Raw genomic sequence first — 57,671 nt, 5'->3', positions numbered from 1 at the left:
TGGAGAGAAATCGAATCTTCGTGATGCTGTCATTGATATTAAGAAAAAACCTTTCTCTGTATTATTTGTCGGAATTGAGGATTATGCCACAAAGGGTGATCATGGCCGTTCAGATTCACTCATTGTCGCAACGATTAACCCTCAAGACAAAACGATGAAAATGGTTAGTATTCCTCGTGACACACGCGTACAGCTTGCAAGTGATACAACAGGAAGTAAAGAAAAGATTAATGCAGCATTTGCTAAAGGTGGTAAAGACGAAACGATCGAAACTGTCGAACAATTCTTGCATATTCCGATTGATAAGTATGCAACCGTTGATTTCGACGGATTCAAGGATGTCATTGATGAAGTCGGCGGAATTGATATCGATGTTCCATTTGACTTCAATGAAAAAAGTGATGTTAAAAAATCGAAAAAGATTTACTTCAAAAAAGGCAATATGCATTTAAACGGGGAAGAAGCACTTGCTTACGCACGGATGAGAAAACAAGATCCACGCGGTGATTTCGGACGTAACGATCGTCAGAAACAAATTTTACGTGCAATGATTGATCAAATGGCGAAGCCAAATAACATTGCGAACGTCGATAACATCGCTAAAGAGGTCAGTGATCACATTACGACCAATTTCCGTATCACAGAAGGTCTTGCGCTTCAGCAAATCTACAGCGGATTTAAAGGAGACGACACAGAAACACTTTCTATTAAGGGATCAGACCTTTATTTAGGGCCAAATCGCACGTATTACTTTGAGCCAGATCCGACCAATTTAGCTAACGTCCAAAATGAATTACGGACGCATTTAAAGCTTCCTGCTGAATCTTCAACTGAAACAGATTCACAAACCAATCCATCCTCTGGTGAAACAGGGTCAAGTGATACAACTAACTCATCGACCAGCACACCTGGACAATAATAAAAACAGCCCAGTTCCTAGGAACGGGCTGTTTTTTACTGCCTTTTGACCATTCGTTTATAAAATTTCGTAAATGGTTTAAATTCTTCATTCACTAAGCCTGTGACTTCTGCAATCACTTGCATGAACATGACCAGTAAAAAGATAATGATCAGTGATAACCAAATGGTGGCGCTTGTCAGCAAAATTGCACTTAGACTAAAGACTAAGCCAATCATATAAATCACGATGACAGCCATGCGATGGGACAAGCCAAAGGCCATCAGTCTATGGTGAATATGAGATTTGTCGGGTGCTGAGATCGGCTGTTTGTTTAATATTCGCCTAATAATGGCAAAGGTGGTATCGAAAATAGGGACACCTAAGATGATCACTGGAACAACAACACTAAACAAAGTGACACTTTTGTATAGCCCTAATAGTGACAGTACCGAAATCATATAGCCTAAAAAAAGCGAACCGGTGTCACCCATAAAAATTTTCGCCGGATGAAAGTTGTAAAAAAGAAAGCCGATGGTACTACCAATGACAACAAGGGATAAAGAAAGAATCAAAATTTTATCAGCTGAAAATGCCATCACGGCAATGGTTGATAAACCGATGACAGAAATACCGGCAGCCAGTCCATCAAGGCCGTCAATTAAATTAATGGCATTTGTGATTCCGACAATCCATAACACGGTTAGGGGATATGCCATCCAGCCTAACTCAATTCGATCTGTTAAGAAAGGAACAGAGAAAAAGTCCATTTTTAAGCCTGTGCTTACAATCAGACAAGCAACAAGAACTTGTACGAGAAATTTGAATTTTGCACTTAAATTATATTTATCATCAAATATACCTAGAATGACGATAAGTACGGCACCAACTGAAATTGCTGTAATTTTATTATGTAGAAACAGCCCGCCTGCTAATGCTCCAGCCGCTACCCCAATAAAAATTGCCAAACCGCCCATTCGAGGCATTACTTTATCATGAACTTTTCGTTTATTCGGCTGGTCCACTGCACCAATCTTAATTGCAAACTTTTTGACGATTGGTGTCACAATTAAAACTGTAGCCAGAGAGACAAAAAACGCTAATAAGGCGCGTTCGTAATCCATAGGTCAGTCTCCTTCTAAATTGAAATCTGTATTTTGTATATTGGCCGCTCTTTCCATTATACAATTGAATAGAGGATGATCACAAGCTTCCCCTGTAAAGAAGAAACAAATAAAAACGCACAATCCCTGATGAATTATGCGTTTTCTTTAATATTCGTTAGTTCCACCATGTTTGTGAACAGCGCGTGCCAATCTTTTTTCTTCGCACGGCTTTGTCTTAGATGTCTATAGTCCATGTCGTCTTTTTTGCTGATCACTTTTTGGCAGGCTTCCACGAAGAGTCTAGGATCTTCGCCCTCTAAATATTCATACACATCATTCTCTTTTAGCCTTTCCGTTGACGGAAGATTTAAACCGACAACCGGTATTCCTGCGGCTAAAAATTCATATAGCTTGAGCGGGAACACGGCTTGATTGTAAGGAGATTGTTTGTATGGCATCATGCCTACATCAATCAGCTTCATATACGCAGGCACTTCTTCTGGTGCAACAGCACCTGTCCAAATCACATTTGGCAGTTTAAGTGCATACTGAAAAGATGGATCGCCATTTGTTCCATCCGGACCGACAAATAAAAATGTCCAATCAGGCTGCATGCGAGCAGCTTCGGCTATCATGTCAAAATCCAGCTTCGGCTTGATGCCTCCAATAAAGCCAAGAACAGTTCCTTCTCTTCCTCCCAGCACATCCTCCTTACATGGAAGATTGCTTTTGGCAAACACATCGTACTCAACGCCATTTTCCACTGTAAAGACATCTTTCGGTTCACCCATGAGACGTTTTTTAATTTGATCGTGTAAGTATTGAGAAGAGCATGTAATACTGTGTGCGTATTTGATGATTCGATTTTCTGCTTTCACAATGACACGCTGCCTCATATAAGAAAGCAAATTATTTTTGCCGCTTATCGGCTCTCCCCACAGGTCACTGCAGTCATAGACAATATGTTTCCATTCAAATAAAGAAGATAAGAGCGGAAAGCCCGGAAACGTATACCATAAGCAAACAGCGATTCCCTTCTTTTCTTCCTGCCGCAAATGCTCAAGAAGTGGGGACAATTTATGAATATAGAACATGTCTTGATATCGGCCAAAGCGAAATAATTTGTTCTTAAGCACATCAGGAATGGTCAATTGCTTCATTCGATCGGTTATGGGCTGAAAGGGAGCTTTATGACGGGATGCAGATGGGCATACCCAGATGACCTCTTTCGTTTCTGGATCAGATGCTAGAAATTCCGCCAGTCGATGCCGTCTGTACCTCAAGCCGTCCTGTCCCCATTCTCCCGTCGCTACGATAACATGTATGATCGAGTCTGCTTTCACCTTTATCACCTTTTTTCCCTTCTGTTTATAAGCGCTTCTTCACAGCATTTGTCGCATAGTGCATAAAACACCAAGATGCTTTGACAAAATGAAGCTGCTCAATTTCTCTGTAGACGAACCACGTTTTTTTCGCTGCTTTCCACTTGTTACTAGAGATCGAGTTTCCAACGATGCGGTATTCACTGAGCGGTTCACTCATACCATAGGCTGTAAATCCTCTTTTTAATATGGACAGCCACGTAGCTAAATCCTGTCTTGTGCGGATGTTCGGCATTTCTATATGTCCGATCTTCTGTACATCAAGCATCACCGTTAAACAGCCGATAATGGTATTTTTCAAAGCTTCATCATAAGTTAATCTTGCTGGTGCAGTGACGGTTTTTTCTAATGGTTCTCCATTTTCTGCGATAATATCATATGCTGTGAATGTAAAGGCATAATCGTTTGTCAGCATGAAGTCTACCTGCTTTTCGAGCTTCGTCTCTTTCCACTTATCATCGCTGTCTAAAAAAGCAATAAAGCGGCCTTTTGCCTGTTTGATGGCTGTATTTCTAGCGATGGCGGCTCCCCCATTTTGCTCTAAATAAATGACGTTGATTCTGTCGTCTGCTTCACTTAAGTCCCCAAGCAGCTTCCTTGTTCCATCTGTTGAACAATCATCTGCGATGATCAGTTCCCAATTGGAATAGGTTTGGGCAAGGACGGAATGAACTGTATCCGTTAAATAACGTTCCGCATTATAGGCCGGTGTAATAATTGATACTAACGGTTGATTGTTCACCTAAGACTCATCTCCAGTTCATCATTAAGATTCTTTGAACACTTCGGGCAAGACCACAAACATGAGCGAGATACTAAAGCCAATGACAAGTCCAAGCAGTGCACGCTTTTTCGCTGACATGCCTTTATTGCCTTCATCAAGAACTTGAGCAGGGTCAACAATCTTCGCCTGCTTCATTCCAAGCTTTGTAGACTCCAATTCATATAAGAATCGTTCTTTATCTACTTTTGAATCGTTGCTGACAGATTCGTCTTCCAGAGCAGATAATCTACTTTCAATCACCTGCTGCCTTTTTGTAAATAATGCTTTATCTTGCTTCAGAAATGTATCCGACACCTGCTTCACGACAGCTAAAGCATGATACTTCTCAGCATCTGTGAAGGACAGCTGTAATTGTGTATCTGATTGATTGGTGAGGATGAGGCGGCTTTTCACATCCTGCCTTTCTTCTTCTTTGATGTCACTGAGTGCTTCATTCAGAAAGGCATCACTTTTTAATAGAGATGTCACTTCAGCCATATTGTTATACACTCCGTCATCATATTTACCAAGCGTGAGAGTAACAGCAGCTGTGTAACTAGACTGCTGCGTTGTTCCTTTGGCAAAAAAGAATCCAAAAGCGCCTAATACGACAGGCAGCAGTACGAGCCATACGATATACTTTTTGATTCGCTTCCCTATTCTAGATATGAAACCAGACATGTTCATTCTCCCAACATTGACGTATTTGCTTTTTCACTAGTGTAGCCATACCAGCGCAGCATCACACACGGTTTACCAAGTCTTAAACCGCTGTTTGTTTTTCAACATATTCACCGCTGCGATCACGAGGCCTAAAAAGACCCAGTGGAAATATAAATTCGAGACAGAACTAGGACTGATACTTGAAACGAGAAAGCTCAGCATGGCAGCGAACAAACCTTCAATGATCATTTTTGCTGATCTTGTGTCAGCCCATTGGTATTGTTTATACAGTGTGAACATGAGATAAGCGTAGACGGAGATATAGCCCAGCATGACCGCAAATCCAAAGTTCGTCATCACTTCCAGCAGCCAATTGTGCACTTCAACCACTTGATCTGTATCAAAGATTGAAAAGTGGGCTAAGTAGTAAGACACATTCCCCGCTCCGACACCAAATCCGTATGAATCCGTAAAGAAATGCCATGCATTTTTGATCAAATTCGCTCTCGCAATGTTAGATGGGAGTGGTTCACTAAAAGAATGCGCGACCTGAGAAGCGAGAAACAAGTCATAAAAGACTGAATAAATCTTGGCTGAAAAAACCGCGATACAGATGACACCAAGTCCGCCTGCTGCGATGAGTGACCACTTTTTGAGAAAGCGCGGCAGGAGCAGCCACACATAGATGGCGGCTCCTGCAAATATGCCAAGCAGGCTTGCGCGGGATTCTGTTAACAAAATGAGATACAGTGCTGCAATGGCGCCAAATAATCCAAATGCTTTGATATAACCATTTTTCATTTGCCGCATACACGCTAAATATAAGAAAAAGCTAATCGATAAAAACGTCGCAAAGTCATTTTGATTAAAAAAGACAGCTGTAGGATAGTGCTGTTTATACGCCGGCCCAAGATACAATGAAGTATTCGGTAAATGGTTCAAAGTAAAGTGATTATAAAACCCTATCCCCATGACAAATACAGTCATGACGAGCCAAATGCTATAAAAGGTGACCACTTGATCCATTCGCTGGATGTACATGACCACAAGAAAGACAAACCCCATCCCCATCGCAAGCAGGGACATATATTTGAGACCGTCTGTCACCGAATGAGCCCACAGCAGTGAGATGAGCCCATAAAGAAACCATGCAGCGAAAAAACCAAGAATCCCTTTTACACGAATCTGCTGCCACTGCGATATGTACGTCCCCTTATCTCTCATCCGCCATATGAATAAAGCAAAAGCAGCAATGAGCATAATACGGTAGAGAAAAAGACTAAAGAACCCAGCACTAATTGAAAAGAAAGCGTTGTTGAGAAAGGTCAATGCAATTAAAAGATAAATGGCTGACATGAACACTTGCTCACCGTTCATGTATAGCTTCATTAACACGAGAAAAGCCGTCAGGATCAAAAGCAGGACCGGAATAGCGACGATCTTTTTTAACCCGATGGGCTGCGCAGACGCCATTTGTACAAGTCCTAGCCCTGCTGCAAATAATATACATCCGATCATGATTTGCCATGCTGTTTGTTTCACGCTCATACCCATTTTCCTCCTAAGCAACCCATCCGATTTGAGGGATTAAGCCTTGACTTCCTGTTTATAGTAGGAAATGGTACGAGCCAAACCTTCCTGTAAACTCACAACAGGCTCCCAAGCTAAGACTTGTTTCGTTTCCTCATTTGCTAATGTACTATGCACGATATCTCCTGCACGCTGCGGCTTGTAAATCGGTTCAAGCTGTGATCTCGTTACCCGTTTCATCGTTTGAAACAGTTCATTCACAGTGATGGAATGACCACACGAAATATTTAAACAAACGTTTGATTGGGCTGTTAATGCCGCAACATTCGCTGCCGCTAGATCACCCACATAGATAAAGTCTCTTGTTTGTTCCCCATCTCCAAAGATAAAAGGGGCCTCATCCTTTGCAAACTTATCAGAGAAAATAGAGACAACACCGCCTTCGCCAAGTGCGTCTTGGCGCGGACCATATACATTGCTGTACCTAAGAATACAATAGTCCACATCATAAAGTGATTTTGCCATTTCTAAATACCGCTCTACTGTCAGTTTTGCTAAGCCATAAGGTGAACCAGGCTTCAGACGGTGAGCGGTGTCTACTGGCAGATATACCGGGTCTCCATAGACAGCTGCTGATGAGGCAAAGATGACTTTTTCCACTCCTGCTTCAGCCGCAGCTTTCATGACGTGCAGAGATCCTTTGATATTGACCTCTTCGTCAAAAACGAAATCCTGAACGGAAATGGCTACACTTACTTGTGCTGCAAGATGAATGATATAATCCGGCGCGATTTGTTTGATCAAATCAATCGTCGCTGGCTTTGTGACATCTGCCTCTATGCATTGCACGGAAAGATGGGCAATATTTTCTCGAGATCCAGTTGAAAAGTTATCAAGAACGATGGGCTCATAGCCTTTTTCTAGTAAAGCCTCTACCGTATGTGATCCAATAAATCCGCTTCCCCCAGTAACCAATACTTTCTTCATCCAAGCTCCCCCTGTTATTGTGCCTTCGATACCAATTCTGCTTCCCATACACTTGGGCGGCCGATAGACTGGTAAATAAATCCTCTCTCTTTCATTTCTGCTGGATCAAACAAATTCCTTCCATCAATTACAATTGGCGAACGAAGCAGCTGCTTGATCTGGTCTTTATCCATCTTCTGTACGTCATCCCATTCTGTTAGGATGAGACAGGCATCGGTATCTTTTACTGTTTCATACAGGTCGTTGCTGAAAACCGCCTGCGGACCAAGCTCCCGCTCAGCTTCCATATAAGCAATCGGATCATAGGCTTTTACAAAAGCACCTAGCTCTCTCAGCATTGGGATAATATCTAATGCAGGTGCGGAACGCATATCATTCGTATTCGGTTTGAATGCAAGACCTAAGACAGAAATGGTTTTTCCTTTAATATCACCGAACACACTCATCAGTTTGCTGACAAGGTGGGCTCTTTGGTTGTTGTTCGTTTCAATGACAGATTCGATCAGCTTGAACCGATACCCGGATGTTTCGGCAATTTTGAGAAGAGCCATTGTGTCTTTCGGGAAACAAGAACCCCCAAATCCAATGCCTGCTTTTAAAAATTTATGCCCGATGCGGCTGTCTAATCCAACTCCTTCACTGACTTTTTCAACGTCAGCGCCTACCCGCTCGCAAATATTTGCAATGTCATTAATGAAAGAGATTTTTGTGGCAAGCATGGCATTTGCAGCATACTTAATCATTTCAGCACTTTCTAAGTTGGTCTCCACAACTTCTGTTTGAAAAGGATCATGCAGCCTTTTGATGATGGTGGAAGCATGAGTGCTTGTTGAACCAATGACCGCCCGCTCCATATTCATCGTGTCTTGAATTGCAGAGCCTTCTCGGAGAAACTCTGGATTGGATACGACGTCAAAGGGATATTTGCTGCGCGATGCTTTTTCCACAATGGCTTGAACGAGACGGCCTGTTCCAACGGGCACTGTGCTTTTATTGACGATGATTTTATAGCCATTCAGGTGTTCACCGATCGTTTGAGCGACGGCTTTCACATACGTTAAATCCGCTTCCCCTTGTGGTGTCATCGGTGTCCCTACGGCAATATAGATAATCTCTGATTCCCTAATAGCGGCAGGAATATTCGTTGTAAAAAACAGTCTTCCTTCTTCTGTATTCTTTTCAATCAATTCCTTTAAACCTGGTTCATAAATGGGAACGACACCACTTTTTAAGCTGTTGATTTTTGATTCATCGATGTCACAGCAGATGACACGATTTCCGATATCAGCAAAACAAGTACCCGATACTAACCCGACATACCCTGTTCCAATCACAGCAATTTTCTTCAACATTTTTCATCCTCTCAGTAAAAGCATATTGTCCGTTCCAAGCTGTTTATCTATCTATCATTCTTTGCACATTTCATCTTGTTTAAACGATGGATGTTGATTGATTGAGCACCTTCTCATATTGCTGAATGAGATGCTTCGCATTATGTTCTGATGAATATTCTGTATGAACCATTTCATGAAGATCGCTTTTCACTTGCTCATTCCATCTGTTTTCATAAAGGCAGGCGTGAATCGCCTCTTTCAACTGACTCGCCGAACGTGGTTCAACGAGCAGGTGTTGATAGGTAGAAAATAAGGATGGGAGACCGCCAACCCGTGTTGCAATGACAGGTACTTTTAAAGCGAGCGCTTCTAGAACGACGGTTGGCATTCCTTCACTGTAGGAAGGGAGTGCAAACAGATCAGCTGCCATTAAGTAGTCTCTTACCTGCTCATTCGGCACCTGCCCTGGGAGTATAATAGATGCTCCCGCCCGTTCCGTGAGCTCCTTTGCAAGGGGGCCTTTTCCGACAAAGACTGCTTTCACACCATCCATGCTGCTGACAGCATCAGCTAATTCAAGCAAGCCCTTCTCTTTTACTAAACGCCCGACGAAAACAACGAGCTTATCTTGAAGCGGTAACCCTAAGTGCTTTCTGATGCCTTTTTGACCTTCTTCCGTTCTTGAAAATGATTGGAGCGGAATACCAAGCGGAAGACATTTTGCTTCTACCTTCGTCATATCATTTGTCTTTTTAGACAGCTCCTCACTCACTGTCAGAACAACAGACGCCTGCTTCACTGCCGTTTCAAAGGCTGCCTGTGCCCCTTTGCTATAGCTCGGATATACGTTCACATCACTGCCGTGTAAGGTCAGAAGATAAGGGATTTGCGTTTCTTTCTGAATGACAGCCGCCGCTCCGCCAGACGGCATGGCAAAATGCGCATGGATGAAATCTGGTGACAGCTGATGATGCTGCATTGCCCGGAGAACGGAAGCCGCTATTCGTTTACTCGGCTGTGCCCATTTCAGCTGTCCAGGGAGCGCTCGATAAGACGGTCGGTAAACTGTCACTCCGTTCCGCACTTCCTGTTCAGGCAGCTCTTTTTTCTGCCTATAGGATGCCTTGAGCATCCGTAAAACCGGCGGATTCTCTGGATTAGGACAAATGACAGTCACTTCTATTCCTTGTTTGAGCAGCTCCTGGACTTGCGTTTCATGAAATACGCCCTCACTTGGATGTTTTTCACTAGGATATACACTTGTCAGCCATAGTACCTTCATGACGAACGACCTCTTCTCAATAATTTGCCTGCAGCCTGGGGATACATTTTGATGAGCAACAAGCCATACAATGCAGCACTGACACAAACAGTCAGAAGTAATTGAAGTGAAATATCTGCTGATGTCAGCTTCATTCCTTGATGTAAAGCTATCGCACAGATCGCCATAAGCAGTGTCATGATAGCAGGCTTTCCAAGTGATCTTAAATACACCTTCATATCAAGCTGAATGACATATGCCATGAGCCATCTGCCGACAATAAAGTTGAGCAGGCTGACACCTGAGTAAATCCAAGCTACTGTGAGCAGACTGCCTGTCATGACACCTGCATATAATGCACAGCCATACACGATGAGCATCCCCGTATCCCAATAAAAGGCTAAGTCCGCTCTCCCTTTTGCAAGAAGTATGGAACCGTTTGGATTCATCAGCACACGCAGCAGGCCGACAATGCACAATATATTTAAAACCGGAACCGCTACTAGCCATTTCTCTCCAAACACGACTTCTATAAAACTGTCTGATACGGCAGCAAGGCCGATTAATAATGGAAAACTAACCAATGCGAGCATATTCGTCATACTTAGGAAACCCTCACGCAGCATGGAGTGATCACGCTGACTTTTTGCGAAAACTGGGAAAGCCACTCTCGTCACAATCGGATTTATCTTCAGTACGGGTATCGTCACAATTTGATACGCCAAGCTGTAAATACCTAACGCCTCCGCTCCAAGAAATCGGCCGATTAAAATCATGTCGATGTTCGATCCTGCTCGGTTAACCAATCTGGATGCGAGCTGGAATGCACCGAATGAGAAAAATTCTTTCACCTCTCCTAATGCAAAAACAGGTGCTGGACGCCACTTCTTCCAATAAGCCGCTGCATACATGAGACCTTTTCCTGATTGCAGCAACACTTGAGAAATGACATAGGCGATAATCGGATTCATGAAGAAGGCGAAAACGAGTAAAACGAGCAGCGATATGATGGTCGCAATGGTTTCAATAGTGCTTAATGTTTTAAAGGCTAAGTCTTTTTGCATCATATACTGGTACTGCTGGCCAATCGGTGCGATTAGAAACATGATCGATAATAGCTTGAGCAGACCCTCTAGCTCTGGCCGATTATAAAAAGCGGCTATCATTGGGCTTAGCAGGATGAGCAGAAAAAATAAGATAATCCCTGTGAGCAAGTTGATCCAATATAATGTAGATAATTGACGTTCTGTCGTTTGTTCCTTTTGAATGATCGCTGCCCCAATTCCTAGATCAAGCAAAATCTGCGTAAATATTGTGACAGTTGTGATCATGCCAACGAGTCCAAACTCCTTGAGTGACATCACGTTCCCTAAAAAGGCGAACTGTGCGATTTGGATAATGGTGATGATCAATGCGGACAAGCTTGTCCATTTTGCTCCGCCTAGCATGCGTTTTTTCATACTTGCCATTTCTCTTCCCTACTTTACTTATCTGGCTCCGTCACCAGTCATGATGACTTTTAACGTTTTTACCATAATCTTCGTGTCGAGAGAAAATGTCAAGTTTTGAATATACTGTAAGTCGTGTGTTAATTTTTCACTTGGACTCATTTCATATCCGCCATTTACTTGAGCAAGACCTGTCAGCCCCGGCTTTACTGCCAATCTTTTTGTGAAGCCTGGAATCGTCCGATTAAATTCTGCGGTAAACATCGGTCTTTCCGGACGAGGACCTACGATACTCATTTCTCCTTTTAACACGTTGATAAATTGCGGAAGTTCATCAATTCTTGTTTTACGGATGAATGCCCCCACTTTGGTGATACGCGGGTCATTTTTTTGAGCCCATTTCGCTCCTCCGCTTTCTGCGTCAGTTCTCATCGATCTGAGCTTCCATAATTTAAAGTAAACACCGTCTTTCCCGACCCTTTCCTGCATATAAAAGGCTGGCCCTGGTGTTTCTAGCTTAATCAAAAGAGCAAACAGCAAAATGATTGGCGTACTCAACATCAATCCGATGAACGAGAACATTAAATCTATGAAACGTTTTGCAAATAAATAACGAACCATATGTTCTGTTAAGGCAAAAGAGTGATTTCGTCTCACTTCATATTCTCTGTAAAGATTCATCGCTTTCTCTGCACTCACTGACCTGCACCTCACCATTCAAAGTAGTTGTTGTGTAAAGAGATGTTCTATGAAAGTCAGTTTAGCAGAGCAACATTAAGCAAATGTAAATGCGCTGTTAAGTCTTGTAAAACTGTGTTAAGAATGTGCACTTATATCAAGTTATGCCCTTTTCAACGTAAAAAAGACCCGCAATTCTGCGGGTCTCCGGGTCTTTTCTTTATTTTGCTTTTACAGATTCGATCGTTTTCAATCGAAGTGTTCCATTTGCATCTTTTGTATAGGTTACTTTTACTTTTGATTCTTCTTTTAAGCTGTTCACTTGTTTAGAAAAGGTATTTCCGAATTGAATCGCTACTTCTTTTCCATCAATGTTGACAGCAATTGTATGTCCATCAGCCAAACCGACATATGTGCCTTCTTTGGTGACTTCATTTTTCTTACTAGTTGTTGATTCTTTCTTTGTTTTAGAGTCAGATTTTGAGTCAGTTTTTGATTGGTCTTTAGCAGGTTCTTCTTTTGTAATTTCTTTGCTTGAGCTGTCTTTTGCTTCTTCATCAGATTGACCTGCTGGTTCTTCTGTTTGAGCAGCTGTTTCTTTGCTTTGATCATCTGATTTTTCATTTTTTGATGATTGATCATCTTCTGATTTTTCGTCTGCAGCCTTATCTTTGTTTTGATCGGTTGCTTCAGTTGTTTCTTTTTGACTGTCATCCTTTTTGTTATCGCTTGATTGATTTGTTGTGCCGCACGCTGTGAGCAATACTCCTAGAAGCAATACGAGAAACGGCATTGTGATTAATTTTTTCAAGATCGTCACCTCTTCATGATTTGTCGGTTTGCTGAAGATTTATGCGTAAACCATTCACCTTCTATGTTTCAATTATAACAAACATAGCCAAAAATGAAATGTATTTTTAACTTGACAATGTTTCTTCGTGGACTTTTAAAAAAAGGCTGCCGAGTTCTTACTCGAGCAGCCTAAGAGGAGTATCTGAGGCACCCCTCAGGTTTGTGTTTTCTTATCTAAAATAACCTGACACACCGCTTGAAATACCTGACGCTAAACGATCTTTATACGTAGCAGATTTCAAGATGTTTGAATCAACTGGACTAGAAACAAAACCAGTTTCTAAAAGAACACTCGGCATCTTAGAATATTTAATGACGTAGAAGCCAGCTGTTTTCACACCACGGTCTCTTGTCCCTAGTGCACTAACCATTTTTGGCTGGATGTTTTGCGCCAGCTTCAGGCTGTTTGCAGCCGCATATGTTTTGTCATAGTATGTTTCTGTTCCATTTGCACTGCTGTTATCATTTGAGTTCGCATGGACACTAATGAAGATATCCGCTTTCGCATTGGCACCTTTGCTCACTCGTGTTTGAAGACTATCAAATGTGTCTGATGTTCTTGACATGGTCACAAGTGCACCAGCGTTGTTTAATTTCGTATTTAAACGCTTTGCTACGTCTAAATTCAAATTCTTTTCATATAATCCGTAACCTACAGCTCCTGAATCATGCGCGCCATGACCTGGATCAATGAATACTTTTTTCCCAACAGCCGGGTTTTTCAGCTGGTTTACAACAGTTGGTGTGACAGTATTTGTACTGCCTACGACAGTAAATTTAGTGATTTTCTTGCTGCTCACTGTTGCTCTTGTTACTTTTGGCAGCGTCTTTTCATTCGTTAGAAGCAATGCTTTGTTTTGCTTCGCCGCAATGCCTGCAGCAGAAGATGAAGTGGCATAGCCAAATCCTCTTCCTACATAGGTATTATTGACGCTCATATTGTATTTTTTCACAATATTTGCCGCGACATCATAACGAGTCGAGCCTTTGATTCGTGTTGGAGATTTCAATTGGTTATAAGCTGCTTTTGTGACGTAATTCTCTCCGCCTACTACAATAGTTTGTTTCACATTGCTTGCTTTTGCAACAGAAGCGATTTCAGAACGAAGTCCCTTTTTATCTGTGTATAGAATCGGGAATCCTTTTTGAGCGGCTACAGGTGCAATTGCAATCCCATGTGCATAGAAAGAACCCTCAACGACAACGACGCCTGCTGGCTTTTTCATTTTTTTCGCGATATTGGCAGATAGCTCATATCGGTTTTTTCCTGAAATACGCTGTGTGGAGATGCCCATTTTCTTCACTTGATTGACCACGTTGTTTGACACACTTGATGTGCTGCCTAAAACGATCACCGTTTTTGTTTTTAATGAAGTTAAGGCTTTCTTTGTATCACCCGAAAGGCTTTTACTGTTTGTGTAAAGAACTGGTCCATTTTTTTGATGTGCAAGTGGAATTCCTGCTGTTGCATCTGCATACGCAGTTTTCCCTACTAAAACGACTGTACTTGCAGTTCCCCATCCTTTTTTCGCTACGTTTGCCGCTACAGCATATCTGCTACCGCCATCAATTCGTGAGACTGAATTGTCTGCCAAAGCTGTTGGAACGATAACGAAAATAGCGATGAGGCTGAGGATGGCTGTTTTCATCAATGAGCGCATCTTCTATGTCCTCCTTTTACCCTTTAATAGTTTGTTAGTTTTGTACCTGGATAGTAGAACGAGAGTATGGAAGAATATGAGTTTCCAGATTCAGCTCTCGCTTTGGCTCCGTATTGGCTCATACCAATGCCGTGGCCATATCCTTTTCCTGAAATCGTGAAGTCATTTGTGTTGTTTTTGACTGACGCAAACGTGCTTTTCACTTTTGTTGCGCCCATGACTGATCGAAACTCGGTCATCTTCATACTTGCCGTTGTGCTTTTGTTCACCGAATATGTGCCTGTTTTGTTTTTCAGATGGTATGTCAGTTTGATCGATACCGTCTTCGCACGCTGGCCTTTTGTTTTCCCTGAGAACGTCAGGCTTGAGATGGATGCGATTTTCATATCAGATGCAGCAGTTTCTTTGTTTTTAAGCAGCCATGATTTCAGGCCAGCAAGGTCAGCTGCATTTGTCTCTTTTGCCTTAGACCATTGAGATGCTGCTGTGCTAGCAGTCAATGTCGTGCTCAGTTGTTTTTTAGAGAGTTTCAGTGTCCATGGATTGACTGGATCTTTTGGATCCTTTTTGGCCACTAAGTATGGCAGTGCATTTCCCCATACTTCTTCACTTGCCTCTGTATAACCGCCATTGCTAGAGTAATAGGTTGCTGAAATGAGTTGATTGTTGTATTTCAGAACCTTTCCTTTTGTGGCATCGACAGCTTTTGTCGAATTTGTGTACCAGTTATATCCTCCATAGACTTGGAAGGCTGTTGTATCAGGGACGACTTTTCCAATACTTTTCACAGAATACGTTCTAGCGGCAACTGCCTGTGCTTTTAACGCTTCAACATTCCAGCTTGCAGGCATTTCATTTGGCACTACGCCTTTTAGATAGTCTTCAAATGGAATATTTTCGAGAGTCGGCCTGATATACCCTGATTCAATTGCAAAGTTTACGCTGCCTAAATACGGCTTTCCTGCAATTTGAAGGACATTTTTTGTTGAATATTTCTCAGGAACAACTCTTACTGTGTTATACGTTTTTATGCCTTTTAATGAAATTTTTCCGTTAGAAATATTCAATTGGTAGTTTTGATTTTTTTTCAGATAAACTTGTTTGGCTAAGGAATTTTTCAAGCTATCTTTAATCGCACTTGTGCTGCCCGCAAGATGATAAGCATATGTACCTTTTTCCTTCAACAGTGCTTTTAAAGACGCTGTGACAGAATCGGGTTTCACATACACAACGGTACTGTTAGATTTTGCAGCCAATTGCGACAGCGGCATAGCATAAATATAGCTAGAGGCTTTCGCCAAATAAACTTTATCTGCATTAATATTTAATTTCTTTATAATATTCACAGATAATTCATATCGATTGGCGCCGCTGATTCTTGTCACCTGTGAGGTTTTTTTGATTTGATTTTCAACTTTTTGTCCAGTACTTTTCGTACTGCCGATGATGATCACTTTACTTGGCATTCTATAAGACGGAATGGAATCTTTTTTTGTTAACAGGATAGGGTATCCCTTTCTCGATGCATAGGATGCAATGGCAATCCCATTCATAAATGAGTTCCCGCCGACAACGACAGCTTGCTTATAGTTACCCATTTCTTTAGCGATTTTTTGGGAGATTTCAAACTTGTCTTTTCCACTAATACGTCTGACTTTGCCATACTTTTTAATAGATTTCTCAGCAGCTGTTGAAATGCTTTTCGTATTTCCGACAATCAGAATGTTATCCGGCTTCATTTTCTTCAGCTGGTTCTCTGTTGTTTTTGTCAGTTTTTCAATATTCGTATACAAAATAGGTGCGCCCAGTTTGTATGCTAACGGTGATACAGAAATTGCATGATCAAATGCATCACGACTGACAATGACAACAGTTGATGGATTTTTCCAGCCGGCAGACGCGATGCTATTGGCTACTTCATAGCGATTTTTGCCATCGTATCTTTTTGTGACAGCCACATTCGAACCTGAAAGCTTGTATTCTCCAGTTGTGGATACATCCATCGTTTTTTTGTTTCCGATATAATTAGACAATTTCACTGAAATTGTCGAGCTAGCCATGGCAGACTGAAAGGGTGCAACTAGTAGAGTCAGTATCATGAGAACAATTAGTGTAACGCCTGTTTTCTTCAATTTTGTTCATCCCGCCCATCTTTTTTACTTCTGTTTTTCAATCTTCTGGATTTCCTTTTGACCACTGTCATTAATAAAGTAAGAGATTTCTACTGTGTCTCCTGGTTTAAATTCATTTAACACATCTTTAAAATTATCCGTAAATTCATAGCTTAAGGTCGTATTCACTTTTTTCACTTCGACTGTATGTGCATCAGCCATTCCAATAAATTCAGCTTTCTCTTCCAGTACCTGAGGAGTTGAACTGCTTGTCTTGTTTTCTCCTGTGGACTGCTCAGCCGTTCCACATGCTGCGAGCACGATTCCTAGTAGCAGTATTAAGAACGGTAAAACGACGATTTTCTTCATTTTTTTCACCTCATGTCTTTGTATCGTCTTATAACTTATTATTTTAAGGTAAATTTAAGGTTTTTTGAAACCTTTTTTTTGTTACAACGTCTATATCTAGGTTCAGAGTAAAAAAATAACTTGTTTATCAAGATTCGTAAACCTATAATCATGGAAGAATCATAGAAAAGGTGAGGGACATTATGAGAGCTGAAAGAAAAAGAAAGAAGAAAAAGGTTCTTTGGATTGTTTTATCGATTATTGGCTTATTCGTATTAGCAACTGGCGGATACGCATATCATCTTTGGAACACAGCAGCATCGACCGTCGCAGGCATTCAGGAGAATTTAAAGAAGTCAGATAAGCGTGACAAAGATGTCGATTTAAATAAGAAAGACCCGATTTCTATTTTAGTCATGGGTGTCGATGAACGAAAAAATGACCGAGGCCGTGCAGACACATTAATATACATGACAGTAAATCCGAAAACGAAAACGACCGAAATGGTGAGCATCCCGCGTGATACGTATACGAAAATTGTCGGAAAAGGCACAATGGATAAAATCAACCATTCCTATGCATTCGGCGGTACACAAATGGCAGCAGATACTGTAGAGGAACTGCTTGATGTACCTGTTGATTACTTCGTTAAAGTCAATATGGAAAGCTTTAAGGATATTGTCGATACACTTGGCGGCATTACGGTGAACAGCACGTTTGCATTTAGCTATGATGGCCACTCATTTGGTACAGGAGAGATTAACCTGAACGGGGATCAAGCCCTTGCCTATACGAGAATGAGAAAGCAAGATCCAAAGGGTGACTTCGGACGTCAGCAAAGACAGCGCCAAGTCATTGAGGGCATCATTGCAAAAGGTGCCAACATTTCATCTATTACGAAATTCGGCGATATGTTCAAAGTCGTGGAAAATAATATGAAGACAAACATGTCATTTGACGATATGTGGACGATGATGAATGATTATCGTGATGCAAGACAGCATGTGGAGCAGCACGAGTTGAAAGGATCAGGCGCACGTATCAATAACATTTATTACTACCAGCTTGATGACAGCAGTCTGGCTAAAGTGAAGAAGGAATTGAAGGAAAGTTTGGAGTAGTAAAAAAAGAAGACTACAGAAATGTAGTCTTCTTTTTTTATGATTGAAATGGAACTGGTTTTTCTTCGCTTAATCCAAAACGATGGAGAAGCTCTTCGACAATTCGTTTTGACGCTTGTCCATCACCATATGGATTAGACGCCTTCGACATGTTGTCGTACTCTTTCTGATCGACTAGCAGCTGTTTTGCCATATTGTAAATGGTCTCTTCATCTGTACCCGCGAGCTTAAGCGTACCAGCTTTCACACCTTCAGGGCGTTCTGTTGTATCGCGCAGCACTAGTACTGGCTTCCCTAGAGAAGGCGCCTCCTCTTGTACACCGCCAGAATCCGTTAATATAAAGTGTGAGGCAGCAGCGAAGTTATGGAAATCAACAACTTCAAGCGGCTCAATTAAGTGCACACGATCAAGATCACTGAATTCTGTCTGAGCCGCATCACGAACAGCAGGGTTTAAATGTACAGGGTAGACAACCTGAACATTTTCAAACTCTTCTACAATACGTCTAATCGCTCTAAACATGTTTTTCATCGGCTGGCCGAGATTTTCTCTGCGATGAGCCGTTAACAAAATCATTTTATCTGTGCCTATTTTCTCTAAAATAGGGTGTTGATACTGCTCTGTAACCGTTGTTTGCAATGCATCAATCGCTGTATTCCCCGTCACACAAATCGTCTCTTCTTTTTTATTTTCAATTAAAAGATTCTGCTTTGCCTCTTTTGTAGGAGCAAAATGAATATCGGCAATCGTCCCTGTCATTTGTCGGTTCAATTCCTCAGGGAACGGCGAGTATTTATTGTGTGTTCTTAAACCCGCTTCAACGTGACCGACAGAAATTTGGTGGTAGAATGCGGCCAAGCTTCCTGCAAAGGTTGTAGTTGTGTCTCCATGAACAAGGACAATATCAGGTTTTTCCTCTTGGAATAATTGATCTAGTTTCAATAGTGCATTTGATGTGATTTCAGATAATGTCTGGCGTTCTTTCATAATATTTAAATCATGATCTGGTTGAATGTTAAAGGCTTTCAACACTTGATCAAGCATTTGCCGATGCTGTGCAGTCACAGTGACTGAGGATTTGATTTGCGGATGTTTTTTTAGCTCAAGGACAAGGGGTGCCATTTTAATCGCTTCAGGCCTCGTCCCGAATACAGTCATTACATGTAATGTTTTCAATAGTCGATGCCTCTTTCCTTCTCATTTATCATAAGTGTATTATACAAAAGAATAGAAACGAATCCTAATCATTCTATTTTCAATTTTTACATCCCCTTTACTCTTTTCAACATAAAAATTTACAAAAACTCTTTACAATAGATATTGAATCAGAATCATGCATTTATCGTAAATCATTTGTCATTTCTATCATTTGTAAGTTACACTTTATGAAAGATGAAAAATGAAGTCAAATCATTTTTTCTATATGTAAGGAAGGTGCAAAGTTCATTGAAAAAAGTACGTAAAGCCATTATACCAGCTGCAGGTCTCGGAACACGTTTCCTCCCTGCAACAAAAGCAATGCCTAAAGAAATGCTTCCAATCGTTGATAAACCAACCATTCAATATATTATTGAAGAAGCTGTTGAATCAGGAATCGAAGACATTATTATCGTCACTGGAAAAGGGAAAAGAGCTATTGAGGATCATTTTGATTTTGCACCAGAGTTAGAGCGCAATCTTGAGGAAAAGGGAAAGAGCGAGCTTTTAGAGAAAGTGAGAAAATCCTCTAACATTGCTGACATCCATTACATACGTCAAAAAGAGCCAAAAGGACTCGGACATGCTGTTTGGTGTGCACGTAACTTTATCGGTGATGAACCTTTTGCTGTTTTATTAGGTGATGACATTGTTCAAGCCGAAACACCTGGACTGCGTCAGCTAATGGATGAATATGAAAAAACTCTTTCATCAGTCATCGGGGTTCAGCAAGTAGCAGACAGCGATACGCATCGCTACGGGATCATCGACCCACTTACACAAGAAGGACGCCGCTATCAAGTCAAAAACTTTGTTGAAAAACCGCCGCAAGGAACAGCACCATCGAACCTAGCCATCTTAGGGCGCTACATTTTTACGCCAGAGATCTTTATGTACCTCGATCAGCAAGAAATTGGTGCAGGCGGAGAAATTCAGCTGACAGATGCCATTCAAAAGCTGAATGACATTCAGCGCGTATTTGCCTATGATTTCGAAGGGAAACGATACGATGTCGGCGAGAAGCAAGGCTTCATCGAAACGACGCTTGAGTTTGCTCTTCAGGATGAAGAATTGAAAAAGAAACTCATTCCATTTATGAAACAGCTTCTCGAAAAAGAAGAAGTGAACTAAAAAAGCTGCCGGTATCGGCAGCTTTCAAATTATTGACAAAGGGCTAAAATGATCTTTATTTTAGCCCTTTGTCTTCTTTTCAGCGTGATAGAAAACCTTTGCAGTCTAGGAAGGACGAGCACAGGAGCAGAGCGAATTTGACATTCGTGAGCACCGGAGCGCAGACCTGACACCGAATGCGAGGGTTTGCCTACACGCTGAAAGTTGCCGGCATCGGCAGCTTTTTTAATTCATGACTGAAATAGTCAGTGTATGCTGTTCATTATCAATGACAAACAGATTGTTTTCGCCCTTCACTGCGAATTTCGTTTGTTTCTCATTCATCCAGACATTCTGTTCTGTCAGCCCAAGTGTGGAAGGAGAAATGGACATCACCTCTCGAAACACAATCGTGTTTGCCTGACCATTTTGAATGACATAGTCAGTTTTCTCTGTGGTCAATCGTTCAATCGTATCTCCTTGATCACTTTTGATCGAGCTCAGCGTCTGCATTCTTTGCTTTAGCACAGATTCTTCTTTTCCAAGGAAAGAAAGTAGATACTCATATGAACCTGCTGATGCAGGCGATACATATGAATTAAACTGTCCTGGTCCAATGGATAATGACTTTAAATCCTCTGCATTTTGAAGCGCATCATATTTAACAAAATACGTTTCTGACGCTGTTTTAATTTGAACGGTTTTTTTATTTTCAGCCACAGCCTGTACTGCTTGTCCAAATGGCAAAGTGACATCCACCTTTTTTTTCATGGCTTGGTCTTTGTAAACCTTGAGTGGGTCAGCCGTGACAATCATCTGTTGATCCACCTTTTTCATATCGGGCGCCCCCTTCGTCTGCGGGTTCTTTGACTGAGGCGCTTCTGCCTTATCTGATGAAATTGCACCAAATGTCGCCAGTGTACGAAGCGGGCGATCCGAAAACATTGATAAGGCAAGCAAAATCGTTAAGGCCGCTAAAACTGTCACTTGAAATGCGGGTCCGAACAATGAGCGCCGTTTTCCGTTCTCTTGATAACGAGACACCTTTTCTGTCTTTTGTACGCCTTTTCTGCCTTCCTTATGTTCCATTTGGTATTTTTGTTTCTCTTTCTTGGAAAGCTTGTTAAACCAATCAACAAACTCCTTATACTCTTTCACGACCTTTTTCGTATCATCAAACATACGAAGTTCACCATAATGCATCCAAGCCACCCGATCACAAATTTTTTGGATTTGGCTAATAGAATGACTGACAAAAAAGATCGTCTTTCCTTGTTCTTTGAATTCTGTAATGCGGTCCACACATTTTTGATAGAAGGTTTGGTCTCCAACAGACAGTGCTTCATCAATAATAAGGATATCTGGATCGATATGTGCTGAAATGGCAAAACCAAGACGGGATTTCATTCCGCTTGAATAGCTCTTTACAGGCTGGTCAATAAAGTCACCAATATCCGCAAACTCTACGATTTTTTCATAAAGTTCGTCTATCTCTTTATTCGTCAGTCCCATCATTAAGCACTTTAAACGAATGTTATCTTTTCCGCTTAATTGGTTGTTCAGCCCTGCTGCAATGGCAATTAGCGATGGCTGGCCGTCCATATCAATTTCACCACTTGTCGGTGGAATGATTTTCGCTAGAAGGTTCGACATTGTCGATTTCCCAGATCCGTTAATCCCCACAAAACCAATGGTCTCGCCTTCATATACATCAAAGGACACATCACGAACAGCAAAGAAACCTTTTTCATTTTTATTAGGTAAAAACAGTCCTTTAATCTTATCCGACTGTTTTTTATATAGGACGTATTGCTTGGATACGTTTCGAAACGAAACCTTTAGTTTCATCGTATAATCTCCTTACTTTTTAAAGAAAATCGACAAATTTATCCCTAAATTTCATATGAAGCAATGAACCGACTGTTAAAAGAAGAAGCGTGATCAGCCAAAAATAAAGTGTGTATTTGACATCATGGAAGAACCATTCTCCCTTTAACAAACTATTTCTAAAACCATCAATAATGTAGAAAAGAGGATTCAATCTTAATATGTCCCCAATCCACGCTTTGTCTCCAGTGAGCTTTTCTGAGATATTCCAAAAAATCGGCAGCAAAAAGAAAAGTAATCGTGTCACAGATTGTAAAAGAAATTGATAGTCTCTCACGAGTACGCTGATCGTGGAATTAAACAAACTAAACGAAAACATAAACGCGATCATACAAATAAAATAGTATATATATTGCAGCCAATGCGCGTCAGGGTAGATGCCATAGGAAATCAGCACGATTAAATAGACGCCCATCATGACAAAGTAGCTGAACAAGTTGGACATAATCACCACAGACGGCAGCGCACTAATCGGAAAATTCATTTTCGATACCATATTAATGCGTTTAAACACACTGTTTGATCCATCAAGAATGGTCGGACTAATGAAGAACCAAGGGATTAAACCGGCAAGCATCCAGATGATAAATGGAACCTCCACGCCGCCAATGACAATTGGCTGTCCTCCGCGAATACCCATACCAAAAACAAACCAGTAAGCCAGCATTTGAATCAATGGATTTAAAAACTGCCATAAAACACCTAAATAATTCATCTGATATTTTGATTTTGTTTCATAAACAGCAAGTCGCATAATCAGCGGAAATGAGCTGATTTGCTCCTTTAGTATCGTCAACATTGCGTTCATTGTTATCTTCCTTAACAAAAGTTTTGAGTACCAAAATTAAAAGCACCGCTCATAATTGTAACAGATGTTGTTTATTTTTTCACTTTAAAGACAAAACAAAGATGCTATCCTTCATAAGTATAGGAATTATTTGCTTGATCATAGGTTATAAGCAAATTTGGGATGATATTTACATTTCAGAATAATGTATGTTAAACTATCTTGACTATATAATCAGACTATATTAATTGAATATCCATATTATAGTTATTCAGTATTATTTTTACTCATTATAAATAGATTATTAACTAGATTTTAAGGAGAGAGACTATGGTTTCTTTAGAAAGTATTTTAACTAGTAACTCTATCTTATCTTTGTTCATACATTCATATGATAAAAAAGACCTAAAAACAATAAATTTCATTCGTGATAATCAAACATTTGATTTTCCTCTACAGCAGAATAAAGATGGTTTTTACGTAGCAGAAATACGTGCTAAAGACATTCTCCCTCTAAAAGGTTCCTCTTTCAGTATCTTCGTAGCAGATCAAGTTGGAATACTCACTCCGCTACAATATGCCGTTCATCACAAATGGCAAAGAAAGATTCTGCATAGAGAATTGGCTGTACTAATTAAAAGAACAAGCAATGAAAACTTACAAACAAAAATAACATTCGAAATTTTAAATGCTAAAAAAAGAACAAACTTATACAAAACCAATTTGATTGATTTCATGCTTGAAAATTATACTCTCACAATAAATGGTGTTTCAAACATTTTAGACATTGATGCTCCATTAGATCAAAGGAAATTCTTTATTTCATTTCATAGAGTACCTTCAAAGGATAAAATATTATTTCCTGTTGATTCAATTTCAGAAGATGGAATTTGGTCTGCACACGTAGATTTAAGTTCACTTGGCCTTCATAATTTATATGAGGGTATCTGGCAAATTCATTTTTATGAAGAAGTAGAGGGTAAGTTACTAGGATCGTTTATAAAAGACAGAAAAAAATTGGTTTCTACAAATTCATTTAAGACTGCTGATCATCTCTTTCAATGTCAATTTAAAAAGAAGAATAGTGGATTGATATTAGATGTCAAACAAGAGAGTCTACTTGTTTCTTTTAAAGAGAGCTATATTCAAAATCAAACGATGATTGCAAAAATATCTATAGCAAGTGAACAATTAGCATTAATAGATCATCATGTTTCTGAAATTCACATGATGAATAACAAAGACACAGAGAGTACTGTGTTAACTAGAATGAAACGTATAAATGATGAAGATTTTATTTTAAAGATACCTTTTAAACGCATCATTGAAGCCTTACAAGAAGGTAGTCAGAAACAATCTGACTGGCTCTTTTTATTAACAAATAAAAAAAGCCAGAAGACTATTTTCGCCAAAGTCACAAATCACTCTTTGACTTTTGATGAAAATAACGTTCTTAATATATTTGAGAAAGTGCCTTTTGAAGTAGGACTACATCGAACCGCCAGTCAAAACTTGAGTTTTACAGTTAGAAAAGCAAGAACCGTAAGAAATCTCTATCAAGTTAAAAAAATACGCGGTCACTACTTAAAAGTTGAAGGCGCTGCTATCTTAAGAGGCTTAGAAATGCCTCATTCAGATTCTGTTAAGCGCTCATTAGTCCTAAAAGAACGCGCATCTTTAAAAGAAATAACCATTCCCGTACAAAATAAAAGAGACTTAACTTTTGCTTATCATTATAAACGGGACAAGAAAGACTATACGTACTGTGGGTTCAAAGTGTTATTTGATACATCCACACTTCCTGAAGAAAAAGGCGTTTGGGATTTCTTTATAAGATTCGATACAGAAAAATTTTCATTTAATAGACGTCTAGGATTTGTTAAGTATACTTATAAGAAAGACAAGTATCTTTCTATTATCAAATATAAAGGCAACGATAATAATAAGATTTTTAACTTTTCATCAACGACACCAAAGGGAAATTTGAAACTAGAAGTACTTCCCTTTAAATCTTCTATTTCTGAGGATCAAATTAGTGAAAGCAGAGAAGAAGTTTGGATTATAGGAGAAAGACCAGATACTGCTCAAGATACAGGTTATCACTTTTTCAAATATTGCAGAGAAAAGCATCCTGATAAGGAAGTTTATTATGCTATTGAAGAAGGAAGTAAAGATATTCGAAATATCGAACATCTTGGAAACGTACTGACCATTGGCTCACCTGAACATATTGAAAAAACACTACAAGCTACACACTTTATCGGTTCTCATGATCTAGAATATTTCCTTCCATTTAAAATACCACAATATCAACATACGAAGAAAGCAAAAAGAATCTTTCTTCAACACGGTGTAATGGGAAGAAAATCAGCTGAATATCATCGATTTTTCTATCAATATCCTTTTCATATAGTTTGTGTCAGCTCGGTTTATGAAAAGAAAATGATGATGGATCATTTTGGTTACAAAGAATCAGAGGTTAAGGTGACTGGCTTATCAAGATTTGATCATTTAGCTAATTCTAAAACAACCGATCATAATGGTGATAGAGAGATTTTAATCATGCCAACATGGAGAGAATGGCTAAATACAGAAGAAACTTTCTTAAAATCGGATTATTACGAGAAATATATTTCGATTCTAAAGGATGAAAAACTGCTTCAAGAATTAAAAAAACATAGAGTGAAACTCTTATTTTATCCACATTATCGAATGCAGCCATATATCTCTTATTTCAACAAATATAAGAGTGATGTAGTGTCTATTTTGGAATTGGGTGAAGTAAACGTTCAAGAATTATTAATGAGAGCCTCTCTCCTTATTACCGATTATTCTAGTGTTTCATTTGATGTAAGTTTTATGAAAAAACCAGTTATATATTATCATTTTGATTTTGAAGAATTTTTCAATAAGGGTATTTTAAGAAGTAAGGAAGAAACTTTCCTAGGTGAAATTGTAGAAGATCAAACAAGCTTAGTGAATGAGATGATTCATACGATTCATAATGGTTTCCGGGAGAAATTATTTGTCGAAGAAAGAAGAGATTTAATTCTAACGTATACTGATAACAAAAACTGCGAAAGAATTTTCAATGAAATATCTTCTTTAAAAGATGATGATTTTTCACTCATTGCTTCCTTAGCAAGAATTTCTAAAGAAACTCTTCAAAATATAAAAATAGCGACCATTCAAACACTAGTCCGAAACTATATTTTCACAATCAGTGTTAAAAAAGTAAAAGTGTTAAAAAGTAAATCTCGAAAAACGCTCAAAGCTCTTAAGTCAATGAAAAGACATCTAAAAAGAAACATACACAAAAGAAACTTTTCTAATTAAATATTTATTTTTTGAAGATGCCAGTACGAGACAATCGACTGGCTTTTTTGTTTACTAATCGGGATAAAAAAACACCTTTAAGTGAAATCAACTTAAAGGTGTTTGTCTCTTGATCAAAATCTTGTTCATACAATAATGCAAGATTTTTAAGCATTATGTTTTTTATCAAACACTACTTCAACGACCCGCTTCGAAGATTCTCCAGTCTCTAAGTAGCAGAATTTCTCATAAAACGGCGAGAATGCCTCTGGTAATGTAAAGGATGGCTGTTCTGTTTCTCTTACCCAGTCAATAACACTTGCTGTCTCTTTCACAAGCGGTCCAGGTGCTTCTTGTTCAAAGTCGAAGTAGAAGCCTCTGAGCTTGTCACGATAGGTTTCAATGTCTGGCACATAGAACAGCATCGGACGTTTGAGGTTTGCATAATCAAAGAACACAGATGAGTAATCTGTGATAAGCAGATCTGAAATCATATAAAGGTCTCTAATGTCTTCGTAATGAGAGAAGTCATAGGCAAAGCCTTCATATGGTCCTAAATCAAAGTTTTCAGCAACTAGATAGTGCATACGCAGAATGATAATATATTCATCTCCGATAGCAGCTCTCAGCTCATGCAGATCAAGGTCTAAATCAAATTTGTACTGCCCTTTTTTATAAAATTGATCGTCTCTCCATGTCGGTGCATATAAGATCAATTTTTTATCGAGCGGCAGGTTCATTTTTTGTTTCAGTGCTCTCATCGTTTCTTCATTGTTTTGATTGTGAAGGAAGTCATTTCTCGGATATCCTGACTCAATCATGGTCTTTTGAAATTGGAACGCACGTGTAAAGATTTCAGTCGAGTAGGCATTAGGAGAGATGAGATAATCCCAATTCGATGCTTCCTTCGTGAAATTCTTTTTGTATTTCTTCGTGTTTGTTCCAGGCATATGCACCTCGTCCATGTCCATTGCCAGTCGTTTTAACGGCGTACCATGCCAAGTCTGCAAGTATGTTGTGTGATCTGGCTTTGGAACCCACAGCGGAAGACGGCTGTTTACGACCCAATACTCGGCTCTTGCCATCGCAAAAATCCATTTCAATGACAGACGATTGATATAATAGATGCCTTTTTCCTTAAACGGTGCTTCATGACCCTTTTTAACGCTCCAGATCAGCGTATATTCAGGGTGATTTTCTTTCATATATTCGTAAATACCACGCGGATTACAGCTGAATTGTTTTCCGTTAAAGCTTTCAAAAACAACGGTTTTCTTTTTCACAGACAGCTTACTCGCCAGTTTAAAGGTCGTTTTAAACGTTCTTGTCACAAGGCGGTTACGGACTTTTTTGATTTTACCGATCTTCTTTTTGAATTTCTTCCACTTGCTTTTGACGTAATACTTGGCACGTGTTTTCATGGTGTAGTCATTAATACGGATGCCAAGCGTTTGTCTTTTTTTCTTTCGGTACACTTCATATCGAATCGGTACATCGTTTCTCTTATGAATTTGAACAAGTCCTTTGAGTTTGTTCGAGCGGTCTCCAAGCACTAAAGAAGTGGTTGTTAATGTTTCCTCTACTCCGTTCACATCGCAGATAAATTCAAGATAGAAGCGATATACAAGGCGTCTGTTCAAGGAATAGGTCAATTCCTCTAAAGGAACTTCTGCTAAAAATTGATAAAGCTGTGGTACCTGTTGATCATCACGGTATTCGATCACTTCATCTTTTATATGGGTGATATTGACCGGAAAACGATGTTCAATTGGTTCTTCACCATTTTTCTTCAATAGAAGTTTTGCTTCTTTGATCTCATATGGATGTTCTGCACTTAGAACACCTGCATACCCGGATAAAGATAACATACATCCTTTGTTGAGCTCGATTTGATTGAATTTTACAACCTTTAGCTCACGCTTGATTTTCAAAGAAGCATTCCCTTTGTCTGTGCGGTATGGAATGATATACAGCATGGCGTCTTTATTTTCTAAAAAAGTCAGCTCAGGCTTTTGTACTTCCATTTTTAAACGGCGTTTATAGTTTGACGTTTTCTCTTCAGATTCATTATCTGTATTGATATCTGCTTCTTTTACTTCTTCTTCCTCTTCTTCGGAATCAGAATCATAAGCTGAGTCCTCAAGCTCGTCCTCATCCTCTTCTTGGTTTGTGCTTAAATAGTCCGTGACATACAAGTTATATGTCTGGCCTTGCTCTAACGCAAGCGGCAGCGATGATTCACTCAATACCAATTTGAATAGATTCTCTTCTTGATGAACAAGCGGAAGGAAAAGCTCTTGTTTTGATACTCTTTCCCTCATAAACAAATAAAATTCCCTATCTGTTAATGGCATGTCATCATCGATGCGAATCAGCATTTCTAGTTTCTCATGGTGATTTTTTAACCCTTCAACAACACTCTTCTTCTTATGAATTCCCTCTTCAATCATTAATCGTTAATCTCCTCTGTTCAGAAATCTTACCGTTATATGGCTATTTCACTTTCCAAGAATAGTTTCCTTGTTTCGTTTGATATGACCATCCATCGATAGACGATGGTTTATTCGTAAGCAACTCACCTTCTATTTCTAGACGCTGCAAAACCTCTTGAAGTTCTACTGTTTTAAAACGAATGTAAAAATCCACAAATTTCGTTTGATTGATTTCAATGTTTTTCTTTGTTTGAAAATGGCCGATTGGGAAGCTGACTTGATGGTTCTCATCGATTGTTTGAGAGATGATTTCAGCTCCATTCACTCGATCATATCCTGCAAAATCAATTTGCACATGATCCGCATGACTCATTTCATCTTTTACATCGAGTTGAAGGTGAAGAACATGATGCTCAGAGCTTAGATCACGCAGGACCCATTTCATGCTGTCAACGATCCCTCTCAGTTCATCTTTATGCTTACGATTTTCGAGCATATGATGAATGGCCGTATTCCAAACAGTCTCTTCGTCAGAAGGAACAAGATAAAAATAAGCTTGTTCTCCCAAGACTTTCTCGACATCTTCTTTATGCTCAGTATCCCCAAAAAAGACAGCATCCACTTGCTGTTTTCTTATTTGTTTAAATAATTCTCCATATTGAGAATTAACTTGATGCAGATCTTCTTCATAATGTGCGTGATGCACAAATGCAGCGTAATAGGTGGTTTCAGGCTGATCGATTTTAAACAGGTGGCGGTCTTGATCACGGTCCTCTGTGATCATCAGTTTCAAACGGTCATTTTGTGATTGAATGCTGGATAGCCATAATTGTTTAATATCCGTCTTCTTTGTAAATGTTTGAATTCCTGTTTTTTTATACCAATTGATATGCCGAACTGGATTCTTTTTTGCATCACCAGAATAAATGATCTCCATATAAATGCTTCCGTCGGCACTGATTAATTCCTCTAAGTATAGAGCACCTGTATGTGGAACAAAGCTTTGTACTCTGCACAAAACGCCCTGCCAATTGTATTCTTCCCTCTTCACTAGTTGCTGCTTTTCATTATATTGATCAATATAACAAATGGGGGAAGCAGGCAATTCATATCTCGTCACTTGAATCGTGGATTCATCTTCGGGAAAAATAGCTTCATTGATCTGATGTGGTGATTCACTGGCAATAAATTCTAAATAACGTCTTTTACTTCCGCTTAGCGGTAAGATATAGTGTTCAAATACATTCAAGATGTCCACTTGGTTAGGAATTGTCTCCTCCAAGCTGTGAATACGTTCTTTCACATTTGCATCGTAATTTAAAGTTAAAATTGCAGTACGCTTATGCTGATCAGCCAAGGGCTTAATTCTTGTCTTTAAAGATTTCGTTAAGCTCTCATCCTGTTTTGGCACATCACCCATAATAAAGTAGTAATCCATATCAGGCATGTCCACTGATGCCATTGTTTCATGTTGTTCAGATTGATCCAATGTATCTTCAACTTTTTTCTTCATCCAATTTTGAAACAAAGGAAGCTCTCCTTAAAAATAATGATGACTTGCTCATTGTATTTTACATGAAAAAGTACTTCTCACCAAAAGATAAGAAGTACTTTTTTTCGATCTATTAAAGTCCCGCAATTTCTTCCTTAATTTGTGTTGTCGAGATGCCTTCTGTTCTCTTCAAGTATACGACTTCGCAATGTTCTTTTAAGAAATCGAACTTGCCTTCCCAGTCATCTCCCATGACAAACACATCGATATCGTGCTCTTGCACGTCACGGACTTTTTGATCCCAGCTGTTTTCTGGAATGACTTCGTCGACATAACGAATGGTTTCAAGAATCAGCTTTCTATGCTCGTAGCTATGATAAGCTTTTTTTGATTTTTGTAAATTAAACTCGTCTGTAGAGATGGCCACCACTAAGTAATCTCCGAGCTGCTTTGCACGCTCTAGCAGCTTAATGTGCCCCCAGTGTAATAAATCAAATGTACCGTAAGTAATAACTTTCTTCATTGCAAACATAAACTCCTTTCTTCAATCCTTATTCGACTGCATCGTGCAGTAATTTATCCGTAATTCTGTGATATTCGATTCGCTCTTCGGAACCTCATTATATCACAGCGCCCACCAAACGTTAAGCGGATGTAAAGACAAACTATTTCCAATTTATTGGGCGCAGGAGGAAAAGTCCGAGGAATCAATGTTTCACAGAGGATCGTCCATTTGAATTGATGAAAATGTCATGAAATTTAAAGGTTTGTAAAGTTATTGTTAATATTTCATGGAGCATCTGTGATAAAATGATGAGTAGGCGAAGAATGAATTTACAATGAACGTTCATAGATAACAAGTTAAAAAGGAGGTCTAAACAATGCAAACAGAAGTGGTCTCTAACCTTTCTTATGTAAACGGCGACTTAGATGAATTTATCAGCTATATGAACCAGCATCATATTTCTCAGAAAAGAGGCGCCATGATTGCAACTGTCAATCCAGAGATAGGCTATGCCGTCATGAAGGATCATGCGTACCATCAAGTCGTCTCATCTGCGGATTATGTACTGCCGGATGGCGTAGGCGTCGTGTTGATGTCTCGCATGACCCAAAGTCCGCTTAAGTCAAGAATTGCCGGCTTTGATGTCTTCATGTCTATGCTTGATCTAGCAAACAAGCAGTCTAAAAGAATCTTTTTATATGGTGCGAAAAAAGAAGTGCTTGAGGCTGTGAAACAGCGAATTGATACGGAATATCCAAATGTGGTCCTTGCCGGAAGCTGTGACGGCTATCAAGCAGATAAACGTTTCGTAGCGAAGCAAATCGCGCGCTCGAAACCTGATATGGTGTTCGTTGCATTAGGTTATCCAAACCAAGAGAACTTTATTTACGAATACCGCCATTTATTCCCGCAGGCTGTTTGCATCGGTTTAGGCGGAAGCTTTGATGTATTTAGCGGAACGGTGAAGCGTGCACCACGCTGGATGATTAAGACAAATACAGAATGGCTGTACAGATTGATTGTGAATCCATGGAGATGGAAACGAATGCTGAATATTCCTAAGTACGCTTTTGCCGTATTGAAGGAAAGCAAAGGAAAAAAACGTTACTATCCTGAGCAGGTAAAGGATCAGACGAAGCAGCTGTGAGAGACTGACAAATGATGAATATACGCTCAATGATGATTTCATGTTACGCAGCTTTTATTTCTTTCATTGGATGGCTGATGAGCGGCGTGAAACCGCGTGAAAACCAGGTGACGCTGCTTGTTTCGTTCCAAGAGAATGCGGCTGCTCTCATTCATACTTATCAACAACAGGCGAACATGACAATGAAGCTTACTGTCCTCTATACGAAGCATGCTTCTGCGATAGAAAAGGACGGGCCTCATCTGTCATTTCGCTATTTTCATGAAAAAAATCCTCTCCATCTCATTCAATGTATGTATACGATGTTTAAAAGCAAGGTTGTCGTGACGGATAATTACTTTCTCATGACGAGTGTGCTTAGAAAACGGCCTTCTACCACCTGTATTCAAGTATGGCATGCCAATGGCGCTTTGAAAAAGTTCGGGCTTGAAGATGCTTCAAATTCTGAACGAAGTCCCCGTGACATCAAGCGCTTCAAACGTGTCTATGCGTCTTTCGACTATATCGTAACAGGCTCAGATCACATGCGTGAGATTTTCAAGACCTCGTTTGGAGCCAATGATGAACGCTTTTTACCAACTGGTGTACCACTGACGGATCTGTACTATGAACAGCATCAGCCTTCCTTAAAGCTGAATGATATCCCAAAAGGGAAAAAGATCCTGCTCTATACACCGACCTATCGAGACTTTGCAATGGACAGTCTTGTCCTTCCTTTTTCAAAAGAGCAATTGCAAACTGAGCTGAATGGCGATTATATTCTGCTCGTCAAGCTTCATCCTGCAGTCAAACATTTAGCGAAAGCAGAAACAGACGGTGAATGGATATTTGATGTGTCCGATCAGCCGCTCTATCCATTGCTTTGTGCTTGTGATGTCCTAGTGACAGATTATTCGTCGATTGTGTTTGAATATGCACTGCTCGAAAAGCCTGTCTTGTTCTTCACTTATGACTTAGACACTTACCGGGAGAAACGCGGCTTAGTTGATCGGTATGAAGACATCATTCCTGGAAAGGCTTGCGTCACTCAAGACATGCTCTTGCAGGAGCTTTTACACCTAAACGTATCAACCAATAAAGAACGAATCAAAACCTTTGCTGAGGAATGGAACCAATATTCAAAGGGACAATCAAGTCAGCAGCTCCTTTCATTCATTGAACAGCAGCTGCTCTTACAAAAAAAACGTCCGGCTTCTCAATAGGAAGCACGGACGTTTTTTTATTTGTTATACACCGGGATATCGTAATAAAGCGTATAGTCATCAAGCAGGTTATACAAACTATACATACGAGTGACTTGCTTAGAAGCCCAGCCAATATCTGTTGCATATTGATGAGTTGCTGTAGCAGACCAGCGCATTTTATAAATCGTATCTTGTTTGTATGTCGCATTATTGATGTAGCTGTTGCCAATGAATTTTGCCCCGCCAATAATCGCAGCCTCTGGTGTGAACCATTGCTGTTCATACGCATACTTTGCACCGAGATAATTCGGATTGCTGTCATATGCACCAATGCCATACATGTTATATACTTTCTTTCCATTAAACATTGTACCATTCGCTAGAATGGAACTTCCGTTACCCGTTTCAAGCAACGCATGAGAAATAAGATAAATTTCGTTGATATGATACGTTTTTGCTGCTGTAATAAAGGCTTGTCCTTTACCAGCAAGAATCCCTTTGCCTGCTAAAATCTTTGTATTGACCTCTGCCGGATTGAGATTCGCAGCTTCAGAGAGTTTCAGAAATTGAAAATAAGATTGCGTGCCTTCTGCAATATTAGCTGGATCCACATATTTTTGCACCTCTGCTGCACTTGCATTTCTCCAGCCGAGGTTGATTCTGATCCAGTTTCCTTCTTTTCCAAGCTGTTTCACTTTTGCTCCTTTATTCAGCTGTGCCACAATGTTGCTTGCAGAGCTCGAATCAGGTGTAGAACGGACATTTAAGCCATCCGTATTCACTGTCAATGTTGCTTGGTCTACATATGCTGCATAGACATAGGCCGCACCATCTGTCTGTGGTGACACCTTCATTTGTTTGTTTACCATCTCATTGACAGTGAGGTTGTAGTTCGTTTGCATGACCATTGGGCCATTTTTAATTTTTACGGCTGTGGCTGTCCAGCCATATTGGCTTTTCACAAATGCAATGGCTTCATTTACAGTTGGTAATCCTGTAAATTGCTGCGTAATGTTGATTTTGTAAGTTGGTTTCGTTGTTGTTGTATACGCAGCGGTTTCATTCCGTTTTTTGAAAAATGCCATGCCTTGGTCACGCAGTGCAGCTGTTGAGATGGCACCTGTTTTGATCTGATATTGAGCATAATCGACTGCGCCTGTTTTTTGTGCAGCAGCCTTCATTTTTTGTTTCGTTAAATAGCTGAGTGCTTGATTCAGTTTTGTCTGATTCACTGTCGGCTCTGTCGTGATACGGTATTGCTTGACCGCTTCTGTCAGCGTTTTTGTACTGCTGGCAATTCCATTTTTTTTGATGATCTCTTGAGCTTGCTTCACTTTAGTTTGTTCATATACAGGTGTTGTCTTAAGACTATATGTTTTGCTGACAGCCTGTCCCTTGCTTGTCTTGATGCTGCTTGTCACCTTCTGCGTTTTTAAGTATGCGGCACCTTTATTCACTTTCGCTTGGTCCACTGCTTGATTGACGACGAGTCGATATGTGCTGTCTGATACCTTGCCTGTTTTTTTCGTTGTTGCAGATACTTTTTTCTTTTGGAAGAAAGCCGCTGCTTTTTTCGCTTGGTCATCTCCTAAAAGATTCCCTGTCACTACTTGATATGGCTGTGTAGAAGAAATCTTTTTGGACGTGTAGCGCCATTTCTTTTTCTTGAAAAAAGCTATCGTTTTTGCGTAAGCTGTATCGTTCAATTGATTGAGCTTTACGATATAATTTTTTGTTTTTCCCACTCGCTGCACAGTACCTGCAGCACCGGTTTGCTTCTTAATTTGAGCCGCAGCTGAAGCTGCTTGTTTGTTGTCTTTGAAATAGCCTGATTCCAAGCTGTAGACATTTTTTAAGGCTCCTGTCTTTTGAATCTTCCCGCTGATTTTTGCTTCTTTTTGCAGCTGAGTAAGGAGTGTCTGTGCTTTCGACTGGTTCGCTTGTGCAGCGGATGTGACGATGTAATACGGCTTACCCGCTGTTACCGTTTGAAGCACTGGTTTTAAACCGGATGCCTTCTGAAAACCTTGCAGAATCGTATTCGCCTTACTTTGTCCAACAATACCGCTTGAAATCAGCTGATATACAGTGCCAGCTTTGTTTTCGGTTTGGTATGTACTGGTGACGCCTGCCTGCTTTTGCAACTCGGTTTGAATATTTTTCACTTTCGTTTCAGAATCAATGGTTCCTGATATGACCTGATAAGAAGGCCTACTTTGATTGATAACTTCATAGGAGCTATTGAGCCCAGATGTTTTTGTTAGCTCAAGTGAGAGCTTTTTCGCCTGATTTTCATCGTTAACTGGGTCAGATACGACCTTTTGTAAAGGAAGGCGGTCACCTACTGGAGACACCGTACCGCTCATGCCCACCTCTTTTTTTAATGCAGCTGCACTTGCACTCGCTGCTGCTTGTGACTCATATCCTGAGGCAGTGAGCTGATAGCTCGACGTATTTCCTGAGGTTTGATAAGTGGCTGTCCACTTTTTGTCCTTCTTCAGTGTTTCCACTGCTTTTTTCACTTCTGCTTCTGTTGTAAATACCTTTGTGGTGTTCATCGTATAAATGGATTGGTCGACATAGGAGGCTGCTTGCGCTTCTTTACCCGTGTGTAATGTCATACCAAAGGCAGCTGCGAGTAACATAATCTTGATGGTTTTTTTCACGTTCCCTGTCCCTCTCTTAACTTTGCATAATAGTCTACTAATCTCTTTATCGACAAAAACAAGTACTCTTTCAAGTCATTTATGCAATAGAAAAATAGAGGACCCTCTTGAAGTCCTCTTTGCCTTATATATGCGACACAATCAGTTCACAAGATCCTTCAATTGAGAAGCTTCCTGTTTCAGCCGGCAGAATAAAATGAGCGCCCTTTGGCAGTGGATATGTGTTTCCGTCATGCTCTAAAGACCCTTCTCCATCAATCACACTGCATAGCAAAAACGGATAATCCTGAGAAAGCTCTACTTTTTGATCAATTTCCCATTTATACACAGAGAAGTATTCTGCTTCAACAAATGTACGAATGGTCACTCCTCGGCGTGTTTCAACTGATTCATCTGCATAACCGTCTACATGAGGAACCGTCGTGACATCAATTGCTTGTGCAAAATGAAGTTCACGTTCGTTGCCATCCTGGTCTTTTCGTTCATAATCATATACGCGATAGGTTGTATCTGAGCTTTGCTGCGTTTCAAGGACAAGCGTTCCTTCGCAAAGTGCATGAATGGTACCGCTTGGCACATAATAAAAATCACCAGGCTTAATTTTCACCCGCCGCAAAAGACCTTCCCAATCTCCGCTATTCATCATGGTGACAAGCTCAGTTCTTGTTCTTGCATTGTGCCCATAGATCATTTCCGCTCCTTCTTTGCAGTCAATGATATACCAGCACTCTGTTTTTCCAAGCTCGCCATTTTCATGTCTTTCCGCATAATCATCATCTGGATGTACTTGAACAGACAAGTCTTGGTTTGCATCTAAAATTTTGGTTAACAGCGGGAAGCGATCGCCTTCTATCCCCCCGAACAATTCTCTATGATTGTCCCAAAGTTCGATCAGCGTTTTCCCTTTATATGGACCGTCTTGCACGACACTTGGTCCGTTTGGATGAGCAGAAATTGCCCAGCATTCTCCCGTTTGATCAGAAGGAATATCGTAGCCAAATTGATCCCTTAAGGCTGTACCTCCCCATATTCTTTCCTTCAATTCAGGCAGTAAAAAAATTGGTGACTGCTTCATTCAGGATGACTCCTCCCTTTGCTACCCTTTGATAATCCTTACCTAGCTTGATGAAAACTAGTAAGTCTCAACTTTTATTATGACGCTATCTAAAGAGAAGTCAATCCTTTCAGTACACCGAATGAAAACGATAACACAAAAATTGTTTTACCCTTTGACAGAGCCTGCAAGAAGCCCTTTGACAAAGTATTTTCCAAGAAGAATATAGACGAGTAGTGTCGGCAGCGCAGCCAATATCGCTCCTGCCATTTGGACGTTCCACTGCACAATTTGACTGCCTGATAGATTTTGCAAGGCAACCATCACCGGCTGATGCTCCGCAGTGGTCATCGTGACTGCAAATAAAAATTCATTCCACACATTTGTGAACTGCCAAATGGCGACCACAACAAACCCTGTGATCGAAAGCGGAAGAATCATATGTCTGAAAATCCCGATAAACCCTGCGCCATCCATTTTCGCCGATTCAATCATTTCATCTGGGATGCTCACATAGAAATTTCGGAACATGAGTGTTGTGATCGGAAGTCCATACACGACATGGACAAGCACAAGCCCTGGAATTGAATTATACAATCCGACTTCACGCAAAAATTGAATAAGTGGAATTAGAATACTTTGATATGGAATAAACATCCCAAAGAGCATCAGCGTAAAGACGACTTCTGATCCTTTGAAACGCCATTTTGATAATACATAGCCATTCATTGCACCTAATACAGCTGACAATAAAGTAGCAGGAATGACTAGATAAAGAGAATTCATTAAATTGGGTGCCAGCTTTTCAAACGCGATTTGATAGCTTGAAAAATCGATTGTGGATGGCAGCGACCACATTCGTTCAAGGGTGACTTCACCTAATGGCTTCAAGCTTGTGACGAGCATGACATAAACTGGCATCAAAAAAAATAGACTGCACAAAATCAATAAAGCATAAAGAACTGGACGGACAAACTGTCTGGCTGTCATGATGAAGCCCCCTTCCGGCTCGACAGGAGGTATGGCACGATAAAGACCGCAACAGAGATCAGCATGACAATCGCAATGGCGGCACCGCCTGCATAATGGTTTCCTCTAAAGGTCATTTCAAACATATACACGCCCGGGACATCCGTGACAAAGTTCGCACCCGGTCCTGTCATCGAGTAAATCAAATCGAAAATCTTTAATGAAATATGAGCCATGATGATAACAACACTTGCAGTAATCGGTTTTAAAAGAGGAAAAATGATTTTCCAGTAAATCTGCCACTCCGATGCACCATCCATTCTAGCAGCCTCTCTTACTTCCTCTGGAATTCCTCGCAGACCCGCCAAATACATCGCCAGAGAGAAGCCTGTCATTTGCCAAACAGCTGCAATTACGACGGCAATCATGGCCGCAGGTACACCAAACTCAATTTTCCCCCAGACAAATCCGGCCAAAATGTTCGTATCCGTGTACCATTTAGGTTGGATACCGAGCGTTTTCAAAAATAAATTCACCCCTGTTGACGGGTTTAAAATCCATTGCCATACAACCCCTGTGACAACGAAGGAAAGGGCCATCGGAAAGAAGAATAAATTCCGAAAAAGAGATTCCCCCTTGATCTTCTGATCTAGTAAAATCGCAAGTGCAAGACCAGAGACAATGACAGCCCCAATAAAAAATAGAGTAAAAAAGACCGTGTTTCGAAGATCTGACTGAAAGCGGAAATCTTGAAACAGCATGGCATAATTGCGAAGACCTGCGAAAGAGAAATCAGGAACAAGCGTGGTCCAGTTTGATAATGACACATATCCTGTCCAGCCAATAAAGCCGTAAACAAAGATGAATAATAAAACCGCTGACGGGGCTAAAAAGAGCAGCGGCAGCAGCTGGTCTCCATTCCATTTTTTCCGCATACGTTTCACCTTGGGCATAGATGTTTTTGTCATCGGCGATGTGTCCATGCGCATGAAGCTACACTCCTTTTAAAAAAGAGGCGGTGCCTAGCCGCCGCCTCTTTCGTCTTTATTTCATTGCATCTTTTAAAGATGATACAAACTGGCTGCTGTCTTTTTGTGTCACGAAGATATTGACGGCTTGATTGGCTTTCGTCACAAACCCTTCTTCAGCAGCTGAGCCATGAGCAAGAGACGGCGCCAGCTTTGACTCTTTAAATGCCTTCATCGCCGATTTTCCGTATTCATCATATTTTGATACATCTGCATCCACACGTGCTGGAATCGATCCTTTTAGCGGATTAAACGCATCCTGTCCTTCCACAGATCCTAAAACAGATAAGAATTTCTTCACGTTTTCTGGCTGTTTCACACCCTTTGGCAGTCCAAATGTATCGGTGATCACCATAAAGCTTCCTTCCGTTTCAGGAGTCGCCGTGTATCCAAAGTCTTGATTCACCTTCAAATCAAGATCATTCACAAAGTACCCCTTCGCCCAGTCGCCCATGACATTCATTGCTGCTTCGCCTTTTGCCACGAGCTGTGAGGCATCCTGCCAGTTACGTGAGCTGTGATCATCATTGACGTATTCGAGCATGCGCCCAAAGATGTCTGCCGCTTCCTTCACTTTCGGGTCATCCATTTTCATGTCACCAGCCCAAAGTTTTTGATAACCATCTGCCCCTAATACACCAAGCAAAACACTTTCAAACAAATGAGTCGCCGCCCAAGGCTCCTTATCTCCAAGCGCAAGTGGCGTGATCCCTTTTTTCTTTAATGCATCTGCTGTTTTGAAAAATTCATCAAATGTCGCTGGCGGCTCTAAGCCTGCATCATCAAATACCTTCTTGTTATACCAAAGCACATTGCCCCTGTGAATGTTCACTGGCACGGAATAGATTTTTCCATCTTTGCTGACAAGATCAATCAGTGATTTTGGAAATTTGTCTTTCCAGCCTTCTTTTTCATATAAATCATCCAGCGGCTCCATTTTGCCTGCCGCGACCCAGCTCTCATTCAGCTCCGCCCCGCCATGCACTTGAAACGTAGCAGGCGGATCATTCCCCTGCATACGGCTAGTCAGAACAGCCTTTGCATTCGTACCAGCACCACCTGCGACAGCTGCATTTTCAATTGGAATATCTTTATTCTTCTCTTCAAACAACTGGATGAGTGCCTTTAGCCCGTCTTCCTCACCCGCTCCTGTCCACCAAGAGAAAATTTCGAGCTTTTCCGTTCCGCCTTCTTTTTTTGCCTCTGAGTTCGTCGATGAACTGCAGGCAGTAACGATCAGCATACAGAGTGCAAGCAGTGTAAAGCCTAATTTGACCTTCATGATTGATCCCCCATCCCTATTTTGTAAGCGTTATCAAAATAAGTATAATGACAGATCCTTGCTTTTTTTCAGGCAAACTTCTGCACTTTTTTATGAAATTCTTCATTTTTTTACGACCTGTTTTCGATATTCCTTCGGTGAACAGCCAACCATCTTCTTAAACACACGGCTGACGTAATTAGGATCTGTATATCCTGCTTGATAGGTAATTTCTTTTAAGCTAAGCGAGCTGTCTTTGAGGAGCTTTTTGATTTTATCCAGCCGGCAGTTTGTCACATACTCTTTAAATGTCAGACTCGTCTCGTCTTTAAAACGTTTTGTGAAATAGGTTGGACTTAAATCAACATAAGCGGCTGTTTGCTCAAGTGTGATCTGTTCACAATAATGCGTTTTGATGTAACGTTTTGCCCGCTCAATGTCATTGATGGTCTGGGTTCTCGCTTCATACACGTCAAATAGGTGTTCACAGCACTGACGGCATTCAGCTGCGGTGCTGATTGTCAATATCGATAGATCTGTACGGAGACGTGATTTGAAGAGAATCAGCAGTTCCTTTACTTGTGAAATCGTCGCCCCCTCTAATTGAAAGGCATCAAATAAAGCCAGCGCATCCTCTCTTCTCCCTTCCTCGAGCGCCTGCATCATGCTATCCGCAAGGTCTGGCAGATGAATCAATGGATCGGGCTTTATGTCTGTTTGGTAAAAGCCATAACGAACAACGCCGCCACTCTTTTTTCGCTGATAATAGGAAAGCTTCGCCTCTGCTGCACTTTTCTGAAGATGAAGCGGGTTTGAGACTGGGTGCCCTATGCCAACGACAGGTGAAGGCTGACCATTTGTCATGGCAGCTCGAATGGCTTGCAGCACCTCTGCCTTAAGCTGACCTGGTCCTTGCTGACTATAAATGAAGCATGTAAACAGTTCACCCCCCATCTGAACCGGCACCGTATGAAATTGTGCAGATTTCTGTAAATCGTTCAACAGCTGATCCCCGCCCGTCCGCTGCACCGCGATGATAAGACCTGCTTCATATTCGGAAAATAGTTGTTGAAACTCCATGGAGGTATAGGATTGACCGTTCATGATATGGGCTTCAAGCCACTTTGACTGCTGATCGGCCGCTGCCGCCTGCCGCTGAGACGCCTCCTGCTTTATTTCTGCTGCTACAAATTGAATGGCTGCGATGGTTTCGTCTTTATCAGCTGGTTTAACAAGGTATTGTTTCACCCCTTCTTGCATCGCTTGCTTGGCGTAATCGAATGTATCGTAGGCTGTCAGCATAATGAATTTTGTATGAGGACTGCTTGCTTTGATCTGTTTGATCGCCGTCAGTCCATCCATGCCAGGCATCTGGATATCCATGAGCACAAGATGAATGGGCTCAGATCGCACGAATTCAACCGCCTTCTTTCCATTTTCCGCTTCTCCTGCTATATGACACTCTGGAACCCATTCGGTTAAGAACTTCCGCATCGCTAGTCGTTCTATTTTTTCATCATCGACAATCAGCACGTTCAGCATGCCGGTCCCTCCTTCATCGGAATAGCCAATTGTATGGTGGTGCCTTCGTTTGGCTTTGAATCAATTTGAAGGGCATTTTGCACCCCGTAAAACAAACGCAGTCTTGACATCACATTTCGAAGACCGATTCCTGTCGAGTGGCCTTTACTCAGGATGTTCGGATCTTCCTCTTCTTTTTCTGATAGCAATTTTCTTTTCTCCAATTCATTGATGCCCATCCCATTGTCCCGAATCCGAATCATCACATAGCCGCCTTCTTGATAGATCGAGAGCTCGACAAGTCCCTCTTCCTCCTTTGGTTCGACGCCATGAATGAAGGCATTTTCGACAAGCGGCTGTAAGGTGAGACTTGGGATATGTACAGATAAACACGATTCATCGATGGACGTTTTGCACGTAATACGATCGGCAAATCTCGTTTCTTGTATATGAAAATACTCTTTCACCACTTTCACTTCTTGTTCCAATGTAACGGATGTACTCAGAGCAGACAGCGAATACCGCATCAGCGTGGAAACGGATTGAATCAACCTCGATGTCGCTTCGGCTGATTCTAAGTAAGCCATCCGCGAAACGATGTTTAATGTGTTAAATAAAAAATGCGGGTTCATTTGGTTTTGCAGCGTTTTTAGCTTCATGTCTTTGATTTTTTGATCCAATGCTGCCTTTTGTTTGATCTCTTCAATCATCATTTTCATCTCTTGCCGCATTCGCTGAAAGGCTTCATTTAAAACAGAAATTTCATCCTTTGAGGTGACATGCAAATTCGCTCCATCAAAATTTCCTTCTGATACTTCTTTTACGCTTCGGGACAGATGAACGATGGGTCTTGATATCCCGCCAGCAATCATATACGCCATCCATAATGCGAGCCCGATTGATAACGTAACCAGGCACAAGGTAAAGAGCGCATAGGTATGATGCCTTTTTTGAAGAGATTGATAGAGTACTTGATATTCAGATAATTCATCATCAAGCAGGGTCATCGTCTGCTCTTGTATATAGGAGGAGACGGTTCTCACTTCCTTCACACTTGCAGCATATTCTTCGATTTTCCCTGCTTTTACATGTGTCATGGTTGCATCACTTTCATTGATGAGCGTCCGTATCATATATTGATATTTTTCAATAGAAGGAATCGCAGCATGAAGCCCGGCATCCTTTCGTAGCGCTTGATCGTAGGATTTCATTTTTTGTTTTGACGTAAGGTATTCTTTGGCAAACTTCCGATCCTTTTCAATGGCATAGGCATTGACTTTTTCATACATCGTTTTCGCTTCTGTCGATATATCATTGAGCAGCAGAAAAGAACGGAAGCTCCTGCTATATTCTGATGTGATTTTTGAACTGCTCCAGTAGACAAAAAAAGCGGCTACGTTGCCAAGAAGCACGAGGATTAAAAATGCCAATAACAGCTTACTTCGAATCTTTCTCATGGCTGCATCCCCTGCTTTCTGTCTGTTTGCTGAAGAGGCAGATCCCCGCGCCGGATCACACTCGTTCCCGTGTACTGAAGCGGTTCTTCTTTTTCACCTTTTTGCAAACGAACAAGCGATTCAACCGCTTGATAGCCCATTTCATAAGGATGCTGCACGACCACGGCATCAATCGTTCCATCATCAAGCGCCTGAATCGTATCAGGCAATGTGTCAAATGCAAGCACATAAAAATCAGTGGATGATTGATACTGTGCGATTGCTTGAATGATGCCTGCACCATCTAATGCACTTGTGCCATAAAATGCGGTAAGCTTCGCATGATCGTTTAATAGTTTATAAGCGGCACCTGAGGCACCTGACTTCGTAATGGCTGATTCTTCTATTCCAGCAATATGAATGCGTTTTTCAGCGGAGACGGCATCTCGAAAGCCTTTGACGCGCAGCTTTTGATGAATGGCATCCAGCCTGCCTGTGACAATTCCTACATACTGTTCACCTTTTGTATCTGCGATGAGTGCCTGCCCTGCGATAAAGCCTGAATAGTAATTGTCCGTTCCTACATACACTTGACGTTTGCTCCCTTCTGCATCCGTATCGACGGTGACGACATCAATTCCTTTTTCCCTCGCCTTCTGAAAAAGCGGTTTGTATTTTTTCGCATCAAGTCCCTGCGTCATAATGCCATCAACATGCCCAGCGATCGCCATATCAATGGTTTTCAGATGATCGTCTACATCCGCTTGCTTTGGGCCCAAATATTCTAGATACACGTGATGAACGTCTGCCGCATCAGCAGCTCCTTTTTGTACAAGCTGCCAATATTCGTTATCAAGTTCCTCCGGTACAAGGACAAAATGGTATTGATACGTTGACGCTGTTTCATCGGAAGCGCTTTCAATTTCAAATAAATCTTGACCTAATAACGTTAAAAAAATGACAGATACCGCACAAAATGTGAGAAATGCGCTCATTCCAATCCACTTAGATAATTTCACCTTGTCCTCCTCCTTTCACTATTTCAGCATAAAAAAAGAGCTGCTTATAAGCATACTCTCTCGACCTCTATAATTCCTTTGTCATAAATAAACAGTTTGGATCTTCTTGATATGTACCAAAAGGCGGGCAATACTGAAACCCAGCGCTTTCATATAGTTTTCTTGCTGGTTCAAAGAAAGCCATTGCCCCTGTCTCTAAGCTGACACGTGTATACCCGCGCCGTTTTGCCTCTTGGAGAAGATGATTCAGCATATACCTCGCTACACCTTTCCGCATATGGAGGGCTGCAGTTCTCATCGATTTGATTTCCCCATGTTCACTTGACAGCTCCTTTAACGCTCCGCAGCCAAGAAGCTCCTCTCCATCTCGCACACTCCACACGGTGACATCTTGTTTTTTTAAATCAGTTAATGGAAGGGCATGAATGCTTTCGGGCGGCGAATGCTCTTTCATTTCTTCTAGATGTGCAGTAATCAGCTGATCAATTCGTCCATCCATAAGTTCATCTTGTAGAATATACATTTCCATCACTCCTTCACGATCATTGTACGTGAAGAGTTGAATGGTTATCTGCTGTTATGTCAGATAAACGAACAAACAACTGGCATCTACAAGCCAATTGTTTGTTCGTTTTACAAGTATTTATGAGGAAAGAACGGCTTGTAATTCCTCTGCTGTACTGTTTTCAAGCTGACTTCCGACACCGACAGCCACTGCGCCTGCTTGAAGCCACTTCGGAACATCAGCTGGATGAATGCCACCCGTAGGAATAAATTCAATCTCTGGAAATGGACCTTGCAGGTTTTTCATATAGGATAAACCGAAGGAGCCGCTTGGGAAAAGCTTGAGCAAGCCGTAGCCATCTGCTTTCGCCTGCATGATTTCACTTGGGGTGAGAACCCCTGGTACATAGAGTGTGTCGTAAAATGAGAGATGTTCTCCAATCATAGGAAGATATCCTGGACTGACGATAAACTGTGAGCCTGCCTCAACAGCTGATTGTGCCTGCTCCAGTGTCGTAATCGTTCCCGCTCCTACAATGAGGTCTTGCTCCTGCTGAAAGGATGCGATAATGCGTTCAGCATTTGGCGTGGTATACGTCACTTCAATGGCACGGACCCCTTTTTTCTTTAAACGCTCAATCATTTCAATGCCTTCTCTTTCACTACCCGCTCTCACCACTGCGATCAATTTACAAGACGCGAGCTGCTTTTTAACGTTCAAACTTGCTGACTTTCCCATATCTCTCATCCCCTTTCATATAATCCCGCCTTTGATATCGTTTGGCTTCTTTCATAAAAGCTTGAAGCTCCTCCCGGGTAGGCAGTCCATCCTTATCGCCAGGAGACATCACTGCAAGTGCCCCAACCGCATTACCTCTTGTCACGGATTTTTCATTTGATAAGCCGTCAAGTAAGCCGCTGATGACCCCCACTGCAAATCCATCACCAGCTCCGACTGTATCTACGACATCCTGTACATAAAATCCATTCACAATTCCTTGTCCGGCTGCACTTTTATAATAGGCACCTTCTGCCCCTAGCTTAATGACCACTAGCTTGACACCTTTTTGCAAATAAACATCTGCAATCTCTTCTGGCTCGTGACAACCCGTGAGCCTTTGCCCTTCTGCAAGACCTGGAAAAAACCAATCCACTTGCGAAGCGATTTGATTCACCGTCTGAATCATGTCCTCCCCCTCTTCCCATAGCTGAAGCCGAAGATTTGGATCAAATGAAATGGTTCTGCCCGCTGCTTTCATTTCTTGAAGGGCACGAATAGAAAACGCTCTCATTTCACTGGATAGGGCAGGCGGAATACCAGTCATATGAAGGTGGCCTGCCTGTTTGAAATAGGTGGCGGGAAAGTCGCTTGGACTCATTGTGCTCGCAGCAGAGCCTTTCCGATAATACGTGACGTCAGGGTCTCCATCGATCACTTTTGATTTAAGTAAGATGCCCGTTTGAGACCCATCATTTGAACGGAGCACTGCACTTGTATCGACCCCTTCTTTTTGAAGCTCTTCTAAAATAAATGTGCCAAGTGAATCTGCTCCGACTTTGCTCATCCAGCCCACATGAAAGCCCAGCCTCGCCAAACCGACAGCCACGTTACTTTCTGCACCAGCAAGCGCCTTTTGGAATGTATGCACTTGATGAAGCTCCCCAACTTCCTTTGCATAAAACATCGCCATTGATTCCCCAAATGTGACCGCATCCAATGCTTTCACTCATTTCTCCCCTTTCTTGGTACCGGTTTCAAATCAGTTGAAAAAGAGAGAGCATGCACGTCTGTATACTCTTCTCTGCCTATCATTTATAAAGATTTCCTTACAATGATTTCACCATCAAGCTGAATCGTTTGGGGCGCACTTTCATCCCCTTCAAGCCGTGTCTTGATTTTTTGCATGGCTGCTTTCCCCATTTCATGAGAAGGCTGGGCAACTGTAGTGATTCCAGGTCCAATCAGCTTATACCATTCTGTATCATCAAACCCTGCAATGCCGATCTCATCAGGAATCTTCATCCCAAGCTCTACAAGTTCACTAATCAGCTTCAGCATGAGTAATCCATTACCTGCTAAAATCGCTTTTTTCTGTTCGTTTGATTGTAGAAAACGGACAATCTCTTCGCGCATTTGTTCCTTTTGCTTTAAATCAATTTCTGCAATGATTGGCTTCTTATGTTTACTCAAAGCTGTCTGTTCATATGCTTCCTTTCGCTCTTCACGAGGACTGATTCCATCGACAGGCTCAGTAAAGAATGCGATGTGATCATAGCCTTTCTCATACATTTGTTGAAGCAGCCGGATTGTGATATCACGGTTGTTCGTGGTCACTGTGTCGACTTTTAGTTCAGGCAGCTTCCGGTCCACAAGAACAATCGGCACACCGTTTTTCTTAAACTCCTCCAGAATGTCATTGTTCTGTCCTGTCGTATTGATGATGAGCCCTTCAATATAATGTGCATTCAGCTTAAGGAGCATTTCCCGTTCTTTTTCTGGACGATTATCTGTGTTGCACACCATGATACTGTATCCATATTCATCACAAATCTCTTCAACTCCGCGAAGTGTTGCCACAGAGAATGGATTCGTAATGTCGGCTACAATAAACCCAATGACCTTGCTTTTTCTGACTTTTAGTCCTTGAGCAAGCTGACTCGGGCGATAATGGAGTTCCTCAATGGCTTTCTTGATTTTTTTTACCTTTTCTGAAGAAATTTCATTTGTTCTGCCATTGATATATCTGGATACAGTTGATTTTGAGACCCCTGCATAAGCTGCTACTTCGTTAATGGTCACTTTCGTTTGCTTTTTCTCTTTCATTCAAAAAACTCCCACAATTGATCTTCTCATTTGGTTCGAAACCGATTTCAAATAAACTTAAAAAGAGCATATCATAATTGATGGCATTTCAGAAGATTTTTTTGCATGATGATGGCAAAAATTCGTCTAATCAGATAAAAAGAAAGCGATTTCAAATAAACGGTTGACGGCGCTCTCTTTTTCCTCTAGAATTTTCCTTGAAACCGATACCAAATAAATATCAATATTTGTTTCAGATGGAAAGGGAGGCTTATCCAAATGGAAAATCGTTATGCTGTACATCCTGAACAGGTCAAACGTTTTACAACAGAGGAACTTCGTCGTCATTTTCATATTCCTACGCTATTTGTCAGTGGTGAATTAAAGCTCTATTACTCTCATGAAGACCGTGTGGTGATTGGCGGAGCCATGCCGGCAGCAGAGCCGCTCACACTAGATGCTGGGGACTTTTTACGGACGGAGTATTTTCTTGAAAGACGTGAAATCGGGATTGTGAATGTCGGCGGACAAGGAACGGTCACTGTTGATGGTGAGGCCTTTGTGCTGGAGCATAAAGATTTCTTATATATTGGTCTTGGTCACGAAGATGTACAGTTTGCTAGTTCATCAGGAGAGCAGGCCAAGTTCTATCTAGTTTCAGCCACGGCTCATAGAGCGTACCCTACGCAAAAAGCAGCCATCGCTAAATTAACACCAAACCACTTAGGGGAAGCAGCTGCTTCCAATGTACGAAACCTGTATCAAGTCATCCATGCAGACGGCATCCAAAGCTGTCAGCTCATGATGGGAATCACTCAGCTGGAAACCAATAACACGTGGAACACGATGCCTGCTCATATTCACGATCGCCGGATGGAAGTATACTTATACCTTGATATCGAAGAGGATGCACGCGTCTTTCATTTTATGGGGGAGCCCTCTGAAACAAGACATCTTGTTGTGGCAAATGAGGAAGCAGTCATTTCACCTGCCTGGTCCATCCATTCAGGCTCAGGCACAGCGAATTATTCATTTATTTGGGCAATGGCGGGCGAAAACTATACGTTCAAAGATATGGACTTTGTCCCAATGGATCAGTTGAGGTAACAAGGATGATGACAACATCAGATGTAGCGTCCCTCTTTTCCCTTGAAGGAAAAACAGCCCTTGTGACAGGTCCTGGAACCGGCATTGGGCAAGGTATTGCCGTGGCGCTTGCCCAATCAGGTGCAGATATCATCGGCACTTATCACCACACACCGCTTGAAGAAACAAAGGCACTTATCGAACAGGCAGGCCGATCATTTCATGCGGTTCAGGTTGACTTTTCCGATCCTCAAACTGCAAAACAGGATGTCGACGCCATATTAAAAAAGCACACGATTGATATTTTAATCAATAATGCTGGAACGATCAAAAGAGAGCAGGCGGCTCACTATTCAGAGGAAGATTGGCATACGGTCATGGATGTGAATATCAACAGTCTTTTTTTCCTCACGCAAAAGGTTGGACAGCAAATGCTGAAAAACGGGCAAGGGAAAATCGTTAATATCGCCTCCCTTCTATCGTTTCAAGGCGGCGTCTTTGTCCCCGCTTATACAGCAAGCAAACATGCTGTCGCAGGGCTGACGAAAGCTTTTGCCAACGAATGGGCGAGCCAGCATATTCAAGTGAATGCGATTGCGCCTGGGTATATTGCGACCAATAACACACAAGCCATTCGTGACGATGAAAATCGAAATGAAGAGATTCTCAAACGAATTCCCGCCGGGCGCTGGGGAAAACCTGAGGATCTAGCAGGTGCTGCTGTTTTCCTTAGCTCACCAGCTTCTGATTATATGAACGGTCATATTTTAGCCGTTGATGGCGGCTGGCTTGCAAGATAAAAAGACGAGAGAATTCCTATCCGGGATTCTCTTTTTTCTATTTGTATAATTCTCCACCTTCCGAGTCACTCTATAAAAAACATGTGATGAGGGTGAGGTATTATGAAAAGTCGTATTGAACAAGATATAGCGTCCGTCATTAAGCGTGTCAAAAGCTTTGCCGGAAGAAGTGATGATATCGTGTTCCACTCTTTTTCATTTGGTCCTTCCACTATGTCTGCATGTCTCGTGTACATTGAAGGACTCACAGAATTTGAGTTACTTTCTAAGCAAATCATTTCACCAATGCAAAAGGAACTGGACCTCACTGAGGTTGATTCTAATACACTTCCCTCCCTTTCAAAAACGTTCTTTGGCATTCAAAGTGATGTGCTGGATGATATGAACCTTGCCATCGAGCAGTTATATAGCGGCAAGGCTATTTTATTTGTAGATGGAGCGGCTCAAGCACTTGCACTCCATACAAATCTTTTTCAATTTAGGGAAGTAGAAGAGCCGCAATCTGAAGTTCTTGTAAGAGGACCACGGATTGGATTTATTGAGAATCTTGAAAAAAACACGGCTTTACTCCGCGAACGGGCAAACGACCCAAATCTTGTGATTCAAAAGGTGAGTATCGGTACTCGCAATAAAAAATCCGCTGCTCTTGTGTATGTTCGTGATATTGCTGACCCTAAACTAGTAGAAGATGTTCTATCACGCATGGCCGAAATCAAAATGGATGACATCCCTGAAACCGGCTATATTGAACAGTTGATTGAGGACAGTCACATCTCCATTTTCCCACAGATTCAAAACACAGAACGTCCTGACCGGGTGATTGCATCTGTGCTTGAAGGCAAAGTCTCGATTTTGCTCGATGGGACTCCTTTTGCCCTCATTTTACCTATGACACTTACAGCTTTGATGCAATCACCAGAGGATTATTATCAGAGGTGGACAAGCGCGACTCTTTTGCGTTTACTTCGTTATATTGCCGTGCTGCTCACGATTTTTTTACCCGGGCTTTACATTGCTCTTGTCTCTTATCATCCCGGTTTATTACCGACAAGAATGGCACTCACCATCGCAGGCAGCCGGCAGAATGTTCCCTTCCCTCCTGTTGTCGAAGCCATTCTCATGTCTTTTACGATAGAGCTGCTGCGGGAAGCTGGACTACGGCTTCCAAGAGCCATCGGACAGACAATTGGGCTCATTGGCGGGGTTATTATTGGTCAGGCAGCTGTCCAAGCCAATATCGTCAGTGCCTTAATGGTGATTATTGTGTCGCTGACCGCACTAGCTGACTTCACGGCACCGTCATATGACTTCAGTTTCCCACTGCGTATTTTGCGGTTTATGGCCATTTTTAGTTCAGCCTTGTTTGGATTATACGGTTTAATCATGTGTTATTTATTTGTGCTTTGTCACTTGATGCAGTTAAAGACCTTTGGTTTCGACTATTTCACACCAGTATTGTCTTCACCGTTTTCAGATTTAAAGGATACGTACGTTCGTTTACCAATCGGGCTATTTAAATCCAGACCAAAAACAGCAAAAATAAAAAATCTCAAAAGACAAGGAGATTAAACGATGTACAGACCTGAAAGGCTATCATTGTTACAAGTAACCATCCTCTGCAGCTCTACAATGATAGGCGCTGGAATTTTAACCATTCCACGCAGTTCTGCCAATTCAGGATACCCTGATGGCTGGATCATTGTATTAATACAGGGCGTCATCTTTGCTTTCGTTGCTTTTTTGTTGGGCTGGATTGCCGAAAAGAATGCACCAGACACCATTTTCGAGTCAAATACAAAAGGAGCGGGCGCATTCTTTGGCACAATCTTTAATTTAATGCTGATCGCCTATTTACTAGGCATTGTCGGCTTTGAGGCACGTGTCCTTGGGGAAGTGGTTCAGTTTTTCCTGCTGCAATCAACTCCCATGACCGTGATTGTGATGATTTTTTTACTCGTGGCGATCTATCATTTGAAAAGCGGTATCTTTCCAGTCGTCAAAATGGTGACCTATATTTATCCGATCACCATGGTCATTTACATAGCGCTCATGCTGTTTAGTTTAAAAATATTTGATTTTGATTATTTGCGCCCTGTGATGGCGCATGGTTTTAAAGATTTTAGTAACCTGTTCTCTCAAACATTTATTCAATTTACAGGCTTTGAAGTCATTTTGTTTGTTGTCCCGCTCATTTATAAAGACAAATGGTCTAAGGCAAAATGGGCGGCTGCGATCGGGGTTGGGATTACTTCTCTTGTATATTCCCTCACACTCTTTATAGTGATTGGCTCCATGACCGTTGGTGAAACGAAATCTCTCACTTGGCCGACGGTTTCTCTTATACAAGCGCTTGAACTTGAAGGGGTGTTTATCGAACGATTTGATATTTTCTTACTGACGATCTGGACGTGCCAGCAGTTCATTTGTATGCTGGGTTTTTTCCAGTTTGCGATTAAAGGCTGCTTCACTGTTTTTAAATCAACCAATATAACGAGACTGTTATGGCTGCTATTTTTGATTACATCAGCACTCTCACTTTTCCCTAGAAATATCAACGAAGTCTTTTACTACTCTACTTTACTCGGCTACGCATTATTTGCAGTTTTAGCCATTCCTTTTATTACTGCTATCCTGCTGATGATACGCAAAAAATGGGGAGGTCGTTCTACATGAGAGGCAGGCGTATACTGTTATTCTTTTTTTCCTGCTGTCTTTTCCTTCTATCAACAGGCTGCTGGGACTTAAAGGATATTGAAAAACTATCGTTTGTACGCGGTGTTGGTATTGATGAGGATGATGACAATGGAGTTAAGCTGACCTACCAAAACCTTGTACCGAAATCAAGCGGAACACAAGAAGCCGATTCTCCCGGCTATGTGAATGTTGTCTCGAAGGGAAAAAATGTGCTTGAGGCTGTCAGTAATGTCGCCTTGAAGGACCCGCCGATCTATAGTGATCACCTGAAAATCTTCTTGTTTGGCAGAAATCAAGCAGAGCATCACGATATTCAAGGAACACTTAATCATTTTATTCGAGATGATGAGGTTCGGCGCAGCAGCTATCTCCTCGTGTCACGAGGAGATGCGTCAAAAGTCATCAATCAAAAGTTAAAGTCTCAACAGAAGGTACCGGTTGAGCATATCTTTGAAACATCCAAAAACCGAAGTTTTAACGGAAAGATCGCACCGGCAACACGTATTGGCCGGGCGTCTGATTACTTTCAGATGGGCGTTAGCTTCCTTGTGCAAAGTGTAGATGTGATCGACAGTGAAATTATTTATGATGGGGCAGGAATCATACATGGGAAAACGCGAAAACTGATTGATTTTATTCCAGCAAAAGATGTCCAATCTTTAAACTGGGTGATGGGCCGTATCACTGGCGGCGTTGTACCTACCACCTACAAAGGTTATCCGATCACGTATGAAATAAAAAGAGCAAAAACGAAGGTCGAGCCCTATCTGAAAGACGGAAAGGTTTCCTTTAAAATTAACGTAAAAACAAATGGAAAATTATCAGAGGATCAATATCCTCCAGAAAACTCATACGATGAGCAGTACATCAAACGATTTGAGCGGCTCTTTGCTCATAAAATTAAAGAACGCATTCAAAAAGCAGTAAATCATGTGCAAAAAGAAGTCGGCGTTGATCCCATATTTTTAAACCAGCAGTTCCGTATGAAATATCCCGACTATTGGGATCAGCATGGTACCGAGTGGGATAGGCTATTCCAAGAAGCAGCCATCGAATACGATGTCAAAGTCAGCATCTTGAATTTTGGTGCAGAAGGCGCAACAAAAAGCTTTAAATGGTAATGCCAAAAGGCGGTATCCCAATAGGGAGCCGCCCTCATACTGTTGACAAAGGGCTAAAATGATCTTGATTTTAGCCCTTTGTCTTCTTTTCAGCGTGATAGAAAACCTTTGCAGCCCTAGGAAGGACGAGCACCGGAGCGCAGACCTGACACCGAATGCGAGGGTTTGGCTACACGCTGAAGCGGTTATCCCGATGGGGAGCCGCCTTTTTTACGTACGACAATGAGAAGCTGATACAAAGTCACTTGGTCAGACAACGATTTTGTTTGAAAGCCAAGTGATGCTCCTATTCTTGCCACTTCATCAAAAAACAATTGAACGTTTTGATCAATCTGTACATTGACCCGCTGCTCGATCACGCGTTCAAACAATTGGTCTGGGAAAAGCGCACGCATGGTGTTTGGTGTGAAGAACCGCATATGGGTTCGATCTAAAATTCCTACATCTTGATACGTAAAGTCCCCTGTCATCAAAGGAAGAAGCACCTCTGCATGCATCATGTTAGGCAGGCAGCAAATGATGACACCGCCTGGCTTTAAAGATGCGTGTGCTTGCTCAATGATGTGCCAAGGGTCTGACACATGCTCTAAAACATCTGAAAAAATGACCGCATCAAAAAAGGCCTCTTTCTCTGACCATGGGTATTCATCCGCTTGTGCCTCGATCACTTCTTCGTAATACGCCTTTGCGACCGCTGCTTTTAATGCATCCGCCTCTACCCCGTACATGGTTACAGACTGCCGGTTCATCAATTCAAGCCCGGTTGCCCCAGCCCCGCATCCAACATCCAGTACACATGCAGCTTCCTCAGGGAGCAATTCCACAAAATACGGATGAGGGGTGATCAAATTTAGATCTATGCCCCACTTATCTAAAAATCTAAGTCTGTTTTCAGTAAACAGTGTAGAGATGTTTGTTTCTTGATTTGCATTGAAGGTAGCATGACCATGATGATGCACAAAGGAATCATGCACAATTTGCAGCTGATACCCTTGCAGTAATGAACGTAAGCAAAGATCGTCATCCTCAAATGATCCATATACGAATCGCTCATCAAATAACCCCACATCCTCGATCAACTTTCTTTTCACGAGCAAGCAAAACCCTACAAGCCGGTGCACATAAGTTCTCTGACCTTTTCTCTTAGACGTATATTCCTTAGCAAACGCTGGGAGCTCCTTTACATCTGTATATGACGGCTGGACCATCTGAGGGCCGCTCACATAATTGGAGACTGGCCCCACCATCCCAATCTGTTCTGATGCGAATAGCGCCTCTTTTAATGGAGGAAGCCAATTTTCCGTCACGATCGTGTCATTATTTAAAAAGAGAATGCTGTTTCCTGAAGCTTCTTTTGCCCCTTGATTACATCCCTTTGCAAAGCCTTCATTCTTTTCATTATCAATGAAAATCACATCATCCAGCTCTCTTACATATTCCTTCGTGCCGTCAGTTGACGCATTATCAACGATGATGAGTTCATATTGGTCGCTACTCGTATGCTGTTTAATGCTTTCGATACATGTTTTCGTTAAATGCAGTTCGTTGTACGTCAGCATGACAATGCTTGTTTTCCCTCTCATCTCATTTCCACCTTTCGCCCGCCTGTTCCATATGTATGTGATAGGAAGCACGTTCAGAAGATGAGGGAATGTCCTTTCTTGATTAAACGTTTGTTTAACATAGAAAAACCAGCTGCATACGGCAGCTGGTCATTGTTCACACTGTTTTCCCTTCGTCACCTGCGACGGCACGATTTCTCTTTTTTAAATCTTCTTCAATTTCTTCAAGACTTTTCCCCTTCGTTTCGGTCACCAAGTACCTCACAAATAAGAAGGCGCCTACACCGATGACTGCATAGATGAGGAAGAGATTACTGATACCAATCGCGCTTAATAAAGCTGGGAATGTAAGCGAGATGATTAAATTTCCTGTATGAAGAAGGAAAGTTGAAACGCCTGTACCGATTCCTCGGACATGTACCGGGAACAGCTCAGGAAGCATTACCCAAACAACTGGCCCCCAGCTGACAGCAAAGATGACGATAAAGAGACCTAAACAAATAACGGTTGTCCATCCTGCAACTGTAGACCCTTCGAAAAATCTGTTGACCACTGACAGGACAATTAAACTAAGGACCATTCCTGCATTCCCAAATAGGAGCAGCGCTTTACGCCCTACACGGTCAATGATTTTGATGGCAACAAACGTCATGATGACATTCACTGCACCAATTCCGACAGTTCCTAAAATCGCCGCAGAATTCCCAAAGCCAACACTTGTGAATGTTTTTGGTGCATAGTAGATGATCGTATTTGTACCGATAAACTGCTGCAGAAAGGCTAAGCCGACACCGGCAATCAATGCTGGGCGTACCCATGGCTCAAATAATTCCTTAAAACCGCCTTTTTCTTCACTTTCCGCCTTTTGAATATCCGAAATTTCTTCTTCCACTTCTTGCTTACTTTTTCTGAGTTTAGATAATATCTCCTTCGCACGATTAGCCTGTCCGTGGACAAACAGCCAGCGGGGACTTTCCGGCATAAACAAAATCCCACATAACAAAAGAACAGAAGGAACAACCGCAATTCCAAGCATCAAGCGCCATGCCTCTGCATCCGCTAAAGCGTAGTTCACAATATAGGCTAGAAGAATACCAAATGTGATCATGAGTTGGTTTAATGAGGATAGTGCCCCCCGTGATTCCTTTGGCGCAAGTTCAGATAAATATAATGGAACAATCGTTGTCGAGCACCCGACAGCGAGCCCTAGTACAATTCGGAATAAAACCATCACTTCCGTATTCGGGGCAAGAGCTGTACCAAATCCGCCGATAATAAACAAAATCGCTGCGGCGATGATGGCTTTTTTCCGCCCAAATTGGTCTGTCAGCTTTCCAGAAAGAGAGGAACCGAGCATCGCCCCGATTAAAATCGAGCTGACGACAAGCCCCTCTGTAAACGCATTTAAACCTAAATCCTCTTTCATAAATAAGATGGCGCCGGAGATGACACCTGTATCATAGCCATATAAAGCACCGCCAAGGGCGCCGAAGAAATAAAGCCATCCATTCCGATTTTTCATGTTCATAACCCCACTTTTGTCTCTGTACTCTATGAAAAATCATTTTCCTCACTTCCTGTCATTTCAAACATTTCGATGTTTTATGACAAATATATTTCATTTGTATATCTTTGAAACTTTTTACGAGAAGGATACGTCAATTAAGCGTTAGTGAAAAAAATGTCGCACTATATCCCGTTTTAAGGTATATTTGTTTTAGTTTGTAAGCATAAAGAAGGACATCTTTACTATAAAATCATAGCGAGGGTTTAAAATATATGGATCAATCACGAAGTAAACGCAAAGGGAAAAAGCGTTTAAAACCATGGGTGAAAGTCACTCTTTTTATATTTGGTATTCTTTTACTGACGACCGCTTCTGTTACTGGCTACGCCTACTACAAAGTAACAAATGCTGCCAAAAAGGCTCAAGTATCTCTTGATCGCGGCGCACAATCAGTGAAACGGATTGAAGCATTCGATCCAGGAAAAGACAGCTTTTCTGTCTTGCTGCTTGGAATTGACAGCAGACCGGGCGAAACAGTGAAACAAGCACGAAGCGATGCAATGGTGTTGGCTACCATTAACCGCACAAATAAAACCGTTAAATTATTAAGCATTCCCAGGGACTCATACGTTAATATTCCAGGCCACGGTTTTGATAAAATTACTCACGCACACGCTTTTGGCGGTGCAGATTTAACAGTAAGTACAGTTGAAGATTTACTAGATATTCCGGTCGATTTTGTCATCCAAAGTAATTTTGTAGCATTTAAAGAAATCGTCAATGAATTAAACGGTGTATCTATTAACATCAAGGATGATTACCTTGTGAAACAGATTAAAAAAGATACAAAAGGCAAGGTTGTGCTTCAAACTGGAACTCATACACTAGATGGGGATCAAGCACTCGCATATGTGAGAACAAGAAAAGCAGATAGTGACTTAATGCGTGGACAGCGGCAAATGGAAGTGTTAAAAGCCATTTTTGATAAATCAAAATCATTAACATCTATCCCGTCATACGACAATATCATTGATACACTCGGCGATAATGTGTCAACCACCCTTTCTATGAAGGAGTTAGTCGGTCTTTTCCCGCTTCTGACTTCATTGAAATCGGTTGATACCATCCAGCTTAAAGGATCTGATTACCAGCCAAACGGGGTTTATTATTACCAATTGGATCAAAACCAGCTGAACGAAGTGAAGACTGAATTGAAAAAGCAGCTTGAATTATCATAAATAGAAGCGTCCCTAAGGGGGCGCTTTTAGATTGTTGACAAAGGGCTAAAATGATCTTGATTTTAGCCCTTTGTCTTCTTTTCAGCGTGATAGAAAACCTTTGCAGCTCTAGGAAGGGTGAGCACCGGAACAGAGCGAATTTGAGATTCGTGAGTACCGGAGCGCAGACCTGACACCGAATGCGAGGGTTTGTCTACACGCT

The 57,671-nt window shown here is 41.3% G+C and carries 46 protein-coding genes (1 of these 46 running past the window's edge); 12 read left to right on the top strand and 34 right to left on the bottom strand.

Annotation, left to right across the window (positions count from 1 at the left end; genetic code table 11):
* Nucleotides 1-919, top strand: partial view of an LCP family protein gene (locus tag AMR95_RS02785; protein ID WP_058837535.1) — the 3' portion only. 173 nt of this gene lie to the left of the window's left edge; only the last 919 of its 1,092 coding nucleotides appear in the window; its start codon lies beyond the left edge, outside the window; its stop codon occupies nt 917-919.
* Nucleotides 920-954: 35 nt separating this feature from the next.
* Here the strand turns inward: AMR95_RS02785 and AMR95_RS02780 are convergent, their stop codons facing one another.
* The 14 genes from AMR95_RS02780 to AMR95_RS02715 all read right to left on the bottom strand — a co-directional run bounded on the left by AMR95_RS02780 (nt 955) and on the right by AMR95_RS02715 (nt 17,043).
* Nucleotides 955-2,022 (bottom strand): glycosyltransferase family 4 protein, encoded by a 1,068-nt coding sequence (locus AMR95_RS02780; protein ID WP_034660156.1) that lies wholly within the window; start codon nt 2,020-2,022, stop codon nt 955-957.
* 134 nt (nt 2,023-2,156) lie between these two features.
* Nucleotides 2,157-3,356, bottom strand: a complete 1,200-nt coding sequence (gene tuaH / locus AMR95_RS02775) for a teichuronic acid biosynthesis protein TuaH (protein ID WP_156414531.1) — start codon at nt 3,354-3,356, stop codon at nt 2,157-2,159.
* Between the two features lie 16 nt (nt 3,357-3,372).
* The gene (tuaG, locus tag AMR95_RS02770; protein ID WP_058837534.1) at nt 3,373-4,128 is read right to left on the bottom strand and encodes a teichuronic acid biosynthesis protein TuaG; all 756 of its coding nucleotides are present in this window, start codon (nt 4,126-4,128) and stop codon (nt 3,373-3,375) included.
* 24 nt (nt 4,129-4,152) lie between these two features.
* The gene (gene tuaF / locus AMR95_RS02765) at nt 4,153-4,830 is read right to left on the bottom strand and encodes a teichuronic acid biosynthesis protein TuaF (protein ID WP_058837533.1); all 678 of its coding nucleotides are present in this window, start codon (nt 4,828-4,830) and stop codon (nt 4,153-4,155) included.
* Nucleotides 4,831-4,902: 72 nt separating this feature from the next.
* Complete coding sequence (gene tuaE / locus AMR95_RS02760) at nt 4,903-6,360, bottom strand: teichuronic acid biosynthesis protein TuaE (RefSeq protein WP_058837532.1); 1,458 nt, start codon at nt 6,358-6,360, stop codon at nt 4,903-4,905.
* 39 nt (nt 6,361-6,399) lie between these two features.
* Entirely contained in the window at nt 6,400-7,329 is a 930-nt protein-coding gene (locus AMR95_RS02755) for an NAD-dependent epimerase/dehydratase family protein (protein WP_058837531.1), read from the bottom strand.
* Nucleotides 7,330-7,343: 14 nt separating this feature from the next.
* Nucleotides 7,344-8,681, bottom strand: a complete 1,338-nt coding sequence (gene tuaD, locus AMR95_RS02750; RefSeq protein WP_058837530.1) for a UDP-glucose 6-dehydrogenase TuaD — start codon at nt 8,679-8,681, stop codon at nt 7,344-7,346.
* 79 nt (nt 8,682-8,760) lie between these two features.
* Nucleotides 8,761-9,945, bottom strand: coding sequence for a teichuronic acid biosynthesis protein TuaC (tuaC, locus tag AMR95_RS02745; RefSeq protein WP_058837529.1), 1,185 nt, complete (start codon nt 9,943-9,945; stop codon nt 8,761-8,763).
* Nucleotides 9,942-11,393: a teichuronic acid biosynthesis protein TuaB gene (gene tuaB / locus AMR95_RS02740; protein ID WP_058837528.1), complete on the bottom strand. Its 1,452-nt coding sequence runs from the start codon at nt 11,391-11,393 to the stop codon at nt 9,942-9,944. Before tuaB ends, tuaC begins: the two co-directional genes overlap by 4 nt.
* A gap of 18 nt (nt 11,394-11,411) precedes the next feature.
* Entirely contained in the window at nt 11,412-12,071 is a 660-nt protein-coding gene (locus AMR95_RS02735) for a sugar transferase (RefSeq protein WP_034281119.1), read from the bottom strand.
* A gap of 199 nt (nt 12,072-12,270) precedes the next feature.
* A complete protein-coding gene (locus AMR95_RS02730) occupies nt 12,271-12,870 on the bottom strand; it encodes a hypothetical protein (protein WP_228280141.1) in 600 nt (199 codons plus the stop codon).
* A gap of 202 nt (nt 12,871-13,072) precedes the next feature.
* On the bottom strand, nt 13,073-14,563 hold the full coding sequence (locus AMR95_RS02725; protein ID WP_039181847.1) for an N-acetylmuramoyl-L-alanine amidase: 1,491 nt from the start codon (nt 14,561-14,563) through the stop codon (nt 13,073-13,075).
* A gap of 23 nt (nt 14,564-14,586) precedes the next feature.
* Nucleotides 14,587-16,695 carry a SpoIID/LytB domain-containing protein gene (locus AMR95_RS02720; RefSeq protein ID WP_058837526.1) on the bottom strand — a complete coding sequence of 703 codons (2,109 nt, stop codon included), beginning with the start codon at nt 16,693-16,695 and terminating at the stop codon, nt 14,587-14,589.
* Between the two features lie 24 nt (nt 16,696-16,719).
* On the bottom strand, nt 16,720-17,043 hold the full coding sequence (locus AMR95_RS02715) for a hypothetical protein (protein ID WP_058837525.1): 324 nt from the start codon (nt 17,041-17,043) through the stop codon (nt 16,720-16,722).
* 182 nt (nt 17,044-17,225) lie between these two features.
* Between AMR95_RS02715 and tagU the strand changes: the two genes are divergently transcribed.
* On the top strand, nt 17,226-18,143 hold the full coding sequence (gene tagU, locus AMR95_RS02710; RefSeq protein WP_058837524.1) for a polyisoprenyl-teichoic acid--peptidoglycan teichoic acid transferase TagU: 918 nt from the start codon (nt 17,226-17,228) through the stop codon (nt 18,141-18,143).
* A gap of 37 nt (nt 18,144-18,180) precedes the next feature.
* Here the strand turns inward: tagU and wecB are convergent, their stop codons facing one another.
* Nucleotides 18,181-19,320: a non-hydrolyzing UDP-N-acetylglucosamine 2-epimerase gene (gene wecB / locus AMR95_RS02705; RefSeq protein ID WP_058837523.1), complete on the bottom strand. Its 1,140-nt coding sequence runs from the start codon at nt 19,318-19,320 to the stop codon at nt 18,181-18,183.
* Between the two features lie 270 nt (nt 19,321-19,590).
* Here wecB and galU point away from each other — a divergent pair, with 270 nt between their 5' ends.
* Nucleotides 19,591-20,472 (top strand): UTP--glucose-1-phosphate uridylyltransferase GalU, encoded by an 882-nt coding sequence (gene galU / locus AMR95_RS02700; RefSeq protein WP_008343198.1) that lies wholly within the window; start codon nt 19,591-19,593, stop codon nt 20,470-20,472.
* 225 nt (nt 20,473-20,697) lie between these two features.
* Here the strand turns inward: galU and tagH are convergent, their stop codons facing one another.
* The gene (gene tagH, locus AMR95_RS02695) at nt 20,698-22,299 is read right to left on the bottom strand and encodes a teichoic acids export ABC transporter ATP-binding subunit TagH (protein ID WP_058837522.1); all 1,602 of its coding nucleotides are present in this window, start codon (nt 22,297-22,299) and stop codon (nt 20,698-20,700) included.
* Nucleotides 22,300-22,318: 19 nt separating this feature from the next.
* Entirely contained in the window at nt 22,319-23,146 is an 828-nt protein-coding gene (locus AMR95_RS02690; RefSeq protein ID WP_058837521.1) for an ABC transporter permease, read from the bottom strand.
* A gap of 309 nt (nt 23,147-23,455) precedes the next feature.
* Between AMR95_RS02690 and AMR95_RS02685 the strand changes: the two genes are divergently transcribed.
* Nucleotides 23,456-26,461 carry a CDP-glycerol glycerophosphotransferase family protein gene (locus tag AMR95_RS02685; RefSeq protein WP_058837520.1) on the top strand — a complete coding sequence of 1,002 codons (3,006 nt, stop codon included), beginning with the start codon at nt 23,456-23,458 and terminating at the stop codon, nt 26,459-26,461.
* Between the two features lie 146 nt (nt 26,462-26,607).
* Here AMR95_RS02685 and AMR95_RS02680 read toward each other — a convergent pair whose 3' ends face one another.
* The 3 genes from AMR95_RS02680 to tagD form a co-directional block, all read right to left on the bottom strand.
* Nucleotides 26,608-28,890, bottom strand: a complete 2,283-nt coding sequence (locus AMR95_RS02680; RefSeq protein WP_058837519.1) for a CDP-glycerol glycerophosphotransferase family protein — start codon at nt 28,888-28,890, stop codon at nt 26,608-26,610.
* A 43-nt stretch (nt 28,891-28,933) separates the two neighbouring features.
* Complete coding sequence (locus AMR95_RS02675; RefSeq protein ID WP_058837518.1) at nt 28,934-30,400, bottom strand: alpha-glucosyltransferase N-terminal domain-containing protein; 1,467 nt, start codon at nt 30,398-30,400, stop codon at nt 28,934-28,936.
* A gap of 97 nt (nt 30,401-30,497) precedes the next feature.
* Complete coding sequence (gene tagD / locus AMR95_RS02670; RefSeq protein ID WP_008343212.1) at nt 30,498-30,887, bottom strand: glycerol-3-phosphate cytidylyltransferase; 390 nt, start codon at nt 30,885-30,887, stop codon at nt 30,498-30,500.
* Between the two features lie 358 nt (nt 30,888-31,245).
* Between tagD and AMR95_RS02665 the strand changes: the two genes are divergently transcribed.
* Nucleotides 31,246-32,016: a WecB/TagA/CpsF family glycosyltransferase gene (locus tag AMR95_RS02665; RefSeq protein ID WP_039181899.1), complete on the top strand. Its 771-nt coding sequence runs from the start codon at nt 31,246-31,248 to the stop codon at nt 32,014-32,016.
* A gap of 11 nt (nt 32,017-32,027) precedes the next feature.
* Complete coding sequence (locus AMR95_RS02660; protein WP_082672197.1) at nt 32,028-33,218, top strand: CDP-glycerol glycerophosphotransferase family protein; 1,191 nt, start codon at nt 32,028-32,030, stop codon at nt 33,216-33,218.
* Between the two features lie 17 nt (nt 33,219-33,235).
* On the opposite strand, the gene AMR95_RS02655 is transcribed toward AMR95_RS02660, so the two are convergent.
* From AMR95_RS02655 to AMR95_RS02600, 12 genes are all read right to left on the bottom strand, one after another.
* On the bottom strand, nt 33,236-35,866 hold the full coding sequence (locus AMR95_RS02655; RefSeq protein WP_058837517.1) for a glucosaminidase domain-containing protein: 2,631 nt from the start codon (nt 35,864-35,866) through the stop codon (nt 33,236-33,238).
* Between the two features lie 124 nt (nt 35,867-35,990).
* A complete protein-coding gene (gene manA, locus AMR95_RS02650; protein ID WP_058837516.1) occupies nt 35,991-36,941 on the bottom strand; it encodes a mannose-6-phosphate isomerase, class I in 951 nt (316 codons plus the stop codon).
* A gap of 147 nt (nt 36,942-37,088) precedes the next feature.
* Nucleotides 37,089-37,910, bottom strand: a complete 822-nt coding sequence (locus AMR95_RS02645) for a carbohydrate ABC transporter permease (RefSeq protein WP_041087976.1) — start codon at nt 37,908-37,910, stop codon at nt 37,089-37,091.
* Complete coding sequence (locus AMR95_RS02640; RefSeq protein WP_197412101.1) at nt 37,907-38,878, bottom strand: carbohydrate ABC transporter permease; 972 nt, start codon at nt 38,876-38,878, stop codon at nt 37,907-37,909. Before AMR95_RS02640 ends, AMR95_RS02645 begins: the two co-directional genes overlap by 4 nt.
* A 55-nt stretch (nt 38,879-38,933) precedes the next feature.
* Complete coding sequence (locus tag AMR95_RS02635) at nt 38,934-40,199, bottom strand: ABC transporter substrate-binding protein (protein WP_058837515.1); 1,266 nt, start codon at nt 40,197-40,199, stop codon at nt 38,934-38,936.
* A 102-nt stretch (nt 40,200-40,301) separates the two neighbouring features.
* Complete coding sequence (locus tag AMR95_RS02630) at nt 40,302-41,720, bottom strand: response regulator (protein WP_058837514.1); 1,419 nt, start codon at nt 41,718-41,720, stop codon at nt 40,302-40,304.
* A complete protein-coding gene (locus AMR95_RS02625; RefSeq protein ID WP_058837513.1) occupies nt 41,714-43,156 on the bottom strand; it encodes a sensor histidine kinase in 1,443 nt (480 codons plus the stop codon). Before AMR95_RS02625 ends, AMR95_RS02630 begins: the two co-directional genes overlap by 7 nt.
* Entirely contained in the window at nt 43,153-44,154 is a 1,002-nt protein-coding gene (locus AMR95_RS02620) for a sugar-binding protein (RefSeq protein ID WP_058837512.1), read from the bottom strand. Before AMR95_RS02620 ends, AMR95_RS02625 begins: the two co-directional genes overlap by 4 nt.
* A 67-nt stretch (nt 44,155-44,221) precedes the next feature.
* On the bottom strand, nt 44,222-44,677 hold the full coding sequence (locus tag AMR95_RS02615) for a GNAT family N-acetyltransferase (RefSeq protein ID WP_058837511.1): 456 nt from the start codon (nt 44,675-44,677) through the stop codon (nt 44,222-44,224).
* A gap of 120 nt (nt 44,678-44,797) precedes the next feature.
* On the bottom strand, nt 44,798-45,397 hold the full coding sequence (locus AMR95_RS02610) for a bifunctional 4-hydroxy-2-oxoglutarate aldolase/2-dehydro-3-deoxy-phosphogluconate aldolase (protein WP_058837510.1): 600 nt from the start codon (nt 45,395-45,397) through the stop codon (nt 44,798-44,800).
* Nucleotides 45,369-46,385 carry a sugar kinase gene (locus AMR95_RS02605; RefSeq protein ID WP_082672196.1) on the bottom strand — a complete coding sequence of 339 codons (1,017 nt, stop codon included), beginning with the start codon at nt 46,383-46,385 and terminating at the stop codon, nt 45,369-45,371. The genes AMR95_RS02610 and AMR95_RS02605 overlap by 29 nt, the downstream gene beginning before the upstream one ends.
* 86 nt (nt 46,386-46,471) lie before the next feature.
* On the bottom strand, nt 46,472-47,482 hold the full coding sequence (locus AMR95_RS02600) for a LacI family DNA-binding transcriptional regulator (protein ID WP_039181927.1): 1,011 nt from the start codon (nt 47,480-47,482) through the stop codon (nt 46,472-46,474).
* Nucleotides 47,483-47,740: 258 nt separating this feature from the next.
* Here AMR95_RS02600 and kduI point away from each other — a divergent pair, with 258 nt between their 5' ends.
* The 5 genes from kduI (at nt 47,741) to AMR95_RS02575 (ending at nt 53,162) form a co-directional block, all read left to right on the top strand.
* The gene (gene kduI / locus AMR95_RS02595) at nt 47,741-48,568 is read left to right on the top strand and encodes a 5-dehydro-4-deoxy-D-glucuronate isomerase (protein ID WP_058837509.1); all 828 of its coding nucleotides are present in this window, start codon (nt 47,741-47,743) and stop codon (nt 48,566-48,568) included.
* Between the two features lie 5 nt (nt 48,569-48,573).
* Nucleotides 48,574-49,347, top strand: coding sequence for a 2-dehydro-3-deoxy-D-gluconate 5-dehydrogenase KduD (kduD, locus tag AMR95_RS02590; protein ID WP_058837508.1), 774 nt, complete (start codon nt 48,574-48,576; stop codon nt 49,345-49,347).
* Between the two features lie 102 nt (nt 49,348-49,449).
* Nucleotides 49,450-50,916, top strand: coding sequence for a spore germination protein (locus AMR95_RS02585; protein WP_058837507.1), 1,467 nt, complete (start codon nt 49,450-49,452; stop codon nt 50,914-50,916).
* A 3-nt stretch (nt 50,917-50,919) separates the two neighbouring features.
* Complete coding sequence (locus AMR95_RS02580; RefSeq protein WP_058837506.1) at nt 50,920-52,020, top strand: GerAB/ArcD/ProY family transporter; 1,101 nt, start codon at nt 50,920-50,922, stop codon at nt 52,018-52,020.
* The gene (locus tag AMR95_RS02575; RefSeq protein WP_058837505.1) at nt 52,017-53,162 is read left to right on the top strand and encodes a Ger(x)C family spore germination protein; all 1,146 of its coding nucleotides are present in this window, start codon (nt 52,017-52,019) and stop codon (nt 53,160-53,162) included. Before AMR95_RS02580 ends, AMR95_RS02575 begins: the two co-directional genes overlap by 4 nt.
* A gap of 185 nt (nt 53,163-53,347) precedes the next feature.
* On the opposite strand, the gene AMR95_RS02570 is transcribed toward AMR95_RS02575, so the two are convergent.
* Together AMR95_RS02570 and AMR95_RS02565 are read right to left on the bottom strand one after the other, a co-directional pair.
* Nucleotides 53,348-54,745: a bifunctional glycosyltransferase family 2 protein/class I SAM-dependent methyltransferase gene (locus tag AMR95_RS02570; protein ID WP_058837504.1), complete on the bottom strand. Its 1,398-nt coding sequence runs from the start codon at nt 54,743-54,745 to the stop codon at nt 53,348-53,350.
* 136 nt (nt 54,746-54,881) lie between these two features.
* Nucleotides 54,882-56,246, bottom strand: coding sequence for a sugar porter family MFS transporter (locus AMR95_RS02565; protein ID WP_156414530.1), 1,365 nt, complete (start codon nt 56,244-56,246; stop codon nt 54,882-54,884).
* A 257-nt stretch (nt 56,247-56,503) separates the two neighbouring features.
* Here AMR95_RS02565 and AMR95_RS02560 point away from each other — a divergent pair, with 257 nt between their 5' ends.
* Complete coding sequence (locus AMR95_RS02560) at nt 56,504-57,469, top strand: LCP family protein (protein ID WP_058837502.1); 966 nt, start codon at nt 56,504-56,506, stop codon at nt 57,467-57,469.
* Nucleotides 57,470-57,671: the final 202 nt, after the last annotated feature.

The sequence above is a fragment of the Bacillus sp. G1(2015b) genome (assembly GCF_001482475.1).
Classification (GTDB): Bacteria; Bacillota; Bacilli; order Bacillales; family Bacillaceae; genus Bacillus; species Bacillus safensis.
Note: the sequence above shows the minus strand (reverse complement) of the source record. Positions and strands in the feature narration are given on the sequence as shown.

Bases quoted from the DNA above. Each gene is read 5' to 3' on its own strand.
- AMR95_RS02780 (WP_034660156.1), bottom strand. From the start codon at position 2,022: ATGGATTACGAACGCGCCTTATTAGCGTTTTTTGTCTCTCTGGCTACA.
- tuaF (WP_058837533.1), bottom strand. From the start codon at position 4,830: ATGTCTGGTTTCATATCTAGAATAGGGAAGCGAATCAAAAAGTATATC.
- tuaE (WP_058837532.1), bottom strand. From the start codon at position 6,360: ATGAGCGTGAAACAAACAGCATGGCAAATCATGATCGGATGTATATTA.
- AMR95_RS02755 (WP_058837531.1), bottom strand. From the start codon at position 7,329: ATGAAGAAAGTATTGGTTACTGGGGGAAGCGGATTTATTGGATCACAT.
- tuaD (WP_058837530.1), bottom strand. From the start codon at position 8,681: ATGTTGAAGAAAATTGCTGTGATTGGAACAGGGTATGTCGGGTTAGTA.
- tuaC (WP_058837529.1), bottom strand. From the start codon at position 9,945: ATGAAGGTACTATGGCTGACAAGTGTATATCCTAGTGAAAAACATCCA.
- tuaB (WP_058837528.1), bottom strand. From the start codon at position 11,393: ATGGCAAGTATGAAAAAACGCATGCTAGGCGGAGCAAAATGGACAAGC.
- AMR95_RS02725 (WP_039181847.1), bottom strand. From the start codon at position 14,563: ATGCGCTCATTGATGAAAACAGCCATCCTCAGCCTCATCGCTATTTTC.
- AMR95_RS02715 (WP_058837525.1), bottom strand. From the start codon at position 17,043: ATGAAGAAAATCGTCGTTTTACCGTTCTTAATACTGCTACTAGGAATC.
- tagU (WP_058837524.1), top strand. From the start codon at position 17,226: ATGAGAGCTGAAAGAAAAAGAAAGAAGAAAAAGGTTCTTTGGATTGTT.
- tagH (WP_058837522.1), bottom strand. From the start codon at position 22,299: ATGAAACTAAAGGTTTCGTTTCGAAACGTATCCAAGCAATACGTCCTA.
- AMR95_RS02690 (WP_058837521.1), bottom strand. From the start codon at position 23,146: ATGAACGCAATGTTGACGATACTAAAGGAGCAAATCAGCTCATTTCCG.
- AMR95_RS02685 (WP_058837520.1), top strand. From the start codon at position 23,456: ATGGTTTCTTTAGAAAGTATTTTAACTAGTAACTCTATCTTATCTTTG.
- AMR95_RS02680 (WP_058837519.1), bottom strand. From the start codon at position 28,890: ATGATTGAAGAGGGAATTCATAAGAAGAAGAGTGTTGTTGAAGGGTTA.
- tagD (WP_008343212.1), bottom strand. From the start codon at position 30,887: ATGAAGAAAGTTATTACTTACGGTACATTTGATTTATTACACTGGGGG.
- AMR95_RS02665 (WP_039181899.1), top strand. From the start codon at position 31,246: ATGCAAACAGAAGTGGTCTCTAACCTTTCTTATGTAAACGGCGACTTA.
- AMR95_RS02660 (WP_082672197.1), top strand. From the start codon at position 32,028: ATGATGAATATACGCTCAATGATGATTTCATGTTACGCAGCTTTTATT.
- manA (WP_058837516.1), bottom strand. From the start codon at position 36,941: ATGAAGCAGTCACCAATTTTTTTACTGCCTGAATTGAAGGAAAGAATA.
- AMR95_RS02645 (WP_041087976.1), bottom strand. From the start codon at position 37,910: ATGACAGCCAGACAGTTTGTCCGTCCAGTTCTTTATGCTTTATTGATT.
- AMR95_RS02640 (WP_197412101.1), bottom strand. From the start codon at position 38,878: ATGCGCATGGACACATCGCCGATGACAAAAACATCTATGCCCAAGGTG.
- AMR95_RS02635 (WP_058837515.1), bottom strand. From the start codon at position 40,199: ATGAAGGTCAAATTAGGCTTTACACTGCTTGCACTCTGTATGCTGATC.
- AMR95_RS02630 (WP_058837514.1), bottom strand. From the start codon at position 41,720: ATGCTGAACGTGCTGATTGTCGATGATGAAAAAATAGAACGACTAGCG.
- AMR95_RS02625 (WP_058837513.1), bottom strand. From the start codon at position 43,156: ATGAGAAAGATTCGAAGTAAGCTGTTATTGGCATTTTTAATCCTCGTG.
- AMR95_RS02615 (WP_058837511.1), bottom strand. From the start codon at position 44,677: ATGTATATTCTACAAGATGAACTTATGGATGGACGAATTGATCAGCTG.
- AMR95_RS02610 (WP_058837510.1), bottom strand. From the start codon at position 45,397: ATGGGAAAGTCAGCAAGTTTGAACGTTAAAAAGCAGCTCGCGTCTTGT.
- AMR95_RS02600 (WP_039181927.1), bottom strand. From the start codon at position 47,482: ATGAAAGAGAAAAAGCAAACGAAAGTGACCATTAACGAAGTAGCAGCT.
- kduI (WP_058837509.1), top strand. From the start codon at position 47,741: ATGGAAAATCGTTATGCTGTACATCCTGAACAGGTCAAACGTTTTACA.
- kduD (WP_058837508.1), top strand. From the start codon at position 48,574: ATGATGACAACATCAGATGTAGCGTCCCTCTTTTCCCTTGAAGGAAAA.
- AMR95_RS02585 (WP_058837507.1), top strand. From the start codon at position 49,450: ATGAAAAGTCGTATTGAACAAGATATAGCGTCCGTCATTAAGCGTGTC.
- AMR95_RS02580 (WP_058837506.1), top strand. From the start codon at position 50,920: ATGTACAGACCTGAAAGGCTATCATTGTTACAAGTAACCATCCTCTGC.
- AMR95_RS02575 (WP_058837505.1), top strand. From the start codon at position 52,017: ATGAGAGGCAGGCGTATACTGTTATTCTTTTTTTCCTGCTGTCTTTTC.
- AMR95_RS02570 (WP_058837504.1), bottom strand. From the start codon at position 54,745: ATGAGAGGGAAAACAAGCATTGTCATGCTGACGTACAACGAACTGCAT.
- AMR95_RS02565 (WP_156414530.1), bottom strand. From the start codon at position 56,246: ATGAAAAATCGGAATGGATGGCTTTATTTCTTCGGCGCCCTTGGCGGT.
- AMR95_RS02560 (WP_058837502.1), top strand. From the start codon at position 56,504: ATGGATCAATCACGAAGTAAACGCAAAGGGAAAAAGCGTTTAAAACCA.